We start from the raw sequence: 56,199 nt of genomic DNA on the forward strand, positions 1-56,199 counted from the left end.
GCCGGCGGCGGACCGCGGCGCGGCGCGAACCCCCGCCCCGGCGCGCGGAGTCGCCTCCCCGGGCGCCGGGCGTCGCCTCACCGGCATGTACCCGGTGTGTGTCCTTGTCCATGTGTGTTCCCCCTCGGGCGTGCGTCGGACGCGGTGCCGCGGAGACCGTCCGCGGCGTACGCCATTATCGGCGGCGCCGACGCCCCTCGGGCCGCCCGCGCGCACGCACCGTACCGCCCGGCGCCCGCCCCCGCACCGGACCTCCCGCGCCGGACGACACCCGCCGCCCGTCCGCGCGAAGGCCCGGGGAATCCGTCCGTGCGAAGGCCAGGAGGAAGAAAGGGGAGGCGCGGAGGAAGAGAAGAGGAGAAAGAGAGAGGGGAAGCGGCCCGTCGGGGGTGTCGGGCCGCTTCCCCGTTCCGGGTCCGAGGGTCCACGCCGCGATCGGGGGAGGACGCGGCGTGGGCCCCGCAGTGGGACCCGGTCCCGCCCCGCGGCTCCTGCCGGGCCGCCGGGCGTCTCTCCATGCTGCCGCGCGAGGCGCCCCGGCGGACCGGACAAAGGGCCTCCACCGACGGGCCTTTGGTCCCCTTCCCCGCGCGCGGGCGGAGTGCGGACCCGGCGCCCGGCCCGCACTCCGCCCGGTGTCCCCGACAGGGAAGTGGTTACACTCGCCCGGTCGTACCGGGGAGCGTGCGGAAGAACTGCCGAGGGGGAGACGGAACCGATGGCGCAAGCGAAAAAGATCGCGTTGTACGCGGTGGTCGTCTTCGTCCTGTACACGATCATCACCTCCCCCGGGCGGGCCGCCGACCTGGTGCAGATAGGCTTCGAAGGCATCTCGTCCGCCGCCCAGGGCGTCGGCGAGTTCATGACGCAGCTGGTCAGCTGACCGCCCCCGGCCGGCCCGGCCACGCACCGCCCGCCGTACGGAGGTCCCCGTGATCCGCCATCTGGTCCTGTTCCAGCTCAACGACGGCGTCTCCCGGGACGAGCCGCGCGTCCAGGAGGCCGCCCGCGCGTTCATGGAGCTGGGCGACAAGATCCCGGAGCTGACGCACTGGGAGTGCGGCTGGAACGTCACGGACCGCCCCATCGCCCGCGACTTCGCGATCAACTCCGCCGTCGCCGACCGGGACGCCCTCGCCCGCTACCTCGCCCACCCGGCCCACCAGGCGGCCGCCGGCCAGTGGCGCGCGTTCGCCACCTGGGTGATCGCCGACTACGAATTCTGAGCGCCCCACGCGCCGACCCGCCCCCCGCTTCCCGGCACCCGCCGGACGGGGGGCTTTTCCGTGCCGCCGCACCACCCCGGGCGTCCGGGCCCGCCGCCGCTCCCACCCGCGCGGGTACCGGCGTGCGCGGCCCCGCGCACGCGGGCGCCCGGCGCGCGTGACCGTACGCCGTTCGGGCCCGCCGGACCGGCGGCGACGCACCGCGTTACGTGGATCAACTCGCCACCCAACACGGAGTAATGCGGTACTTGCACACACTGCGCATGTCTTGTGATGCTATGACCGCTTTGCCGGATACATGCATTGTGAAGGGTGGCGTGACCGTGACGGCCCGTACTGCGCCCAGGGCGCCATCCCGCGAGAGCCGGAGCGCGGACACCCGGGCACTCACGCAGGTGCTCTTCGCCGAGCTGGCCGGACTCGAAGCCGGCACCCCCGAACACACCCGGGTCCGCGCCGCCCTCATCGAGGCCAACCTCCCGCTCGTCCGGTACGCCGCCGTACGGTTCCGCAGCCGCAACGAGCCGATGGAGGACGTCGTCCAGGTCGGCACCATCGGCCTGATCAACGCCATCGACCGCTTCGATCCGGACCGCGGCGTGCAGTTCCCCACCTTCGCGATGCCCACCGTCGTCGGCGAGATCAAGCGGTACTTCCGCGACAACGTCCGCACCGTCCACGTACCGCGCCGGCTCCACGAACTGTGGGTGCAGGTCAACGGCGCGACGGAGGACCTGACCGTGCTCCACGGGCGCTCGCCGACCACCGCCGAGATCGCCGACCGCCTCAAGATCGGCGAGGAGGAGGTCCTCGCCTGCCTGGAGGCCGGACGGTCGTACCACGCCACCTCACTGGAGGCGGCCCAGGAGGGCGACGGGCTGCCCGGACTCCTCGACCGCCTCGGCTACGAGGACCCGGAACTGGCCGGCGTCGAGCACCGCGACCTCGTCCGGCATTTGCTCGTCCAGCTTCCCGAGCGCGAACAGCGGATCCTGCTGCTGCGTTACTACAGCAACTTGACGCAATCTCAGATCAGCGCGGAGCTGGGGGTGTCGCAGATGCACGTCTCGCGGCTACTGTCACGGAGCTTCGCCCGGCTGCGATCCGCAAACAGGATCGAGGCCTAACCGGCAGGGGCTACGCGGACCACACGTTCCCGCACAGATATGTCGACATGACGCTACAGCGCGTTGCCGACATGTGACATTCTGCTGGAACCGCGTTTGCCGCGGCGCCGCCTCCGGTATTCAGGTGGAGGTATCACTCTCCGGTCCGCCTCGGTCCGGGGACGCCGCAGCGACCCGACCCGCGACCTCAAGGGGGTGGCATGTCCGTAGAACTGGACAGCTCAAAGGTGCTTCCCGCGATTCCCGCGCCCGCATCGCCCGTGCACGACGACGACGCCATCAACACCCGCACGCTCTCCCGCTCCCTGTTCCTGCGGCTCGCCACGCTCGACAAGGACTGCGCGGAGCGGACCTACGTCCGCGACACCCTGATCGAACTGAACCTCCCGCTCGTGCGCTACGCGGCGGCCCGTTTCCGCAGCCGCAACGAGCCGATGGAGGACATCGTCCAGGTCGGCACGATCGGTCTGATCAAGGCGATCGACCGTTTCGATTGCGAACGCGGGGTGGAGTTCCCGACGTTCGCAATGCCGACGGTCGTCGGTGAGATCAAGCGGTTCTTCCGCGACACCTCCTGGTCCGTACGGGTCCCGCGCCGCCTCCAGGAACTGCGGCTCGCCCTGACCAAGACCAGTGACGAGCTGTCGCAGAAACTCGACCGCTCGCCGACCGTCCCCGAACTCGCCCGCGCCCTCGGGGTGTCGGAGGAGGACGTCGTCGACGGACTCGCCGTCGGCAACGCCTACACCGCCTCCTCGCTCGACTCCCCCTCCCCGGAGGACGACGGCGGCGAGGGCTCCCTCGCGGACCGCCTGGGCTACGAGGACAGCGCGCTGGAGGGCGTGGAGTACCGCGAATCCCTCAAGCCGCTGCTGGCCAAGCTGCCGCCGCGGGAGCGCCAGATCATCATGCTGCGCTTCTTCGCCAACATGACGCAGTCCCAGATCGGCGAAGAGGTCGGCATCTCGCAGATGCACGTCTCGCGCCTCCTCACCCGCACCCTCGCGCAACTGCGGGAAGGGCTCATCGCCGAATGAGGAAGGGTCCGCCGAGCGGTCGTTGACCACCCACGTCATCGCACCATCCCGCACCACGCGCACCACCGGTCGCACGATGCGCACCACTCGGCGGACAGCGAACAGCGACACCGGCCCCGGCATCCGCACCCGCCGGCCGCACCCTCCTTTTCCGGTCGCCTCTCCGGCTCCCTTCCGGGCGCCTCTCCGGCCCTCTTCCGGTCGACTCTCCAGCCTCCTCCGGTCGCCTCTCCGGCCTCCTCGGAGCCTCGGAGCCGCGCCTTTCCCGCGCTTCCAGGGTTTCCCCGGCTTCTCCGGGGCTCCTCGCCCGCTCATCGGCCCGTCCGGCGCGCCTGTCGTGTCTTCCGCGTGGCGCTCAGACCCGCACAGTTCTCGCGCCCGCTCGCCTTCTCGTGCCCGTTACGTCTCTCGTACCGGCGGCGCGCCTTCTCGTGCCCGCCGCGCCACGATCGTCCTCCGGCCCCATATCGGCGCCCCGCATCCGGCACCACGCACCCCCGGCCACCGCCTTCAGGCCACCGGTCCGGTATGAAGCGGCTCCGTGGCGACGACCGTTCACCGGGGGCTAGGAATCTGACGACCCGTCATCAACACTGGGCCGATGCGACAGTCACCCCGGATGCCCGCCCGTGACACGTCCCCGCGCCCCGCTCGCGGTACCGCTCGCCCGCCCGCACCCGCCCCGACGCCCCACCGCTTCCGTCCCTCCCGTACCGCCTCCGCGGTCGCCGTGTGCTGCCTGGGCGGCGCGCTGCTCGCGGGGTGCGGGAGCGGAGCGGGTACGGGGTACGCGGCCGTCGGCTCCGCCGGGGAGAGCGCCGCGACCGGTGCGCCGCCGGGGAAGGGCGTCGAGCTGACTCCGCTGGACGGAGCCGACGGGCCGGCGCACCGCACACCCGGCGGGGACGCAACCGGGAATTCCGGCGAGGGGCCAGATCCGGCCAACTCGGCATCCGGAGAAGCTGGTTCCGGCATTCCGGAGCATTCAGGGAAGGAACCTGAAAGTTCCGGCGCCCCCGGTATGCCCAACGCGCCGGGGGTGCCCGGTATGCCTGGGGGCGGGGGTACGGGTGGCGCGGGCGGGGCCCCTGGCTCGTCCGCCTCGCCGCCCGCGCGGCCCGGCACGCCGGGGTCCCCGGGTACGCCGGGTTCGCCGTCGGCGCCAGGAGTCCCCTCACCCGCCATCCCCGGCGGCGAGGGGGCGCCCTCGGGGCTGGTGATCGGGAAGCCGGTGCGTGCGGACGGCGGGGAACGATGGTGCGAGAAGATCACGTTTCCGCTGCTGAACACCGGTACGGAACCGGTCACCGTCGGCACGGTCACGTTCGGAACGCACATCATCGGCGGCCTCGGCATCGACTGGGACACCCGGACCTCGACCCGGAAACTGCCGCTGCCGCTCCCGCCCGGCGCGCGCCGCACCGCGTCGTACCGGATCTGTGTGGACGCCTGGCGGGTGCCGCTGGGCATGCACCTCGACACCAAGGACGTGTCCTTCGACTGGAAGCGCCACCCCGAGGACAAGCCCTCGGCCGCCCCCGGGGACAAGACCGGCTAGCCGCGGCCGGGGCTCGGACCTGGGCCCCGCCCGCCCGGCCTCACGCTCGGCCCCGGGCCCGTCCCCCAGCCACGGTCCGGGCCGGCCCCGGCCGCGACCCCGGCCCGCCCGGCCTCACACCTGGCCTCGGGCCCGTCCCCCACCCATGATCCGGGCCCAGTCCCGGCCACGACCCCGGTCCGGCCGCACCGTCGCCGGTCCCGGATCCCCGTGCCCGCCCCGCGCCCGCCCCGCCCCGGCCCGGCCCCGCCTCACCCCACGCCCCGGAATCGACGTCCGGGCAGCGAAAACGGGGCCCGGATGCGTTCCGGGCCCCGTCGCGTACGGAGGGTTGGAGAGTCGGGTGGGCTCAGCCGAAGGCGAGCCAGACCGCTGCCGCGACGACGACCACGGCGAGGACGACGCCGACGATCAGGCCGACGCGGGGGCCCGACGACTGCGCGGGGGCCGGGGCGCGGCGGCTGCCGGCCTGCGGGGTGCCGCCCTCGTCGACGAAGGCGCGGAACATCTGCGTGCTGCCCGCCGGGTCGTAGTTGCCCTCGGCCTGGTTCTGCGGGTTGGTCGCCATGGGCAAGGACCCTAGCGAACCCCGCTCTTCAGAGCACCCCTGGACCGCGCGCGGAGCGGCGGCCGAACAGCCCGCGGAGGCGGCCGGACCGCACCGCGCGCACCCCCGCCCGGCCGCCCCGGCCCACCACGGCCGCCCGCCCTCCCGGCACGTAGGGGAAGAAAAGCCGGAGGAGATGATCAAGAGGGAGAAACGGGCCCGACCGCGCATTGAGGCGCAGTGATGGGCGTAACGGGCGGAGCGAGGGGCCGCGCGCGGGACCGGAAGGCGCCGACGGCACCCCGGAGCGCCCTCGCGAGGGCGCCGGAACGCGGCCGGAGTGACGCTGGACACATTCACCAAGGCGCCGACGAACCCCTACGGACGGGCCTGACCTGCACCTTCCTGGCGATCTTCCACTTCCTTGACCCCGGCCAGGGATCGCCTTTCCCTCCCCTTTACCGTAGGCCCCACCTATTCGTTTGCCTTCAGCAACCAACCGACCCTATGGTTGCCTCAAGCAACAAAACCGCGTGGAGGAGCCCATGGCCGCCCAGAGTCAGTACGAGGAACTGGCCCGGCAGCTCAGCGCCATCGGAGCCGTCAAGCGCGAAATGGGGCGGATCCTGCCCCAGGACTGCCCGCCCGCCTCGGCAGGCTTGCTCACCCTCCTCGACCGTCACGGCGAGATGCGGATGAGCCAACTGGCCGAGCTGCTCGCGATCGACATGTCGGTGACCAGCCGGCACGTCGCCCACGTCGCGGAGCGCGGCTGGATCGAGCGCAAGCCCGACCCGGCGGACAAGCGGTCGCGTCTGTTGCGCCTGACCCCGAGCGGCAAGGAACTCCTGACGGAGCTCTCCGAGCGCTACACCCACACACTCGCCCGGTACCTGGACGACTGGTCCGACAGCGACGTCGGCCACCTCGTCGAACTGCTCACGCGACTGCGCACGAGCTTCGGCGACTGCCGTACCCGGGCCCATCACGACTCCCCCACCCGTACACCCGCAGGATGAAAAGGAACTACATGGCTACGACCACACCAGCCGGTGTGCGGGGCGGCCACGCCAAGCACGGAGGCATACCCGCCTCCGGACAGCCGCCCATGACGCACCGTCAGATCATGGAGGCGCTTTCCGGGCTGCTGCTCGGCATGTTCGTCGCCATCCTGTCGTCGACCATCGTGTCGAACGCGCTCCCCGAGATCATCCACGACCTCGACGGCGGCCAGTCCGCCTACACCTGGGTCGTCACGGCGTCGCTGCTGGCGATGACCGCGACCACCCCGCTGTGGGGCAAGCTCTCCGACCTGTTCAGCAAGAAGCTGCTGGTACAGATCGCGCTGGTCATCTACGTCGCGGGCTCGGTCGTCGCCGGTCTGTCGCAGAACGCCGGGATGCTCATCGCCTGCCGAGTGGTGCAGGGCATCGGCGTCGGCGGTCTGTCCGCCCTGGCCCAGATCGTCATGGCCGCGATGATCTCCCCGCGCGAGCGCGGACGGTACAGCGGTTACCTCGGTGCCACCTTCGCCGTCGCCACCGTCGGCGGTCCGCTGCTCGGCGGCGTCATCACCGACACGAGCTGGATGGGCTGGCGCTGGTGCTTCTACGTCGGCGTGCCCTTCGCGGTGATCGCGCTGATCGTGCTGCAGAAGACCCTGAAGCTCCCCGTCGTCAAGCGCGAGGGCGTCAAGGTCGACTGGGCGGGCGCCTTCTTCATCAGCGCGGCGGTCTCGCTGCTGCTGGTGTGGGTGACGCTGGCCGGTGACAAGTACGACTGGATGTCGTGGCAGACCGCCGCGATGGTGGGCGGCGCCGTCGTCCTCGGCGCGATCTTCATCTTCGTCGAGTCCAAGGCGAAGGAACCGATCATCCCGCTGCGGCTGTTCCGCAACAAGACGATCACCCTCGCCTCGCTGGCCTCGCTGTTCGTCGGTATCGCGATGTTCTCCGGCACCGTCTTCTTCAGCCAGTACTTCCAGCTCGCGCGCGGCAAGTCGCCGACGATGTCCGGTGTGATGACGATCCCGATGATCGGCGGTCTGTTCATCTCCTCGACCGTCTCGGGCCAGATCATCACCAAGACCGGCAAGTGGAAGGCGTGGCTGGTCTCCGGCGGCGTCCTGGTCACCGCGGGCCTCGGCCTGCTGGGCACCATCCGCTACGACACCGCCTACTGGCAGGTCGCGATCTTCATGGCCCTGATGGGTCTGGGCATCGGCATGATGATGCAGAACCTGGTGCTCTGCACGCAGAACCAGGTCGCCCCGCAGGACCTCGGCTCCGCCTCGTCCGTCGTCACCTTCTTCCGCTCGCTGGGCGGTGCGGTCGGCGTCTCGGCGCTCGGCGCGGTGATGGCCACCCGGGTCACCCACTACGTGAAGGACGGCATCGCCGAGCTGGGCCCGAAGGCCGCCAAGGCCGCGGCCCAGGCCGGCGGCGGCGGGGGCATCCCGGACCTTGACGCGCTCCCGGCCCCGCTCCGTACCGTCATGGAGAGCGCTTACGGCCACGCCGTCGGCGACATCTTCCTGATCGCGGCTCCGTGCGCCCTGCTCGCTTTCCTGTTCACCCTGTTCATCAAGGAGGTCGCGTTGAAGACTCGCGGCGGACTGGCCCAGAACGCGGACGGCGAGGAGACGGCGGCCACCCCGGCCGCCACCCCCTCGGCCACCCCGGCCCCCGCGGCCGCCGCGGCCGCGGCCGAGGAGCGGGAGCCCGCCCTGGTGGGCGCCCCCGCCCCCTCCGACGAGCACACGCCCGCCTGGGCGCAGCCGGCCGCGGCGACGGCCACCCAGCCCCTGGCGGCGTACGCGTCGGCCGGCGGCGGTGACGTCCCGGCCGGGCCGTCCATCACCGGCTTCATCCGCAACCCCGAGGGCCACCCCGTGCCGCGCTCCGCGGTCACGCTGATCTCCCTCAGCGGCCGTCAGCTCGGCCGCGCCGTCGCCCAGGCGAACGGTTCGTACGCGCTGAACGCCCCCGGCGCCGGTTCGTACGTGCTGATCGCGGCGGCCGACGGGCACCAGCCGCAGGCGTCGACGGTCGTCGTCGGCGACCAGGCGCTCGGCTACGACATCCTGCTCAGCGGCGTCAGCGGCCTCGGCGGCCAGGTGCGCAGCGCGGTCACCGGGCAGCCGGTGAGCGGCGCGATGGTCGTCGTCACCGATGTCCGCGGCGAGGTGCTGGCCACCGGCGCCACCTCTCCCGAGGGGTACTTCTCCTTCGACGAGCTGGCGGCGGGCACCTTCACCGTCGCGGTGAACGCGGCGGAGTTCCGCCCCACCGCCGTGCCGGTCGAGGTCGGCGGTCAGGGCACCACCCGCATCGAGGTCGAGCTGCTGTCCGGCGCGAAGGTGCAGGGCGTCGTGCGGGCCGGTTCCGCGCGGCGGCCGCTGGCCGACGCCCGCGTCACCCTGGTCGACGCGGCGGGCAACGTCGTGGCGACCTCCACCACCGGTGAGGACGGCGCGTACGCCTTCACCGACCTGGACGCCGGCGACTACACGGTCATCGCGAGCGGCTACCCGCCGGTCGCCAACGGCCTGGTGGTCGACGCCCGCGGGGTCGACGGCTACGACGTCGAACTCGCCCACCCCGGCGACTGACCCGGACCCCGGGCAGTGCCCGGGGGACGATGAACCCCGGACCGGGGCGCGCATTCGAGCGGAGGCGCGCCCCGGACCGGACCCCAGGGCTCCGGCAGCGGTGCTGCGCACAGGCAGGGGACGGCCTGCAGGCCGCTGCCGGAGCCCGATACGTACCAGGCGAGAAACGGGAGTGGGAATGACTTCGACGGGCGCGGGACCTGCGGGCGTACGGGCACAGGTCCGCACACGGGACGGCTGGGCGGTCCAGCACGCCGTACTGACCGTCACCGACATGACGGGCGCGCAGATGCTGCGCGCGACGGCCGACGAGGACGGCGCCATCCGCAGCACCGAACCGCTGCGGCCCGGCCCGTACACGGTGATCGTGACGGCCGTCGGCTACGCGCCGGTCGCCTCCAGCGCCATCGTGACGGCGAGCGGCCGGATGGACGTCGGCACCATCACGCTGGCGCGGCAGGGCGGCGCGGAGCTGCCGCCGCCCGGCATCTGGACGATCGACCCGATGCACTCGACGGTCGCGGCGACCGCGCAGCACCTGGGCATCACCAGCGTGCACGGCCGGTTCACCGAGTTCAGCGGACGTATCGAGATCGCCGAGGACCTGGACAGATCGGGGGTCGAGGCGGTCATCGCGGCGTCGTCGATCGACACCGGCAACGGTATGCGCGACGGGCACCTGCGGTCCGACGACTTCCTGAACATCGCTCAGTACCCGGAGATCACCTACCGCAGCACCGGCCTGGAGCCGGCCGGACCGGACCGCTGGACGGTCCACGGCGACCTGTCGCTGCACGGCGTCGTCCGCCCGGTCGACCTCAGCCTGAGCTACCTCGGCACCGGCCCCGACCCGTGGGGCGGCGTCCGGGCGGCGTTCAGCGCCACCGCGGAGCTGCGCCGCGAGGACTTCAAGATGAACTACAACCAGGTCGTCGCCGCCGGTATCGCCGCGATCGGCACGACCCTGCGGGTCCAGCTCGACATCCAGGCCGTCCAGGGCGACTCCCTGCCGGCGGCGGGCTGACCGCCCCCGCGCGAGGGGTTGAGCGGCCCGCGCGCGGTGGGACGAACGGCATACGGGTCCGGCCCGGACCCGGGCACCTTGGGGGGTGCTCGGGTCCGGGCCGGACCCGTTCGTGCGGGGGCCTCGGCGGGAACGGTTCCGGTTCCGTGCGGGGCCTCAAGGCCGCCGGTGGCTTGCGGGGTGTCCCGTACGGGTGTGCCCTGCGGGGTGTCCCGTACCCGGTCCGCGCCCGCGAGGCGGTCCCTTACAGGTCAGGCCCCCGTGCCCCGTTCCCGTAGCGTCTCGATGCCCGCGATCTGGAGGTCGAGGGCGAGGGTGAACTCGCGGTCCAGCATCTCGACGATGCCCCGGCCCTGGCGGGCGTAGCCGGCGCGGGCGGACAGCTCGCGGGTCTCCGCGTACTCGGGGCGGTCCGCCATCGCGGCGGTGACCTGCGCGAAGTAGGCGTCGAGGGAGATCCCCGCGGCCCGGCAGCGGGCCTCGTGCAGGGCGCGGATCGTCGCGAAGCCGTAGACGAAGTGGAAGACCGTGGCGAGGGCGCCGGAGGCCCGTTCCGGCTCCAGACCGCTGCGGGCCATCACCCGCATCGTGGCGTGGGAGAACGCCAGCGCGCGGGGGCCGATGTTGAGGTACTCGCCGAGCAGCCGCGCCACCCACGGGTGGCGCAGCAGCATGTCGCGGTAGGCGGTGGCGAGGACCCGTAGCTGAGCGCGCCAGTCGGCGCCGCCGTCCTCGTCGGGCAGCCGCATCTCGCCCGCGACCGCGTCCATGGCCAGCTCCAGCAGATCGTCCTTGGTGTCGACGTACCAGTAGACGGACATCGCGGTGACGCCCAGCTCGGCGGCGAGGCGGCGCATCGAGAACTTCGCCAGACCGTCGGCGTCCAGCAGCCGGACGGTCGCCCCGACGATCTTGTCGAGGTCGAGGCCGTCCGGCTGGTCCGCCTTCCGTTTGAGCGGCCCGCGTCCGGCCAGCCAGACGCTCTTCGGCCGCTGCCCGGCGCTCTCCTCTGCCGCTGCCATGACGCCTCTCCCCTCGCGCTTCGCCTCCCGCCGAGCGGGACGTGCTCCGCTTTCGATGCTATTCCGCCGCGGCGGGCGCCCCTTCCGCCGCCGGTCCCGCCGCCCGCTCCGCCCGCCGCAGCAGGACCGCGGCGAGCAGACCGCCGAGGAACACCGCGGCGGCGCCCGCGAGTTGACCGGTGCCGATACCGGCGGCGAACGCGTCGTGGACGGCGGTGCGCTCCGCTTCCGTCCCCGCCGCCGCCAGCGCCGCGGCCAGCGAACCCGCCCCGGCGGCGGCCACCGGCAGCAGCGCCTGGAACCGCGCCGTGAGCACCGCGCCGAGCACCGCCACGCCCAGCCCCTGGCCGAACTCCATCAGCGTGCCGTTGACGCCGGCGCCGACGCCCGCCCGCTCCGGCGGGATCGCCGACATGATCGCGCCCGCCATGGCCGGCATCGCGAGCGCGACACCGGCGCCCATCACGATCAGCCCGGCGAGCATCCCGCCGTAACCGCCGCCGCCGAGCGTCGCGACGAGGACGAGCCCCGCGGCCAGCAGCGACATCCCGGAGACGATCATTTGGGGGGTGCCGATACGGGGCAGCAGCCGCGCGCCGAGACCGGTGAAGTTGATCAGTACGACGGTGACGGCGAGCGGCGCCATCCGCAGCCCCGCCTCCAGCGGCCCGTAACCGAGGACGAGTTGCAGATGCTGGGTGAGCAGGAACATCGAGCCGCCCATGCCGAACGCGACGAGGATGCCGCCGGAGACCGCGCCGATGAAGCGGCGGTCGCGGAAGAAGCGCATGTCCAGCATCGGATGCGGGGTGTGCAGCTCCCACAGCGCGAAGAGCGCCAGACCGGTGAACCCGACGGCGGCGGAGAGCAGCACCTTGCCGGAGAGCCAGCCGTCGACCGGCCCCGAGATGATCGCGAAGACCACCCCGACCATGCCGGCCATGGACAGCACGGCGCCGAGCGGATCGGGCCGCTCCGCCCCCGGGCTCTTCGACTCCGGTACGAGGGTGACCACCGCGCAGAGCGCGAGCAGCGCCACCGGCAGGTTGACCAGGAAGAGCGAGCCCCACCAGAAGTGGTCCAGCAGCGTCCCGCCGATGAGCGGACCGGCGGCGAACCCGAGGGAGTTGACGGAGCTCCAGATGCCGATGGCCTTGGGCCGCTCCGCCTCGTCGAAGATCTGCATGACGACGGCGAGGGTGGTGGTGACCAGCAGCGCACCGCCGACGCCCATCCCCGCGCGGGCGGCGATCAGCATCCCGGGCGAGGTCGCCAGCGTCGCGCCCAGCGAGGCGAGCCCGAACAGCGCCAGCCCGACGGCCAGCATCTTCCGGCGCCCGTAGCGGTCGGCGGAGTTCCCGGCGGTGAGCAGCAGCCCGGACTGGACGAGCGAGTACGCGTTGACCATCCACTGGACGTCGGCGGTGGTGGCGCCCAGCTCCTCGGTGAGGGAGGGGATCGCGACGTTCAGAACGGTGTTGTCGAGGACGACGGTCAACTGCGCGAGACAGATGACCGCCAGGATCAGCCACCGCGCACCGGAACGGTCCGGCCCCGCGGGCGGGACGGATGCGGGCGAGTGCGCGGCGTCGTGGACGGCAGGGGGCATGTGCGGCTCCCGGGGCGTTGAGCGGAAGGGGACGTGCCGCCGGGAGCCCGTGACGGATTCCCGGGCGCTCCGGCCGGTCGGGCACCCGGCGTTCCGGGGCCCGTTCCCGTTCCGGTCGGCGCCGGTGGGACGGTACGGGTGTCCGGTGCGGAGCGGAACTGCCCACGCCGGGAGCCGGGGCGGGACGAAGGGACGAGGGACCAAAGGGCCGAAGGGCGGCCGAGGAACCGAAGGGGCGAGGCGGCGGCGTACAGCGTACGAGGGTGGGCTTTACGGTGTACAACGCTTTTCGGGGGCCGCACGGAAACCCCTGGCCCGGTTTCACGTGAAACCGGGCCAGGGGTGTGTGTTTCACGTGAAACAGATGCCCTGCGGGGTGAGTTCGGTGGTGTGGGAGCGCTTGGTGCGCTGGTGTGCGGTGAGTTCGGGACCGTGGTCAGGCGCGAGGTCGGGCCACGAGGCGAGTTCGGGGGCGCGAGCTGGCTTGCGGGTGCCCTGTGGGGGCGAGTTCGGGGGAGCGGTCCGGCTTGAGGGCGTGAGCCCGAGGCCGCCGTTGGGGGTGTCCCGACGGCTCAGGGCCGCGCCTTCACTTCGTCGGCTCGTCAGGTCTTCTCATTTCCCGGGTGCCGTCAGATCGCTTCGCTCCTTCGGCTTGCCGGGCCTTCCTGATTCCCCTTCGGCTCGCCGGGCGTTTCTGCTTCTCCTTCGGCTCGCCGGGGCGGTCCTGTTCCTCCTTCTTGTTCGTCGGGCCGGTCCTGCTTCTTCTGCGGTTCGTCGGACCGGTCCTGTTTCTCCTGCGGTTCGTCGGACCGGTCCTGTTTCTCCTTCGGCTCGGCGAGCCCTCCCGCTTCTTCGGGTCGCCGGGGCGCCTCGCCCCTTCTGTCCGTCGGGCCGGGTCACTTCTTCGGTGCCGTCAGGTCGTAGAAGGTGGTGCCGCCGGCGGTGACCTTGGTGAAGGTCTTCGTGACCCAGGAGGAGATCGCGGAGGCGGTGCCCCGGCTGTCGCCGCCCGGGAAACCTCCTCGGCCACCGCCGGGGCTCTCCCCTCGGCCACCGCCGGGGAAGCCGCCGTGGCCGCCGCCCGGGCCGCCCTCACTCGCGAGGAAGTAGTGGATCCGGCCGTCCGCCACCAGCTTCTTGAAGCGGGCGAGGGTCGGGGACGGGTCACTGCCGTTGAAGCCGCCGATCGCCATCACGGGTTTTTCGGTGGCGAGTTGGTAGCTCGCGGCGTTCTGGGAACCGATCCCGGCTGCGGCCCAGGTGTAACGGTCGGCGTCCTTCGCCACCAGGTCCCGCGCGGCGGCGCTGACCTCGGCTCCGTCGAGCAGCCCGCCCATGCCGCCGCCCGTACCGCCGCCCCGCTCGCCGCGCGTGCCGGTGCCCGGGAACCCGGCCCGGCCGCCCCGGCCCGGGAACGCGGTCCCGCCACGGCCCGTGCCCGTGCCCGGCGGACGTCCCGCCCGGGCACCGCCGTTCGCCCCGGGGAAACCGCCCCTGCCTGCCGTACCTGCCTGGGCTCCCTTTCCGGCAGACCCGGCCTGGGCGCCCGGCGGCATCGGCATCCCGCCGCCGCCCGGGAAGCCATGACCGCTCCGTACCGCCGGGCCCGCCGTGATGATCGAGCCGCCGTGCGGGGTGGCGACCGTGTTCAGCGTGTACGCGACCGGGCCGGCCAGCGCCACCGCGACGCCGAGCCCGGCCGCCACCGGCGCCGCCCGGCGCCGCGCCGCGCCCCGCCCCGCCGGGACCAGCAGGCCGAGCGCGGCGATCAGGCCCACGACCAGGACCGCCCAGCGCAGCCACGGCAGCCACTCCGGCGAGCGGTCCAGCAGCACGTACGACCAGCCCGCCGTCACCACGGCCACCACGGCGAGCACGCCCCGCCCGCCACGGCCCGGACGGCGCCACAGCAGCGCCGTGCCCATACCGGTCAGCGCCGCCACGTACGGCGCCAGCGCGATGTTGTAGTACTGGTGGAAGATCCCGGACATGAAGCTGAACGTCACGAACGTCAGCAGCAACGCACCGCCCCACAGCAGGAACTCCGCCCGCTGCGCCGCCTCGTGCGCATCGGTCGCCCGCCGGACCCGCCGCAGCAGCCAGACCGCCGTGACCAGCAGGATCAGCGCGGCCGGCAGCAGCCAGGCGATCTGCCCGCCCATGTCCGAGGAGAACAGCCGGGCCGGGCCGGTCTCCCCCCAGCCACCGCCACCGCCGGGGCCGCCCTTGGCGCCGCCGACACTGCCGGTCTCGTCGCCGGTGATCCGGCCGAACCCGTTGTAGCCGAAGGTCAGCTCCAGAAAACTGTTGTGCTGCGAGCCGCCGATGTACGGGCGCGACGCCGCGGGCCACAGCTCGACGAGCGCCACCCACCAGCCTCCCGTCACCACGGTCACCAGCCCCGCGAGCAGCAACTGCCCGACCCGGCGGGCCCGGCCCACCGGCGCGCAGCACAGGTACACCAGCGCCGCCGCCGGCAGGATCAGCCACGCCTGCAACGTCTTGGTGAGGAATCCGAACCCGAAGCACGCCCCGGCCAGCAGCAGCCACCGTGTCCGCCCCGACTCCAGGGCCCGCAGCACCGCGGCGAGCGCGCCCACCATCAGCAGGCACAGCAGCGCGTCCGGGTTGTTGAAGCGGAACATCAGCGCGGCCACCGGCGTCACCGCCAACGCCGCCCCGGCCAGCAGCCCGGCGCCCGCCCCGAACCGCCGCCGCACCGCCGCGTACAGCGTCCCGACCGTCGCCACGCCCATCAGCGCCTGCGGCACCAGCACCTGCCAGGCGCCGAGCCCGAAGAGCCGCACCGACAACGCCATCGGCCACAGCGCGGCCGGCGGCTTGTCGACGGTGATGGAGTTCGCCGCGTCCGACGAACCGAAGAAGAACGCCTTCCAGCTCTCGCTCCCCGCCTGCACCGCCGCCGAGTAGAACTGGTTCGCATACCCGGACGCCGACAGATCCCACAGGTACAGCACGGCCGTGACCAGCAACAACACCAGCAGCGCGGGCCGCGCACCACGAGGATCACCGGGACGGCCCCGGAGGAAGCGGGCGAGGAAGACCGGCCCGCCGGACGCCGCCGTGCCGGGTACGGCGCCGAGGCCGAGGCCGGAACCAGGGTCGGGGCCGTACGGGAGTGGGGCCGCCGCCGTGGTCCCGGTCTGCGGCTGGTGAGGGGGGCGGGCGTCGGGGCGGGTGGTCATCGGGTGCTCCGGGAGATGTCGTTCGGGGTGGGGCCTTGGGGCGCGGAGGCGGCGCGACCGGGCGGAAAGCCGGGGGCCGCGGTGCCCGGGAACGAGACGTCCCCGGCGCCGGGGGCGGGGCCGGACGCGGCCCGGTCCAGGGCGTCCGGCCCGGAGACGCTCGACGCCGTTCCGCCCGCCGCCGTTCCGCCCGCCGCCCGGCGCCGCCCGCGCTCCCGCTCGGGGAAGACCCACGCCCGGAAGAGCAGAAAGCGCAGCACCGTGGCCGCGAGGTTCGCCACGATCAGGACGGCCAGTTCGGTGGCGTGGCCGGGACGGCCGGAGGCGGCGTCCAGCGCGGCCAGGGAACCGCTGGTCAGGGCCAGTCCGATGGCGAACACGGCGAGGCCCTGCGCCTGGTGGCGGACCGCCCGGTCCCGGCCCCGTACGCCGAACGTCAGCCGCCGGTTGGCCGCAGTGTTGGCGAACGCCGACAGCAACAGCGCGACGGCGTTGGCCGGTTGCGGCCCCATGCCCAGCCGGGCCAGCGAGTACAGCCCGAGGTAGCAGAGCGTGCTGAGCGCGCCGACCACGCAGAAGCCGACGAGCTGCCGGGCCAGCCCGCCCGGTACGCCCGCCAGCGCCCGGTCCCGGGGATCGTCCCCGAACGGCCGCGCCAACCGGTCCAGCGGCAACGCCCCGGTGGCCAGCGCCCGGCCCACCCGCCACACGCCCTTGAGATCATCGGTCGCCGTCCGGACGAGGTGAACGGTGCTGTCCGGATCGTCGATCCAGTCCACCGGCACCTCATGGATCCGCAGCCCGGCCCGCTCCGCCAGCACCAGCAGCTCGGTGTCGAAGAACCAGCCGGTGTCCTCGACCAGCGGCAACAGCCGCGCGGCGACATCCCCGCGGATCGCCTTGAACCCGCACTGCGCATCGGAGAACCGTGCCGCCAACGACCCCCGCAGAATCAGGTTGTACGTCCGCGAGATGAACTCCCGCTTCGGCCCGCGCACCACCCGCGCACCGCCCGCCAACCGCGACCCGATCGCCAGATCCGAATGCCCCGAGATCAACGGCGCGACCAGCGGCAACAGCGCGTTGAGATCCGTGGACAGATCGACATCCATATACGCCAGCACCGGCGCCCCCGACATCGACCACACCTGCCGCAGCGCCCTCCCCCGCCCCTTCTGCTCCAGCCGCACGGCCGTGACCTCGTCAAACGCGTCATCGAGCCGAGCCGCGACCTCCGGAGTCCGATCGGTACTGGCGTTATCCGCAATGGTGATCCGGAACCCGTAAGGAAACGTCCGCCCCAGATACGCGTGCAACCGCCGCACACACGGCCCGAGATCACGCTCCTCGTTGTAGACGGGGATGACGACATCGAGGACCGTCCCGTCGCCCTCGGGCCGCAGATGATCCCGCGCGGGGAGGGCCTCCCAGGGGGGCCAGGCGGGGGCGGGGGCCTTCGTGACAGGGGCGCGCGGAGGAGCGGGGGCCTCCGCGGTGAGGGCCGGTGCGTTTGTGATGGAGGTGGGTGCCTCCGTGATGGGGACGCGCGGACGGGTGGGGGGCTCCGTCGCGGAGGCGGGGACCTCTGACGAGGGGGCCGGGAGTGGGGCGCGCGCCTCTGCCATGGAGGCGGGAGCCTCTGCCGAAGGGGCCGCGAGGAGGGCGGACGCCCTCGCCACGGGAGCGGAGAACCGGGCGGAATTCCCCACCGCAGGGGGCGCCTCACCGATCGCCGCGGCGTTCGTCCGGCCGGTTCCCGTGGCGTTCACCCGGTCGGTCGCCGCCTCGTCCATTCCGCCGCCGGGGCCACCATCGGCGCTGCTCACCATGCCCCCGCCGTGCGACGGCTCCGGGTGATCCGGACGGCCGGGCCGCTCCGTCCCGTCGGCCGGCCCACTCCACGGCATACCGCTTTGCGCCGTGTCTCCGGGCGTCCTGTCCCTTGGTGTCGTATCCCTTGGCGTCACAGGGGAACGCTCGCCAACTCCGCTGTCACGAACGTGTGCTGACGCTGTGGGTGAGCTGTGAACCGATACGGGCGGGGGCGCGGACGGGGCGGAGACGGGGGCGGCTCCGGAGCGGGGTGCTTCCGGAGTGGGGCGGGCCTGGAGCGGGGTGCTTCCGGAGCGGGGCGGCCCCGGAGTGGTCCGGAGAGGAGCGGTCCGAGGCTGGGCCGAAGCCGGAGCGGCCCGAGGCTGGGCCGAAGCCGGCTCCAGAGCGGGGTGCTTCCGGAATGGGGCGGGCCTGGAACAGGGCGGAGCCGGAGTGGGGCGGACCCGGAGTGGGGCGGACCCGGAGTGGTCCGGAGAGGAGCGGTCCGGAGAGGAGCGGCCCGAGGCTGGGCCGAAGCCGGAGCGGCCCGGGGCTGGGCCGGAGCCCGAAGGCTGGAGCCAGAGGCCAGGCTCGGAGCGGCTCCGGCCTGACGCCAGACTTGAGCCGATGCCGGACCGCGAGCCGACGCCTAAGCCCCCGCCCCCGCCCCCGGCGCCCGCCCCGCGCCCTCCCGAGGTATCGCCCCCAACTCCCGGCTCGCGCCCTCCGCCGCCCCCGGCAACACCACCGCGAAAACCGTCCGCCCCCGCGCGCTCTCCACCGCCACCGTCCCGCCGTGCGCTGTGACCACCGCCTGGACCAGGGCCAGGCCCAGCCCCGTACTGCCGGCGGCGCGGGAGCGGGAGGCGTCGCCGCGGGCGAACCGTTCGAAGACGCGCGGCAGCAGCTCCGGCGCGATGCCGGGGCCGTCGTCGTGGACCTGCAGCCGGACGCCGCCGTCCGCCGCCCGCAGCCGCGCCGTGACGGTCGTCCCCTCCGGCGTGTGCACCCGGGCGTTGGCCAGCAGGTTCACCAGAACCTGCTGCAACCGCGCCCCGTCCCCCCGCACCGTCATGGGCTCGACGGGCAGATCCAGCCGCCACCGGTGACCGGGACCGGCGGCCCGCGCGTCGCTCACCGCGTCCACGACCAGCGGCGACAGGTCCAGCGGCGCGGATTCCAACGGGCGCCCGGAATCGAGCCGCGCGAGCAGCAGCAGGTCCTCCACCAGCCCGGACATCCGCTCCGCCTCCGACTCGATCCGCCCGAGGGCATGCCGGGTCCGCGGCCCGGGTCGTTCGTCGCCGCGCCGGGTCAGCTCGGCGTACCCGCGGATCGAGGCGAGCGGTGTCCGCAGCTCATGGCTGGCGTCGGCGACGAACCGCCGCACCCGCATCTCGCTCTCCTGCCGCGCCGCCAGTGCCGAACCGACGTGCCCGATCATCCGGTTGAGCGCCGCACCGACCTGACCGACCTCCGTCCGCCCGTCCGATTCGCTCTCCGGTACGCGGACATGCAGCGCCACCTCGCCCTGGTGCAAGGGCAGTTCCGCGACCGATGTGGCCGTCGCCGCGACCCGGCGCAGCGGCCGCAACGCGAACCCGACCATCGCCGCCCCGGCCATCCCGGCCGCGAGCAGCCCCGCTCCCGTCACACACGCCTCAACCGCCACCAGCGTCCCCACCGTGTCCTGCACATCGCCCAACGGCAGCCCCATCACCAGCGACCCGTCCGGCGCGAACGCCGCCCGGTAATCACCGAGCCCCGGCAACGCGACGGTGTGCGGCCGCCCGTCCCGCGGTACGGACCCGAGCGCCGCCACCTGCCCGGCGGACAACGCGTCCAGCCGCTCCGACGGCACCCGGCTCAGCGAGCCGTTCGCCCGCGCCCCGGCCCCCACCGACCCGTCCGGCGCCACCCGCGCCCCGACGGTCCCCCAGTGCTGCCCGCCCAGCACGACGAAATCGAGGCTCCCGGCATGCTCCGCCACCTCCCGCGGCGGCCGCGCCGCCCGCCCCACCGCCTCCTGAAGCCGCCCGTCCAACTGCTCCTGCAGATACGAGTGCAACGCCACCGCCGTCACCACCCCGATGACCGCCCCCACCACCGCGATCAACCCCACGGCGGCCACCACCAATCGCGTCCGCAACGACCAGGCCCGCCGACCGGCCCGCGCACGCCGGGGCGCCCGGAACAAGGCGCCTCGCCCGCCTCCGTCTCCCCCTTCTCCTCCCCGGTACGTCACCGTCCGCTTCCGTCTCCGCTCCGCGCCCGCCTCCGTGCTCGTGTCATCCGGCAGGCTTGATCAGATAGCCCGCGCCGCGCCGGGTGTGGATCATCGGCTCCCGTCCGGCGTCGATCTTCCGGCGCAGGTACGAGATGTACAGCTCGACGACGTTGGCCTGCCCCCCGAAGTCGTAGCTCCAGACCCGGTCCAGGATCTGCGTCTTGCTGAGCACCCGCCGCGGGTTACGCATCAGGTACCGCAGCAGCTCGAACTCGGTGGCCGTCAGCCGGATGTCGTCCCCACCCCGCGTCACCTCATGACTGTCCTCGTCCAGCGTCAGGTCGCCGACCGTCAGCACCGAGGCGCTCTTCGCCGCCGCGGCCCCCGCCCGGCGCAGCAGCCCCCGCAGCCGCGCCACCACCTCTTCCAGGCTGAACGGCTTGGTGACGTAGTCGTCGCCACCGGCCGTCAGCCCGGCGATCCGGTCCTCGACGGAGTCCTTGGCCGTCAGGAACAGCACCGGGACATCCGGCAGTTCACGCCGCAGCCGGGCCAGCACCGTCAGCCCGTCCATGTCCGGCAGCATCACATCGAGCAGTACCGCGTCCGGCCGCCAGCTCCGGGCCGAGCGCAGCGCACCGGCACCGTCACCCTCGGCCCTGATGTCCCACCCCTCGTATCGGAGCGCGAGCGACAGCAGATCCGCGAGCGAGGGCTCGTCGTCCACCACCAGCACCCGCACCGGGCCCCCGTCCGCCCGCCGCAGCCCCGGCTGCCCACCGGGCGCACGCGCCTCCCCGCCGCCCCCCACGGCGGACCGGTACGGCCGGGCACCCGAAGGCCCCGCGGAAACAGCGGACGGCGATGAAGTCACGGTCATGCCCCGAACCTCCCCCTCCCCCGTGAGAGCCCCCTTTCCCCTTCCTGTGAATCCCCTGAGAATCCCGTCTGCCCCCGCCCCCCCAAGGCCGGCACCCAGCCCCCGCCCGCCTCTCCGGCCTGGGCCCACGCCCCGGCGCCCGGCGGCCCGACAACCTCCAGCCCGAGCCCGTCACAGCCCTTCCGGCGGGCCACCGCGCTCTCCCCCTGACGCCCCGCGCGGGCCCCTCCGCTTCTCCCTCGCACCCGCAGATCCCTCCAGCGGTCACCGCGGCCCTCCAGCACCTCCCTTCGCAGGAGCCCCCCCGCACGCTTCCCTTGACGAACTCCGCCTCCCGCGAAGCCCCCCACCGCAGGGCCGCCCCCGCATCCCCGCAGGTGTCTCCACAGCTCCGCCCCCCGCCCGCCTCTCCGGCCTGGGCCCACGCCCCGGCCCCCGGCGGCCCGACACCCTCCAGCAGCCCGAGCCCGTCACAGCCCGAGCACCCCCGCTCCTCCTTCCTCCTCCGTTCCCTCTCCCCCCACGCCCCCGTAGGCGCCAGGTCTGTGCGACACCGGACCGGCACAGCGCTCGCCCCGTCGTCCCCCGTGCCCACTGCATCCGCCCCCTCCCCGTACGAGCCAGCCTCGCCCCGCGGTGCCCGTCGACCCTCTCCGACTCAGGCCCGTCACGACCTGCGCACCACGCTCACGCCCCCGCCCGGCCCAGCCCCCTTCCGCCCCCTCTCATCGGCTCCCCCGTACCGCAACTCGCCCTGAACAACCTGGCCATGACCGAGCTGGACCGCCCCCCGCGCGGCCCACCCCGATCACTGCACCCCACTCTCCCACCCACCACTGACAATCGCCCTGACCTGCAACAACGCACCGCACACCACGACCTGACGCCCCCCCGTGCACCCGCGTCCTCACCCGCGCGACCAAAACACCCCCGCCGTGCCCTCCCCGCACGCCCCGCCCACACCACATCGCCCGGGACACGGCCCCGCCCCTCACCCGACCCCGCACAAGCACAAGCACAAGCACGTCAAGCAGATCCGGACCCCGCACCGCCCTCGCTCCGCGCAGCCGAGAAACACCGGCCGGCCACAGCCCCGCCACAGTCGCCGTCCCCAACGGGGGTCGGCGCCCCGCCTCCAGCCCCGCGCCCGTCGGCCGCCCGCCGCCCACCGCCCCGACGCCCGGTCGTACGGTCACCGCATGAGACTCGTCGCCCTCTCCGGCAGCCTGCGCGCCCGCTCCTCGAACGGCGCCGTGCTGCGCTCCACCCTCGACCTCTTCGACGGCCCGGCCACCACCGCCGACATCGCCGCGCTACCGCACTTCAACCCCGATCTGGACGGTGAGGACGCCACCCCGCCCGAGCCGGTCGCCACCCTCCGCGCCGCGGTCGCCGCCGCCGACGCGCTGCTCATCGTCAGCCCCGAGTACGCCCATGGCATCCCGGGCGCACTCAAGAACGCGCTCGACTGGCTGGTCAGCAGCGGCGAATGCGTCGGCAAACCGGTCGCCGTGATCACCGCGTCACCGTTCCCCACCGGCGGCGATCACGCCAACGCGCAACTGCGGGAAGTGCTCCGCATGATGACGGGCCAGGTCATCACGGACGCCTGCCTCGAAATCCCCGCCATCGGCCCGAAGGTGGACCCCGCCACCGAACGCGTCACCGACGAAGCAACCCTGACCGCACTCCGCACCGCCCTCCACGCCCTCACCACAGCCGCAGCCACAACCGCGACGACCACCCCCTGACCCTCAAGGCGGGCACCCCGCACCGCCCCACTCCCGACCCCGCCACACGCACCGAGTCGCCAGCCACCGAGCCACCAGCATCACCCCGCACACCGAGCCGCCCACCAGGCCACACACCGCACCGATCCACCCCAACCGGAACGGCCACCCCACCCCCTCAGCCCCGCAACATCACCGCCACCCACACACCCCACCCCAACCGCCCTCCCGGCCCAGGACCGGCCACGCCACACCGCCGCCCCGCCCCGCCCCGCCCCGGAAACCGCACCTCAAAACAACCCCTCCTGCCCGCCTCCCCCCTCCTCTCCCCGACGCCGCTCCCGCCCCCCGTACGGCGCGTCCCGCACGGGAACCGTCGTCACCTCCCCGCGCGCGGCGCCGAGCACCCATCCGGACAGCAACCGGGCATCGAGCACCGCGACCACCTCACCGACCGCCCCTGCCTCCCCGACCACCGCCCCCGCCTCACCCACCCGCACCCGCACATACACATCCGCCCCGACCCCCGCCACGACCTCCCCCACCACCTCGGCACCCGGCGACATCGCCCCCAGCTCGGCGGCGCCCGCCGGGACCCGCGCCAGCCCGAACACCCCGCTGTGATCGCCGAACGCGAAGTCCACCGGCGCCAGCGTCTCCGGCCATCCGTTCAACTCCCCTGCACGCGCGTGCAGTTCGGCCAGCTCGGCGCGCCGCTCCGCCACCGGCGGCAACGCCCCGCGCGCCGCCCGCTTCGCCTCCTTGGTGAAGCGGTCCGGCACCGCGAGCGCGCTCCCCAGCACCGCCTCCGCCCGCCGCGCCGCCATCAGCGGCCCGCGCCCCAGCCACGCGTACGCCACCGCCCCCTGCTCCACCAGCCGCGCCGCCCCGCGCTCGGCCGCGGTGATCCCGACCTTCACCAGCCCGGGCCCGAAGTACGCGAGGTAGACGCCGTACGGACGCGGATCATCGGCCATGGTGTCCGCCGCGACCGACCGCGAACGGTCCAGCCGGGCACACGCCTCACACTGATCCCGGGCCGCCGCGCCCCCGATCACCGCCTCGTACGGGCAGACGAGCCACCGCCCGCCCCGCCGCACCCCCAGGCACCGCCGCTCCCCCACCACGGAGAACGCCAGCCTCTTCCCCGCGGGCAGCGCACTGACCCGCTCCGCACCCCGCTCGGCGCAGTACCACCCGAGCCCCTGCCGAAACCCCCGCTCTCCCTCCGCCGCCCCCTCCAACGCCCACCGCGGACCCGTACATCGCCACACCCCGCAAGCGTACGACCACCCACTGACACCGCCCCGAGCCCGAGCAACGCCCCCGCCGTCACCACCGATCCACGCCCGCCACACCCGGTCCGACAGGCCACCGCACCGGCCCTCCCCGCCCCGGCAGACCCGCCCGCCACGAGCCACAGCCGCGTACCGCACGCAAAAAAGCCGTAGGCCCGGTGGACGAATCCACCGGGCCTACGGCGTCAGTAGCGGGGACAGGATTTGAACCTGCGACCTCTGGGTTATGAGCCCAGCGAGCTACCGAGCTGCTCCACCCCGCGTCGGTGAACAAAACAGTACGCGAACTCCGCACCAATGCCTAATCCTTTCCTCACCCACCCCCTCGCCCCCCCGCACACCCCTACGCCCCCAGGACCTCACCCCGCCGGCCTCAGCCCCCGGACCGCACCCCACACCCACACCGAAGCCCCGCTCCGACCGGCCTCTCCACACCACCGCCCCCACGGCCCGATTCCGCGCCGCGCCCCCTCGCCTCCCCCACCCCGCCGGCTTCCCGGCCCGTACAGCCACGCCCCGCACAAGCCCACCCGAAGGAGCCCCGTGCCCCCACACCCCCGCCCGACCGGCCTCGGCCCCGGCCCGGGCTCCGTCGCCCCCACCCCAGCTCCCGCCATCCCCCACTACGTCCGCTTCCAGGGCGCCACCCGCAACGACCGCGGCCACTTCCCCGGCGTCTTCGCCCTCGTCAACAACCTCGCCCGCCAGGGCCTCCTCACCCCGGCCCAGGAACATTTCCGCCGCACCTCCAACGACTGGTACGACACCCACTTCACCAACCCGGCCGAGGTCGACCCCACCGTCTACGACCGCACCCGCCACCCCGGCGCCGCCGCCTGGTTCAAGTCCACATCCCCCCACCTGATCACCCGCGTCGACGGCTACCTCGCCATCCTCCGAACCCACCGCATCCCCTGCCACCGCCTCCACTCCCACGCCCCCGGCCACGTCATCTACGAGGACCCGGACCAGGTCGTGGTGGTACCGCGACGCCTGGCGTGAGCGGCCCGGCCACCCGCACCGACCACGGCCGCAAGAGCGCGGCAGCCCTGAGTACCGCCCCCGCCACGCCTGAGTACCCGCCACCATGCGGAGCCCGCGCACACGCACCAGGGTGGCCACCATGACCACACCCGCCACCCGCTCCACCGCCCCCACCCCGCCCGCGGCCCCCGACCCGTTCGCCCCCTCCACACGGGCGCTCCGCGTCTTCGCCGGGCTCGGCTTCCCCCTGCTCGCCGTCGCCTACGGGGCGTTCGTCATCGTCGTCCTCCAGCAGGCGTACTCCGGAGACGGCGCGAGCGGCCCCTTCCTGGGCGCGTCCCAGCTCTCCATGGGCCTCTCCGCCGTCACGGGCCTGGCGGCGCTCTGCCTCCCCACCGACGCGATCACCCACACCACCCGACGGCGCACCGTCACACTCCAGTACGTCCTGGCCCTCACCGGCCCCGCCCTCGCGGCGATCGACTTCGCCTGACGGGCGCCGGGAAAGACCGACCGAACGGACTCCCGCGGACCACCGGGCACCGGCCCCGACAGCGGAGCCGTACACGTAATGCCTCGTGGAGCGCCCCTTCCCCGCCCCGGCCGACAGCGCCCGGCCCGCCCCGGCCACCACATCACCGCAGCCGGCAACCCCGTCGGCCTACGCCTACGCGCCACTCCCCGCCCCGGCGCCGCTCCACCGGAGGCGCACCACCCGCCGACGGCGTGGCGAGCACCCCGCCCCCACAGAACGACCGCCGTCACGGCAAAAAGCCGGAGGCCCCGTCGATTTCTCGACGGGGCCTCCGGCCTGCGGTGCGCTCGGCAGGATTCGAACCTGCAACCTTCTGATCCGTAGTCAGATGCTCTATCCGTTAAGCTACGAGCGCTTGGCTTTCCGGCGGTTTTTCTTGCCGGTCGGCGTTGCGGGAACAACATTACATGAACCGCGCCGTGACGCGAAATCCATTGCCCACACCCCACCTGACCTGCGGAAACGTCTCTGAGGTGGCGTTCTGAGGAGCGGGGCCCCGAGGGCGCCCCGGGGAAAACGTTGAAGATCGACGGGGCTGGGCGCGTTCCGGAGGACGGTCAGGGCCTCGGGCCGGGCCGGAGCGGTGGTGAAGATCGATGCCGGGACTCCGCGGCGGGCCGCCGTAGGGCGGAGCCCGCGATCACCGGTCGCACGGAAGGCCCGCTCGTCCGCTGCCCGCCCGTCCTGCGTTCCTCTGCGGACGCCTGGCCGGCCTGTCGCCTCTCCGGTGGGGCCGCCCGGATCGCGCGGAGGGGGCGGAAACGCCTCCGGGCCCCTTCTCGTGAAGAGAAGGGGCCCGGAGGACTGGGAGCGGAGGCGGAGGGATTTGAACCCTCGATGGGGGGTAAGCCCCAAACCGCATTAGCAGTGCGGCGCCATAGACCGGACTAGGCGACGCCTCCACACACCTGCGCGTGAGCGCTGTGGCGTGTCCAGATGATGGCACAGCTCTGTGGGCTGTCACCAATCGCCCCCCACGGTACTCGGCGCATCGGGTCCGCGGCAAAGACGTTCCACCGGCGAAACGTCGGGGCGGGAGGCGCGTTAGAGGGGTGGGGCCGGGTGCGGCGTGGCCGCGGGGTGCCCCGGTGGGTGCGTGCCGCGCGCCCGTTCCGTTCTCTTCCCTGGAGCCCTGATGCCGTATCGCCGGAAGTCCCTGCTGACCGTCGTCGCGCCGGTGGTGGCCGCCGCTGCCGCGCTGGCGCTGGCCGCGCCCGCCGCCTCGGGGGCGCCGATCCCGCTGCCGCAGCACGGGGAGCGCGCCGCGGGGCCGAACCCCACGGGGCCTGCCGGGGTGCTCGACCGTACGGGTCTGCGGCCGCCCACCGGGCACCGTCACCACCGGGGCGTCTCCGGGCTGCCGGGGCCCGTCACGCGCGCCGCGGGCGAGGGCGCGGACGGCGCGGGGCGGCTGCGGCCCGCGGATCATCTGACGGTGACGGTGACGCGCTCCGGGGCGGCGGGGGTCGACGGGCGGTACGAGCTGTTCTGCCACCCCGACGGCGGGAACCACTTCGACGCGGCGGGGGCGTGTGACCGGCTGGACCGGATGACGCGGTGGGGGCAGGACGCGTTCGCGGCGGTTCCGCAGGCGGCGAAGTGCACGATGATCTACGGCGGTCCGATCACCGCGCACGTATCCGGGTACTGGGCCGGGCGGCCGGTCGAGGCCGACTTCCGGCGGACCAACGGCTGCGAGATCGCCCGCTGGGACCGGTTCGAGCCGCTGCTCCCGACGACCGGTTCATGACGCGATGCCCGAGCCCTTTCGTGGTGGAGTGGGCGGGCAGGTCAGGACGCGGGGCACATGTCGGGCGTGCGGCGAGTCGCACCCGGCCGGGGTGTCACCTGCCCCTCGTCCGCCTCGGCGTCCACGGCAACTGCCCGTAGACTCCCTTCCAGCGGCCCGCCCAGCCGGGCCGGCACTGTGCGGTAACAGGGAGGAAGCGTCGTCGTGAGCAGCAGGCCATCCCGAGGCGCTGCTCGCCTCGCAGCCATACTGGACGCCCTTCCTGACGCGCTGTTGCTCGTCAACTGCAACGGCACGGTCGTCAACGCCAACGCCATCGCCCTGGAGACGTTCGAGGCGCCCGGTACCGCCCTGGTGGGGCGCGGGCTCCTCGACCTCCTGCCGTCGTTCGACTCCAAGCGCATCCCGGGCTCGATGCGGCGGCACGACGCCGACGCCGAGGGCGGGCGGACGAAGCCGACGCGGATGGTGGCCCGGCGGACCGACGGCAGTGAGCTGCTCGTCGAGGTGACCAGCGCCAATCTGGAGGACGGCCGCACTCCGTACGAGTCGGCCTTCGAGGCGGCGTACGCGGATCACCGCAACGGCTACACCGGCAATGAGCTGCTGATGCTGGTGGTGCGGGATCTGACGGGGACGCTGGACACCGAGACGGAGCTGGCGCGGCAGCAGCGGCAGACGGAGATGATCCTGCGGGCCGCGGCCGAGGGGGTCGTGGGTGTCGACGCGGACGGCAAGGTCGTCCTCGTCAATCCGTCGGCGGCGCAGATCCTCGGGTACCGGGCGAGTGAGCTGGGCGGCAAGGAGCTGCATCCGCTGATGCACCACTCCCGGGCGGACGGTTCGCCGTTGCCGTGGGAGGAGACGCCGCTGGCCGACACGTTGCGGTCCGGGCGCAAGCACCGGGTGCGCGGGCAGGCGCTGTGGGCGAAGGACGGCAAATCGGTCTCGGTCGATCTGACGACGGCTCCGGTGCGCGACGGTGATCAGCTTGTCGGCGCGGTGATGACGTTCACCGACCGGCGGCCGTACGACGCGCTGGCGGCGCGCCACACGCAGCTTCTGGCGGTGCTGGAGCAGGCGCTGCGCGGGCCGTTGGAGGAGCTGACCGGGGAGCTGCGGACGCTGGCTTCGGACCCGGCGGGGCAGCTCTGGCCGGAGGCCAACCAGATCCTGCACCACCTGGCGGCCGGGCACGCGCGGATGACGACGCTCGTCGACAACGTCCTCAGCTATCAGCGGCTGGACGCCGGGGCGGAGAAGCTGCGGCGCGCGAAGGTGTCGCTGGACGGTGTGGTGGCGGCCGGTGTGGAGGGCGCGATCGATCTGATCGGGCCGGGCCGGGCGCAGTTCGCGGTGCACGCGCCGCCGATCGAGGCGATGGTCGACGCGGAGCGGGTGGCGCAGGCCCTGTCGCACCTGATCGCGGATGTGGCGGGCGTCGACTCGACGGGCCGGATGCCGGCGGCGGACGCGGCCGGTCAGGGCGCGGGCGGCCGGGGGCCGCAGGACTCGACGATCGTGGTGGCCGCGGCGCGGCGCGGCGATGTCGTACGGATCGAGGTGCGCGGCCCGTACGGCGGCGGCGATCCGGTGCACGCGCCGATCGCGCGGGGCATCGTGCGGCAGCACGGCGGGCTGATGCAGACCCACAAGGTGCCGGGTGGTCAGGGCGCGGGCGGCAGTGCGTACGTGCTGGAGCTGCCGGTGGCGGCGGACGGCACGGTGCCCGCGGGCGGCGTCCGGGCGCCGGAGACGCAGGGCGAGGGGACGACGGTGATGCCGCTCCCGGCGCAGCGGGCGCGCGGGACGGAGCCGTCGGGCCCGGGCGGGTCCGGGGCGGCCGGTGGTTCGGACGGGGCCGGGCACGCGGTCGGCGACGGCACGTCCGCCGGTGGTCACCGGCGGGTCCGGCCGGACGGTGACGGTGCGGACGGCGGGCCCGGTGGGACCGCCGGGGCCGGGCGTCCGGGCGACGGTACGGCCGGGGGCGACGCGTCCGGGGCGCCCGAGGGCGCGGCGGGCGGGCGGCGCCGGGCGGCGCGGCCGGGGAACGCGACGGGCGGGCTTCCGGCGCTGCCGGGCGGTGCGGGCACGGGTCCGGTGGCCGGTGGTGCGGGCACGGCTCCGGCGCAGGCCGGTGGTGCGGGCACGGCGCAGGCCGACGGTCCGGCGCAGGCCGGTGGTACGGGTGCGGCGCAGTTGACGCCGGTCGGGCATCCGGGGCAGATGCAGCAGGTGGCGCCGCAGGGTGCCGGGCAGCAGAGCGGTGGGCGGCGGGCACGCCGGGCGCTGGCGGAGGCGCCGGGCCGGGCGGACGCGGCGGAGCGCGCCGGGCAGCAGCAGGCGGCGGGCGGTGCGCGGTCGCCGTTCGCGTTGCCGCCGGCGGCGGCGGACCGGACGCCTTCCGGGGCGGCTGCGGGTTCCGGGCTGCCGGCGTTGCCCGCGGTCGCCGGGCAGTTGCCCGCGCAGGCCGAGGGCACCGGGCGGCGCCGGGCGCGGCGGCCGGTGGCGAACGGTCCGGCGCAGCCCGCCGGGGCCCCGGCGGGTCCGGCCGGGCTGGAGCCGGCGGTCAACCCCGGTGTGCCGCAGGGCGAGTGGCAGGAGGAGCCGACCGGCCGTCGGCGGGCCCGGCGGGCCGCGGCCGAGGAGCGGGCGGCGGCCGCGATGGCGGACTCCGAGGCGTCCGGGATGTTCGTGGCGGGTCCCGAGGGCCTGGTGGCGCAGTCCGACGAAGAGGCGGCGGCCGGTGCGGTGGGTCCGCATGCGGTGGGTCCGCAGCAGCAGCCGGGCGGCCCGGTGCGGCCCGGTGCGGGCGTTCCGGGGCAGCAGGCCGGGCCCGGGCTTCCGGGTCAGCAGAGTCAGCAAGGTCAGCAGGCCGGTGCGGGTCTCCCCGGGCAGCAGGGTCAGCAGGCCGGGCCCGGTCTCCCCGGGCAGTCCGGTCCGCAGCCGGTGCGTCAGGGCAAGCACGGGCAGCACGGGCGGCCCGAGGAGCAGGGGCCGCAGCAGGTCCGGCCGGATGTGCCGCAGCAGCGCCCGGCCCACGGCGGCGGTCCCGTACCGCCGCAGGGCACGGGCCCCGTCAGTGCAGGTCAGCCCGTACCGCCGCAGGGCGCCGGTGGCGCCGGTGCAGGTCAGCCCGTACCGCCGCAGGGCACGGGCCCCGTCGGCGCGGGGCAGCCCGTGCCGCCGCAGCCCGCCGAGCCGACGCGGGCGGCGCACGGGAGTGCGCCCGGGGCCGTGCCGGCCGAGGGGGAGGCGCCTGCGCCCACCGGGCGGCGGCGGGGGCGGCCCAGTCCCGTCGAGGCGGAGGCTGAGCAGCGGCCGGAGGAGGACGGCGGGCCGGGGCCCGGGCAGTCGCACGGGCGGGCGTTCAGTGTGCGCACCCTCGGGCAGGGTGTGCCGTTCGCGCAGCAGCTCGTCGATCCGCAGGCGCAGGGTCCTGCCGCCGGGGGTACGCCGCCCGGTGGGACGCCGGCCGCCGGGTCGGGGCGGCGCCGTAAGCTCGCCGCGCCGCAGGAGAGCGGGCGCGGGGAGGCGGTGGCCGGGCGCCGGCAGGCGGCCGGGCAGGGTGCGCCGCAGCCGCATCTGCTGGACGCGAGCGAGGGCCGGGCGTTCGCGGTCTCCGCGCCGGACGAGGGCAGTGAGGGGCCGGAGCCGCTGGACGGGCCGGACGGCGCCGTGGAGGTGCTCGGTCCGCAGCAGCCGCCGATGGACGACGAGTTGCCGCCGGAGCCGCTGGACAATCCGCGGCGGCTGCTGGTGTGGCCGGCGCCGGACGTCTCCACGCAGCAGGCGCTCAGCGACCGCGGCTACCGTCCGGTGATCGTCAACTCCCGGGAGGAGGTCGACGCGCAGATCGCCGCGTATCCGGCGGCGCTCTTCGTCGATCCGCTGACCGGGCCGATCACCCGTACCGCGCTGCAGTCGCTGCGTCAGGCGGCGGGGGCGGCGGAGGTTCCGGTGCTGGTCACGGCCGGTCTGGGGCAGGCGGCGCGGGAGGCGGCGTACGGCGCGGATCCGGCGGTGCTGCTGAAGGCGCTGGCGCCGCGGGACAGTGAGCAGCATCCGCCGCGGGTGCTGCTGATCGAGCAGAACGACGCCGTCGCCGGGGCGTTGACGGCGTCGCTGGAGCGGCGCGGGATGCAGGTGGCGCGGGCCGCGGCGGACAGTGACGCGGTCGCGGTGGCGCATCAGGTGCGGCCGAACCTGGTCGTGATGGACCTGATGCAGGTGCGTCGCCGCCGGGCCGGGATCGTCGACTGGCTGCGGGCGAACGGGCTGCTCGACCACACCCCGCTGGTCGTCTACACCTCCGTCGATCTCGATCCGGCGCAGTTGCCGCGGCTCGCGGACGGCGAGGCGGTGCTGTTCCTCGCGGAGCGCTCGACCAGCGCCGAGGTGCAGTCCCGGATCGTCGATCTGCTGGCGAAGATCGGGACGAACTGAGCGCCCGTCCGTACGACGGCGGAGCCCCCGTAGGTGAGGTACCTACGGGGGCTCCGGTGCGTCGGGGGCCGGTTCAGCCGAGGTGGGTGACGTCCAGCTCGCCGTCCGCGTACTGGCGTCGCAGGACCTTCTTGTCGAACTTGCCGACGCTGGTCTTCGGGATGGCTCCGATCCGGGTCCAGCGCTCGGGGAGCTGCCAGCGGGCGACGCGGTCGGCGAGGAACGTCTTCAGCGCGTCGTGGCCGGTGGTGGCGCCGTCGGTGAGGACGACGGCGGCGAGCGGGCGTTCGCCCCATTTGTCGTCCGGTACGGCGATCACCGCGGCTTCGGCTACGTCCGGGTGGGCCATGAGGTGGTTCTCCAGCTCCAGGGAGGAGATCCACTCGCCGCCGGACTTGATGACGTCCTTGGCGCGGTCGGTGAGGGTGAGGAAGCCGTCCGGGGAGATCGTGCCGACGTCGCCGGTGCGCAGCCAGCCGTCGGGGCTGAACTTGTCGTCCGGACGCTGCGGGGCGCCGTCCGCGCCGCCGTAGTAGGCGCCCGCGATCCACGGGCCGCGGACCTCCAGTTCGCCGGCGGATGCGCCGTCCCAGGGGAGCGTTTCGCCCGCCGGGCCGATCAGCCGCGGCTCGACGGAGGCGGGGAAGCGGCCCTGGGTGGTGCGGTAGCGCCACTCCTCGTCTCCGGTGGCGCCGGCGGGCGGGTGGGCGACGGTGCCGAGCGGGGAGGTCTCCGTCATGCCCCAGGCGTGGACGACGCGGATGCCGTGGCGTTCCTCGAAGCCGCGCATGAGGACGGGCGGGCAGGCGGAGCCGCCGATGACGACGGTCCGCAGACAGGCCACGTCGCGCTGCGTGGCGTCGAGTTCGGCGAGGAGGCCCTGCCAGATGGTGGGGACGGCGGCGCCGATGGTGGGCCGCAGCGTCTCGATCATCTCGGCGAGCGGCGCGGGCTGGAGGAAACGGTCCGGCATCAGCAGCGACGCCCCGGCCATGAACGCGGCGTGCGGCAGGCCCCAGGCGTTGACGTGGAACATCGGGACCACGGGGAGTGCCAGGTCGGCGGCGCCGAGCGCGAAGGCTTCGGTGGTGTTGACCTGGAGGCAGTGCAGGTAGAGGGAGCGGTGGCTGTAGAGGACGCCCTTGGGGTCGCCGGTGGTGCCGGAGGTGTAGCAGAGGATGGCGGCCTCGCGTTCGTCCAGCTCGGGCCAGTCGTAGCGCTCCGGGTGGCCGTCGAGGAGTTCCTCGTAGTCGTGGACGGCGGGCCGGACGCCGGTCAGGACGGAGCGGTCGCCGGGGCCCACGACGACGAGGTGTTCGAGGGTGTCGAGCCGCGGCAGCAGGGGCGCGAGGAGCGGCAGCAGGCTGCCGTTGACGAGCAGGACGCGGTCCTCGGCGTGGCGGACGATCCAGGTCAGTTGCTCGGCGGGGAGCCGCAGGTTGAGGGTGTGCAGCACCGCGCCCATGGACGGGACGGCGAGGTACGCCTCCAGATGTTCGGCGTTGTTCCACATGAGTGAACCCAAAACACTTCCGGGCCCTACCCCAAGTGCGCGTAGGCCGTGAGCGAGCTGAGCGGCGCGGTTCCCGATTTCGGCGAAGGTGCGGCGTTGCGGTCCGGCCTCGCCGGTCCAGGTGATGACCTCGGATGAGCCGTGCACCGTGCGGCCGTGCTCCAGAATCCGCGAGATCGTCAGCGGGACTTCTTGCATCGTGCTGAACACCGGGGTCCTCCCCATTTCGGTTACGCGCCGGTAGCTACTGGCGCGATTCTCGGGGGGTTCCCAGCGGTATGTCACTACCGCGGGGGGATCTCGCCCCAGGTGTCGGGGCGCATCCCCAGTTCGGCAGCCAGCCAGAGGCCGGGCGTAACGGTCCCGAACGGCCCTCGGCAGATAAGTGCCGGCTCCCAGGGGTCCGGCTCCCACAGGGGGTGGACCCTCACTCCTACGCCCGCGGCTCCCGGTATGGGTTCGCCGTCTTCTCCCTTCTTGCGCCACAGGACAACGCGCCGTACGAGCTGCTTGATCATGGCGTTGCGCTCGGTGGTGTTGAACGAATCCCACTCTTCCGCCACGCCTACGATCAGCGTTTGGTAGTCCGAGCGCCGGGGCGCCTCGGCAACGTCCGTGACCTTTTCGAGGTCCCGCCGGATGCGTTCCTGCCGCGTGAGGTAGGTGTCACGCGCCCGTTCGAACGCGCCCGCCGGGTACTTCTCAGGGTTCTCGGCCTGATCCATGATCAACCGTGTAAGTGCGGCCTCGGCCGCCTCGTACTCTGCCGTGAGCTTGGCTCGCCTCAGCTTGGCGAGGGCCCGCTCGTCGAGGTGCGGCTCATCGGCGGACACAAGGGACGGTGCGGCGTCGATGCCCCGCGCAGCTTCCCGTTTGAGCCACTTGCGGACCTCACCCTCTACGGAGCGGCGCGGAATCCAGGCGCTCTCACACCTGGTGCCGCCGGATGCGGCTCGCTGTGAACAGCGGTAGGCGTACCCGATGTCGTTGACGACCTCGCCATCGGCCCTCTTCGTCTGCCGGGTGGTCATGCTGGTTCCGCCGCGGCATGCTTCATGCCGGACAACTCCGGTCAGCTCGTAGATGGCGTTGCGCGCGCGAGGAGGGGTGTTCCGGACCTCTTTCCTCCTGGCTCGGTACTTCTGCCATAGGTCGTAGTCGATCAGCTCCTCGTGCGCCCCTTGGGCGAAGAAGTAGTTGGGGCAAGAACCGTTGGTTTTCCGCCCGTTGCATTTGCATGAAGGGTCGTGGATGCGGAGTAGGCCGGCAGGGAACCCGCTATCCATATAGCGGGTGAGGGTATGGGTCCCCCATAGCCTTCCACCTTTGGTGCGGATTCCTTGGGAATTGAGCCAGCCGCACAGGGTTGCGAACCCCTTCGGGGCGATATCGTCGCTGTACATGCGGTACAGCTCGGCGACGACCGGCCCGACGTCCGGGTCGGGCTCATACTTTTCTTCTTGCAGGGTTTCGGTCTTGGCGTTCCACCGTCGGTGCCAGATGTACCCGAACCGCGGGCGGCCGGTGGCCGGTAGCCCTTGGGCGCGGCGGTGCTGGTGCGTTTCCGCCCATGCTTCGCCGATGCGGTCGGACTCGAACGCGGCGAATTCGAGGAGCATGCCGCGCTGAAAACGGCCTATCGCCGTCGTGGCGTCAACTGGTTCGGTGGCACTGACCAGTTGGCCGCCGATGGTCTCGACGCGTGCGAGGTTGATCGCGTTCCCCGCGCGGTCACGACCGAAGCGGGAATACCGCCATACGGCTATGCCCTGCTCTTTGCCCTTTTCGACGATCTCGATGGCCCGCATGATCTTGCGTTTGAAGTTGCGGCCGGTCGTGTCGAGATCTTCGATCCATTCGGTGATCTCGACCCCGTTTCGCTTGGCCCAGTCGAGGATGGCCGTGCGTTGGAGATCGGGGCTGATCTTCTCTTCTTTCCAGGTCGACACCCGGATGTATCCGACGTAAGGCGTGAGCCGTGTCGGCCTGAACGTGGGAGGTATCTGCGCTGTTGTCACAGTGCCTTCCGTTCCGATTGCTGGATTGGGTGCGGGCGCAGTGGGATCACGTTGCCCGCGACCTGCTCGGCGTGGTCGTCCCGGCGGCCGGGACTCGGCGGGGCGGGGGCGTCGAGCAGGCCGCGGGCGACGTGGTCGAGGGCCAGCTCGTATCCAGCACGGTGAGATGCGGCGAGTTGATCGTCGGCGACGCGGTGTGCGCGGTCGACGGAAGCGGCGACGATGCCGGGGACGGCTACCAATCCCATGATGATGCCGACGTTCATGACCGTGTTGCTGTCGTGACTGAGGAGGCCGAGTAGTCCCACAGCAATTCCGGCGATGAGTAGCGCTATTGCGCACGCGGGCAGGTGGCGTCGCATTGTGGGTTGTCCTCCGTACAAGGGTGCCGCTACTGCTCGGCGGCCTGTTGGTCGCCGTTATCAGGGGATGGTCGTTGAAGGGTTTTCGTCATGCTCACGAACAGGCGGCGGGCCTGTGTGTCGCGGATGCCGAGTTCGTCGGCGGCCTGTTCCGGCGTTATGCGTTCATCGCCGGTCGCTGGGGTGCGGACGGCCTTCAGCTCGGATCGGTCGAGGATGCCGGCGCGGACCAGGACCTCACCGAGCGGTAGTCCGAGCGCGGTGGCGAGAAGCCCGAGGCTGCGCGTATCAGGGCTGCCGGTGCCGCTGAGTAGGCGGCTGATGGTGGCGCGGCCGATGCCGGAGCGCTCGGCGAACTTGGTCTGTCCGCCTCCCCTGGCGCTGAGGTCGTAGCCGCGGTGGATGAGTTCTTCACGTAGCCAGGCAGCGAACTGCCGCGATGCTTGTTCCATGGGTGGAACATATCGCGCGTGAGCGAACCATGACTCAGCGGCATTCGGCCAAAGGTGGCCGGTGTCCGATCCACCCCGAAATCCCCTCCCCAATTGGTCGAACGTGTGGCCGATTGTGAAGGTCTTGTGGCGGCTTGTCAATCCAATCAAAACCGTCTGCGCGGTTTTTTTCTCCTCCTAGTGATCACGCTTGAACGCTGATAACGTTCCACCCGTGGACGATAAGTGTTCGCCCACGGAAGGACGTTTCTATGTATGACAGAGCTACGTTCATTGCTGCTGCCCGCGAGCTGGGCGACGCCAGCCCGTCCGACACCGCTCGCCGCATGAAGGTTGCCCGTACGACTGCGTGGCGCCTGTGGCGGGGGAACGGTGCCCCTTCCGCGGCGCTGGCCGCGGCGGTGGAGCAGCACTACGGCGTGTCGACGCATCATCTGGTCAAGCGGACCGCCGCATGAGCCGTGCCGTGATCTCCCGCGAGCAGGCGTTCATCAACGCTCGCGCTGTCCTCGACCGGGCCCGTGCCCGCCGCGACGCCGACCGCGCCGCTGGCCGCCTCGCCCCCGAGGTCGAGTTCATCTGTCGTCGCTTGGAGCGCGAGCAGCGCGCCCAGCAGGCCCCGGCCGCCACGCTCCGCGTCGCCGCCTGAAACTTCGATGGGCCGCCCCGGATTGCGCCCGGAGCGGCCCGTCACGACTCCTTGGAGGGAACTCCGTCGTGACCCCGCAGACTACCCGCCGTACCCCCCGCGCGACCGACGCCATACGTACGGTTCGCATCGCGCGCACCCTCGCCGCCCTCGCCCCCGAGGTCGCCGGCATCCGCCTCACGCCGGTGTGGACCGATCGCGGTGGCGTCCCCCGGCGCCGGACGCATGTACTCCTCCTCGACGGGCACGGCCGCCCGTTCAACGCACCGCTGGCCGCACACCGCATCGCCCGTGACCTGCTGCACCAGCAGTTCAGCCGCGCCGACTGGAACCGGAGCCACCGGTACGAGGTGCGCACCGGCCGCCTGTCCCCGATGGCGACGTCGTTCGGCCCGCGTGAACTCGGCCGGCATGAGGGTGATGCCCGGTGATCCGGCCGCAGCTCACTCCCGACGGCCGCGCCGTCCGTCTGCCGGTCGCCCAACGTGTCGACCCGTTGCTAGACGACCTCGCCACCGCGTACGCCGAGGACCCCGACGCGCTCGGTGTGCTCCTCACGGCGCACGCCGAGGCCGTCGCCGCCTACGACCACGCCGAGGCGTCGCCGCTCGCCACGGACTACGGCCGCGCGATGCGTGCCGCCGAGGCCGACGGCACCCGCGAGGCCCTGCTCGCCGAGTGCCCGTCGGGCTCCCAGCTCGACGACACGCTTACCCCGCGCGAGGCGATCCGCCTCGCCGACGACCTCACCGCCCGCGCCGCCCGCGCCCATCTCGCCCAGAACAGGAACCACACATGAGCACCGCACCCGAGCGCCCGGCGCCGGTCACCTACACGGCTTCAACTCCCGCCGGAGCAGCACACGTTCAGTACATGCCGGCGCCCGGCGGGGGCCCGGCGGACGTCCCGCGTGTGTTCGCGGTGATCAACGCGGTGATGCGCGGGACGACGCCCGTGGGGAAGAACCAGCGCAACGAGCAGCAGCGGTTCATGTTCCGCGGTATCGACGACCTGATGTCGGCCGTTGCCGGGCCGATGCGGGAACACGGGCTGTTCATCCTGCCGGAGGTCGCCGAGCAGACCGCCGAGCGCCGCGGCGAGAAGATGACCACGGTTCGCCTCACCATGCGGTACTACCTGTACGGCCCGGCGGGCGACGCGCTGCTCGCCACCGTCCCGGGCGAGGCAAGCGACTTCGCCGACAAGGCCACCAACAAGGCCATGAGCGCGGCCATGAAGTACCTGCTGCTGCAAGTCCTCATGATCCCCGTGGACGCGCGCAGCATCGACGACGGCGACCGTGACACCCCGACCCCGCCCCCGGAGCACCGCGCCGAGCAGGCCCAGCGCCAACAGCAGCGGCGGGGCGGGCAGCAGGCGCGGCGGAGTCAGCGTGCCGAGCCGGGGCCGTGGGAGCAGGCCCGGCCCCCGCAGCAGTCGGGACCGCCCCGGGACTTCATCGCGGAGGCCGCCCGAGCGGCGAACCCGGAAGACTTCAAGAAGGTGCGCGAGGCGGCCGTCGCCGCGGGTGCGCCTGCCGACTACCTCGCCCGCATCGATGCCGTAGCGGCGAAGAAGCGTGCCGAGGCGAAGCCGGACCGCCGCCCGGCCGCCGAGGCTGCTCCGTCGGCAGAGCACGCCCAGGACCAGGAGCAGGCCGCCGCGGTCGGCGAGATGTACGACGCCGCGAAGGCGGCCGGGCTGAACAGCCGTGATGAGGCCGACGAGGCGTTCGCCGCCCGGTTCCAGTGCCAGCCCGCCGACGCCACCGTCGCCCAGCTCCGCGAGATGCGCGACGACCTGCTCGAAGCTTCCGGGGCCGCCGCATGAGCGCCGCCGACACCACCGTGCAGCCCGTCGAGTCGCTGCGGGACCTCGCCGCGGAACAGGCCGTGCTCGATCTGTTGGCCGCCCGCGTTGCCGCCGCCAAGAAGGACGTACGGGCCCGCACTCAGCGGGCGTTGGATGCCGCCGCGGAGCGGGACGGCACCGAGCGCATCGCCGCCACGCTCCCCGACGGCGAGCAGGTCGCCACCATCTCCCTGCGCCGGGGCGAGACCGGCCCGGCCGTCGTCGACGAGGACGCGTTCGCCCGGTGGGTGCGCACCACGTTCCCGGACGAGCAGTGGACCGAAACGCGGGTCGTACGGACTGTCAAACCGTGGGCCGCTGTCGAGCTGCTGGCGAACATGGCCGCCGTCGAGCTGCCCCCCGGCAAGACCGGTGCGCGCCGCGCCCAATGGGTCGACGCCGACACCGGCGAGGCGCACGAGGTCCCCGGCGTCGTCATCAAGCCGACCCGCGCCCGTACCCACGCGCTGACATGGCGGAAGACCGGCCGCGCCGCCGTCGCCGCGGCGTGGCGCGCCGGGGATCTGGCCGCGCATATCGCCGCCCTTACCGCAACCGAGGAGGGCTCAGCGTGAACACCTCCTCTCCCGAGGCCCCGGTCGGGTTGGCCGCAGCATTCGCCGCCCGGACCCGCGCCACCGAGGGCGGGCACCGGCAGTGGACCGCGGGCAGCCTCACCGCTCACGGGGTGGGCCGTTTTCAGCACCGGGGTACCGCCTACACGGCCGCCCGCGCCGCGTTCGTCCTGCGCACCGGCCGACAGCCGGTCGGGCAGGTCCGGCCGACGTGCGGCATACCGCACTGCTGCGCCCCCGAGCACGTCGACGACCGGGCCACCCGGCAGCGCGACCGCGCCGCCCTGGCCGCCATCATCGGCATGGCCCACCGGCCCCCGTCCTGCGAACACGACCAGGACGTACACGGTCGGCACCGCGCCAACGGCAAGCGGTACTGCGACATGTGCAACAACCGCAGCAAGTTCCCCGCTCCGGCCGCCGCGCCCGCCCTGTGACATCCCGGGGCGAGGGCGGTTCCCGTCCTCGCCCCGGGGCGAAGGAGTAAGTCCCTTGTCCTGGTTCAGGATTGATGACACTGCCCACGCGCACCCCAAAATGTTGAAAGCCGGGAACGCCGCGATCGGGCTGTGGATGCGGGCGGGTGCCTACGCGGCCCAGCACCTCACCGAGGGCGCGGTACCCGGCGTGGTCGCTCAGCTCTACGGCACCGCCCCGCAGACAAGAAAGCTGGTTGCGTCCGGCCTGTGGCACGAGCACGGTCACGCCTGCCCTCGTTGCCCGCAACCACCGCCGAGCGACTTCCAGATGCACGACTTCCTCGCGTACAACCCGACCCGGGCCTCGGTGGAGGACGGCCGGCAGAAAGCCGCGGAACGGCAGCAGCGGGCCCGCGTGAAGGCCGCCGGAAAGCGGCGCGACCAGGAAGGCAATCCTTCCGATTCGTCGTCGAATCGTGGTCGAATCGACGACGATCCGGCGTCGGAAAATCTCGAATCCTCAACAAATCGAATCGATTTCCCGGATGTTTCCGCAGGTCAGGGGTGGTCGTCACAGCGTGACGGGGTGAACCCGTCACGGTCCCCCCGACCCGGCCCGGCCCCTCTACCTCCTACGGAGGTAGAGCTAGCCAGCTACGCGGGCGCGGGCACCACATCGGCGGTTCCGGCGAACGCCCGGCCGCTGCGCGATGCGCTGACGGCCGCGGGCATCGTCGTCGAGTGGAACCTCCCCGCGGCCGACTGGTTCCGCCTGGAAGCGATCATCAAGCGCACGGCCGTCGCCGCGCTGGTCGACCACGCCCGCGGCCAGTGGCAGCACGCTCGGAGCCGCCCCCGGTCCGTCCGGTACTTCCTGCCCGGCTGGTCGGCGCTCCCGCCCGTTCCGGCGGGCGCCCCGACCACGCCGGGAGCGGACGTGATCCCCCTCGCCGCCGGGCCGCGCCGTGGCCGGGTCGCCGCCGCGGCCGACATGTTCGCCGCCGCCCTCGCCACCACACCCAAGGAGCCCGCCCAGTGAACCGTCAGGAAGTTGCCGCGCTGCTCGCCTACGTGGTGCGCCTCGACCCGCGCAGCGCGCCCGCTGACGAGCAGGCCGCCGCCGACACGCTCGACCAGTGGGCCGACCTGCTCGCCGACGTCCCACCGACGGCCCCGCATCCGGCCGGCATGAGCTGGGACGCCTCGCGGGTCGTACGCCGCCACATCGCCACCAGCCCGTACCCGATCAAGCCGAGCGATGTCTCGCGTCCGTGGCATGTGTTCAGGACCGATGTCCTCGGCCGCCACACCGACCCGACCCCGGCGGCCGACCCTGACAACCCCGCGGCGTGGCGGGCGGAACTGCTGGGCGCCCGGCAGGCGGTCGCGGCGGGGGCCGTCATGGCGTCGACTCACCGGGAGTTGACCGGCGGCGCCCCGGGGCCGGAGGTGGCCGCGCGGCTGGCCACCGTGGGACGCCGCATCCCGAGCGGAGTCGCCGCCGCCCTCGCGCCGTTCCGGCCCCTTCGGGCCGAGCGTGACGCCCTCACCGCCCGAGGGGAGCCGGACCCGTACGACGAGCCGTGCACGCATTGCGGCGTCGGAGTCGGCGAGCCCTGCCGCAACCGGCACCGCGTCCCGCGGGCGAAGGCGCACCCATCCCGCTTGGACAAGGTCCGCGCCAGGATTCAGCGTTGATTCCGCTCGCCGCCCGCGCCGCGATCCGGGCCGCCGTCGAGGACGCCTACCGACACGCCCACGAATCTCCCGCGGCCGTAGCTGAGGAGATCGTGACCGAGCTGGTGGAGCACGGGTGGACGATCACCCTCGACGACTCCGGCAACAGCTAGCCCCCCCCCCGGAACGGGTCGTAGAGCACGCACAACAAGAGCTATCGTCCACTCATGAACGGTCAACGTTCATTCGCGGCTGGAACATTTGGAACGACCTTGCCCTACGTCCCGGAGGAAGGGCCCATGGCTCCCACACCACGCCCCGCGTCAGTCCGGTTCGCCTCCAAGGTGGACCGGACCGGACCCACCTCCCTCGTCCGCGGGGCGCCGGGCCCCTGCCACCAGTGGACCGGCGCCCGCAACGCCAAGGGCTACGGCACCTTCTGGAACAGCCGCACCGTCAAGGCCCACCGGTTCGCCTACGAGCAGGCCAACGGCTCGATCCCCGACGGCCTCGACGTCGACCACATCTGCCGCAACCGCGCGTGCGTCAACCCGGCCCACCTCCGGGCCATCACCCACCGCGAGAACATCCTCGCCAGCGCGAACCACGTCGCCCGACGAGCCGCCGTCACCGCCTGCCCTGCCGGCCACACCTACGACGACGCCAACACCTACGTCGCGCCCAACGGAACCCGGAAGTGCCGCGCCTGCAAGACCGCCTCGCAGCGCGCCGCCCGCGCCGCCGCACGCGACCAGCAGCGCGCACCCGTCATCCCCCTCCGCTCCCCCCGCCCCACCCCCGAAAGGACGGCCGCCTGATGTCCGGCGAGACCACCATCACCATGACCGGCAACGTCGTGAACGAGCCCGAACTGCGCTTCACCCCTGATGGCGCGCCCGTCTGCAACTTCCGCATCGCCTCGACGCCAAGGAAGTTCAACAAGCAGGCCAACGCATGGGAAGACAGCGAGCCGCTGTTCCTCGGCGTCGCCGTGTGGCGCCAGCAGGCCGAGAACGTCGCCGAATCAGTGCAGCGCGGCATGCGCGTGGTCGTCGTCGGCCGCCTCACCCAGCGCCAGTACGACGACAAGGAAGGAAACCGCCGGTCGTCGTACGACATCCAGGCCGACGAAGTCGCCCCGAGCCTGCTCCGCGCAACCGCCGTTGTCACCAAGGCCACCGGCGCCCCGGGAGCCGCCCGTGAGACGAACGGCTGGGACCAGCGCCCGGCCGCCGACTCCTGGAGCAATCAGCGGGATCAGCCCCCGTTCTAAGCCTCCCGACGACCAGCGCGCGACCGGTCGCCACCCGCCCCGCGCGCGACCGCCCCTCGACCCCACCGCAAGGAGCCTCCCCATGAACCGCCGTGCCGCACGGGAGCAGGAACGTACCGCCCGCCGCGACTCCCTGCTCGTACTCCTCTCCCGGGTACAGCGTGGCCGGACGCTCACCGCGGCCGAGGCGTCGCTGCTGCGGACCCACGTCGAGGCCGAGATAGTCGAGGCCGACCAGTTCCGCCGCGAGGCCGGTGGACAGCAGGCCGCCGTCCGCCGGGCGCAGCAGAGTCTCGCCGCCGCGCACGCGGCCATCGTCGAGGCCGAGCAGCGCGCCGAGGCCGCCGAGCAGGTCGGGGAGCAGCGGTGACCGCGGCGGCCGTCCGGTGCGCGCACGAGTACGGGCTCATGCGCGACTCGTGCCCTGGGTGCGACGCCGAGCAGGAGCGCCCGCACCCGGCCGACCCGGTGCGCGTCGTCCCATCGTGGACCACCCGCCCCTACCGGCGGTGCCGCCGCTGCTCACTGCGCCCGTCCCACCCGATCCACCGCCACCCCACCCCGTGACCGCGCCGGGGCGCACCAACGCGCCCCGGCCGCCCGCCGAGGAGCCCCGCCGTGCCGCACCCGCTCGCCCACCAGGCCGCTGCCCACCTCGCCACCATCCGCCAGCACTGGGCCGAGCTGCTGCTCGCCATCGAGACCCCGCCGGCCGATGTGTGGCCCCCGCGGCAGCTCACCCACACCCTGCGCCCCGACGACCCGCTCGACGTCACCGACCGGGCACCGCTCGTTCTGCGCCAGCACCCGGCCCCGCTCAACCTCGACGCCCTCGACACCGGCCTCGCCATCGAGCGTGCCGTGTTCGACCTCGCCGACACCCTCGCCGCCGCCGTCCAGCGCGCCGCCCTCGACGACCCGCGACGCTGGACCTACCGCAGCCCCACCGACCCAGGCAGCCGCGCGTACGGCCTGCACTGGGCCGCCTTGTACGTCGAGGGGCGGGTGCTCGACGAGGACACCGAGCAGGGCATCGAGGCACCGTTCACGCCCCTTCCCGAACACCTGCTGCACGAGGCGCACCGCGTCGCCGAGCAGGCCGCCGCGCGCCTGCTGCGCACCCTCGGCCTCGACCAGCGCACCACCCCCGTGCCCGACCGCCCGTGCCCGTGGTGCCGCGGCGAGCTGCTGCTGCACACGGGGCCGGACGAGGCGCCGAGCGTGACCTGCTCGACCGGACCGAGGTGCACCGCCCCCGTCCCGCGCACCCCCGCGGGACGCCGGGTGTGGGAGTGGCACGCCCTGCCTGCCCTGGTGGCCGCGCTCGACGTCGTCGAGCAGCACGAGGAGGCACCGCCGGTTGCCGCGTGACCCGACATCGTAGGACAGGGCCCGGAGCAGTTCCGGGCCCTACCTTCGACCCAGTTGTGAACTGTGTTCAGAACGTAGTACAGTGAAGCGTAACGCCGGACTGCACCCGGCGCCCGACAACCACGGGAGCAACCCCCATGGAGATCACGATTCCCGGCGCACTCGCCGACTTCCTTGCCGACACCAACCTCGCCACCGGCGACGACGACCACGACCCCGCCAGCAAGGCCACCCGCCTTGCTCTCCACCACTCTCGCTCCGGCCGCGGCCGGACGCAGATCATCGTCCCCACCCTCGCCATCCTCGACGTCATCTCCGAGTACGCCGAGACGCTGCTCACCGCTGACGAGTGCAGCCGCTCGGAGCGCGACGCGGCCCGCCTGTGGATGAAGCGCGCCGAGGCGGCCCGCCCTTCGCTGGCCGCTGAGCAGCACGCCGTCGAGGGGTGCGCCCCGCGCGACCTAGCGCACCCGGACGTCGCCGACGCCCGAACCGCGCTCGACGGACTGCGCACCGCGACCCTCGCCGATCGCCACGTCATCAGCGAGCCGACCGCCGCCGAACAGGCCACTGACAGGACGTGGCGCGGCGGCTGGATCGCCGGAACCCCGGCCCCGGCCGACGAGGTGCTGTTCGACCTCGGCCCGGCCGACACCGAGCAGGGCGCCCTATTCAACTGACCGCCACCGCCCGCCCCGCACCCGCGGGGCGGGCCCGACCCGATGGGAGACCGAGCATGACTCACGACCACGACGAGAAGGGCGCGCAGTATCAGCGCCGCGACCCGAGCAAGCAGCCGACGTCCTTGGAGGAGCAGCAGGCCGCCGTCGAGGGCACGCTCGCCGCGGACGGCCTCCTGCCCGCCGACAATCCCACGCTCGCCGAGCACAACCGCCGTGCCGCGGCACGACAGGAACCCTCCCGGAAGTCACCCATGCAGCGCGCGACCGAGCAGATGCTCGCCATCATGAACGAGTTCGAGGAGGAGCGCCGCGCCGAAATCATCGCGGCCGGTGGCGACCCCGACGAGGACCGCGACCCGCTCGAATACCCGACCTCCATCGCCGACCAGTGGGATGCAACCGAGGACGACGAGGACGGGCGCGCCCAACTTCTCGACCGTCTTGCGCTCGACCTGTCCCTGCCGGATCTCCGCGCGCTGCGTCTCGCCGCTGAGGCCGCCGCGGCAGTGACACCTCGACTGGTCGTCGAGAGCTACGACGAAGGCACCGGGGTGAAGCCCGCCCAGATCGCGGCCGACCTCGGCGTCAGCGAGTCGTACGTGTACCGCATCCTGCGCGCCCAGCGCGCCAAGTAACGAAGCGGCCCGCCTCGGCGACTGCACCGCCGGACGGGCCTGACCACCGCGGGAGCAACCCCCGCCGCGGCTGAGCACAACCCTACCGACCACGCCCGTGGTCGTCCGGAGAGTGTCCTCCCGTCGAGGCGTACCGCGACATTGCGACCGTTATCAGTTCGTGATCTAATGGGCGGCGCCTCCGGCGTGCCCGGAATCAGGCCCACGCCCCGCCAACCCTCCCCCCCGGTTGGCGGGGTGTCCCCTTGAGCCGCCGTACAACCATTCACACGGCATGCACGTCACCTTCACGCATCGCACACTCACCGTGGGGGGACCACACCCGTGAAGAACCGCACCACCGCCGCCCTTGTCGCCGTCGCCGCTCTCACGTCGCTCACCGCATGCGGCAACGACGACGCCTCGCCGAAAAAGTCCGCGCCGTCACCGACGTCCGCGGCCACCGTCGCTCCCAGCCCTACCGCCGCCGCTCGGCACTCGGCCGGCATCCCGCCGAAGCCGACCGGGCAGGCGCGCACCGACCTCCTCGGCGCACTGCGCCGCATCAACCCGGCTCTGGTCGCGGACGAGGACAAGGCCATCGACAACAGCCGCAACCAGTGCAGCGCCATCAACGGCAAGGCTCCGAAGGTCGAGTGGTCGGCGCAGCAGCGGTTCGGCACTGGCTCGCACGAGGTGAGCGCCGCCGAGGCGAAGCAGATCAACACCGCGCTGGCGACGTTCTGCAAGACCGCCTGAGCCGTTCCTCGACGGCCCGGCTCCGTACGGTGCCGGGCCGTTCGCATGCCCTGGAGGTGAGCCGATGGCCGCCGCGCCCATCTCCGACGAGGACCGCGAGCAGGTTCGCCGCCTCCACGCCGCCGGACAGTCCCGGAACCAGATCGCCCGCGCCATCGGGCGCAGCAGCTCGACCGTGTCCAAGATCGCGCGGGATAAGGGACTGCGGTTCGAGGGCGGCGCCCGCGTCGCCCCGGCCACCGCCGCGCGGCAGCTCGACCTCGCCGAGCAGCGCCGACAGCTCGTCGCCCGCCTCTACGCCCGCGCGTCCGCCAACCTCGACCGCATCGAGGCCCCCGAATACGTGCGCGCCGAACTTCTTCCGTCCGGCCGCACCGCCCGCGTCATCTCCGCCGAACCGCCCGCCCAGGATGAGCGCCACCATTCACAGGCCATCGGCTCGTACCTGTCGAGCGCTGCGCGGCTTGCGGAGATCGACGCCGGCACCGGAGCGGGCGAGGTCCGCTCGATGCTCACCGACCTCGCCCGCGGCCTGCGCGCCGCGTTCGTCGACGACGACCAGCCCGACGCGGGCGAGGGGACCGACACCGGGGGGTGAGCCGTGCTCGACTCCCTTCCCCTGTCGCGGAAACAGCTCCGGTCCATCGCGCAGGCAACGGCTCGTATCTGCCTCTGGCACGGCGCGGTTCGCTCCGGGAAGACCGTCGCAAGCCTGCTCGCGTTCGTCCTGTCCATCGCCGAAGCGCCGCCGTCCGGCCTGATCGTGATCTGTGGCCGCTCGCTCCAGACCATCGAACGCAACTGCCTCGAACCCCTCGCAGATGAGGCGCTGTTCGGGCCCGTCGCCCGGCAGGTGCGGCACACCCGCGGCGCCACCACCGCCGTCATCCTCGGCCGCACCGTCCACCTGATCGGCGCGGCCGACGCCCGCGCCGAGGGACGCCTGCGCGGCCTTACCGCCTGCCTGGCGTACGTCGACGAGGCGACACTGCTCCCCGAAGGATTCTGGGCACAGCTCCTCGCCCGCCTGTCCGTGCCCGGGGCTCGCCTGCTGGCCACCACCAACCCGGACGGCCCCCGCCACTGGCTGAAGACGGGGTACCTCGACCGCGAGCACGAACTCGACCTGCGCTCGTGGCACTTTCGCCTCGATGACAACCCGAGTCTGTCGCGCGCGTACGTCGCATCCCTCGCCGCCGAATATGTGGGCCTGTGGAAACGCCGCATGATCGACGGCGCGTGGTGCGTCGCCGAAGGTGCCGTGTTCGACATGTGGGACGAGCAGCAGCACGTCGTCGACGAACTGCCCACGATCGGCCGGCACTGGCTCGGGATCGACTACGGCACCACCAACGCCACGTCCGCGGTTCTGCTCGGCCTTGGCGACGACATGCGGCTGTACGCCGTCGCCGAGTGGCGCCACGACTCCCGCACCACCCGCCGCCAGATGACCGACGCGCAGTACAGCACCGCCATACGCCGCTGGCTGAGCGAGCGGGGCGTAGAACCGGCCTGGACGTTCGTCGACCCGAGCGCCGCCAGCTTTTCCACACAGTTGTGGACAGACGGGCACTCCGGCATCGCACGGGCCCGGAACGACGTCCTCGACGGCATCCGCAGCGTCTCGACGGCCCTCGACTCCGGCCTGCTCCGCATCCACTCCTCATGCGAGGGACTGCTCGCCGAACTACCCGGCTACGCATGGGACCCCGCCGCATCCGACCGCGGCGAAGACCGCCCCATCAAACGCGACGATCACAGCGTCGACGCGCTGCGGTACGCCGTCCACTCCACCGCGCACGAGTGGCGCCACCTCATCCCCGCCCCACCCCCCGAGGAGGCCGCTACATGAGCCCGACCGCAATCCCCGCCGTCATCACCAACGAGCAGAAGCAGGCCGCCGCGCGCGCCCTCGGCATCCCCGTCTCGCTGGTGTACGAGGTGACCCTGCACGCCACCGATGGCGTGCGGGCCGAGCTGTTCCTTCGCGATCGCGAGGGCCGCGTCGTGGCGCACGGCGGCGAACCGCTGACCGCCACAGTGCGCATCCCGTACGGAGAGGTGGGCGCCGATGCCTCTTCCTGACAACGGCGCCCCCTGGCCGCCGCCCGCGTTCGGCAGCCTGTACCGCGAGATGCGCGCCGACGATGCGTGGTACTCCGGCGACCGGACCCGCCTCGCAGACGTCTACCGGCACCAGGAGCAGCGGCACGACGGCCGCCGTCGACTGTGGGCGCGGCACCGTCACCCCCAGCCCGGCCGGCATGACACCCGGCTGCACATCCCGTTGCCCGCCGATATCGCGACCACGAGCGCGGATCTGTTGTTCTCCGAACCGCCGACGTTCACCGTCGGCGACCCGGCGACGCAGGCCCGACTCGACGAGATCACCGACGCGGGCGGGGTTGCGAACACACTGCTGGAGGCGGCGGAAGTCGGCGCCGCGCTGGGCGGGGTGTTCCTACGTGTCACCTGGGATACAGCCCTGGCCCCGCGCCCGCTGCTGACCGCCGTACACGCAGACGCCGCGGCCCCCGAATTCCGGTGGGGACAGCTCTCCGCCGTGACGTTCTGGCGCGAGTTGCCGAGCGACGCCAACGCCGTATGGCGCCACCTGGAGCGGCACGAGGTGGGCCGCGTTCTGCACGGCCTCTACGAGGGCACCGCCGACACCCTCGGCACCCGCGTACCGCTCACCGAGCACCCGGACACGGCACCGCTCGCCGACTCCCTCGGCGCCGAGGGCGACAGCATCGAGACCGGCCTCGACCAGCTCACCGCCGCCTACGTCCCCAACATCCGCCCGAACCGCCGGCATCGAGGTTCGCCGTTCGGCCGGTCCGACTACCAGTCGGCGCACGACCTGTTCGACGCGCTCGACGAGACGTGGTCGAGTTGGCTGCGCGACATCCGCCTCGCCCGCGCCCGGCTGATCGTGCCCGACGGCTACCTACGCGACCACGGCCCCGGCCGCGGCGCCTCGTTCGACGACGACCGGGAGATCTGGCAGGCCCTCAACATCCCGCCGACAGACGGCCCGGCCGCTGGGATCACGCTGTCGCAGTTCGCGATCCGGGTCACCGAGCATCAGCAGACCACCGACGCGATCATGCGGCAGGCCGTGCAACTCGCCGGATACAGCGCACAGTCCTTCGGCCTCGGCGACTCGACCGCCACTACCGCGACCGAAGTCACCGCCCGCGAACGCCGGAGCATGATCACCCGCGACAAGAAGTCGCGCTACTGGGCCCCGGCGCTGGCCGACATGCTGCTCGTCATGCTCCGCCTCGACCAGAGCCTCTACACCCCCGGACTGACGCCGGAGCGCCCCACGATCACGTTCGGCGACTCCGTCAGCGAGGACCCGCAGGCCGTCGCGCAAACCCTGTCCCTGCTCCAGCAGGCACAAGCCGTCAGCACCGACACCAAGGTGCGCGCCCTTCACCCGGACTGGGACGACGGCGCCGTGCGGGCCGAGGTCGAGCGCATCCTCGCCGAAACCGGCGCCGCCGTTCCAGATCCCATGCAGGCCGGGCTCCTGCCGTAGTGACTACAGGGTTCCTTCTCTGCGCGCACGGGCCCATGCGACGGCCGCGTCGCAGCACTGACCTACGACTCCAAGAGTCACCAACGCCCAGATGGCATTGGGCTGTTGGACGTGGCCAGTGGCAATAGCCACCACAATGCCGCCACCGCCGATCGCACTCCACCGGATCGAGGGAGGCGGCATCCGCAAGATCACATCTCCACGACGGCGCACGTCGCCGCTGGCGTTCTCACTGGCTCTCAACCTGGCTCCAAAATAGAGAAGTTGGGGACATTCTTCGGCAGGGGAGACGTGCGCGCACTCCGAGCCCCCATACTGACAGAGGTGCACCTTCGAAATGAAGGAAGAAAGCCAAAAACGTGAGAGTATTAGTTAAATTGGACTGACCAACACCTGCGAAGGGTAGGTCAGTTCGCGGGGATAGCCCTTCCAATCAAAGGTGCCGGAGTGTTGTCACATTCGATGCGAGCCCCCTGGGGTACGCCGTGACATGCATTACATTTTTATGGGGGGGCTGTGTCCATCCACCCCGGAATGGTCGAGGACCTGTCGGCAAGCGTTCGGGACCGCTACGCGGACGCCGAGGCACGACTGTTGGGTATCGTCGCTCGGCAGCTCGCCGCCGGTCTGGAGGCGCCCGGGTGGATACAGGCCAAGCTCGCCGATGTCCAGGCGATGCGCCGGGCCGCGCAGTCCGTCGTCGATGAACTCGGCAAAGCGATGTTCCTCGACGTGTTCGAGGCCGTCGCCGACGCCTACAGCCGAGGGTCACGCGCAGGTCTGGTCGAGCTGGGCGCGCTGCACGACGACGATGCGCGCCGGATCGCGGAGACCACGCCGAACGCCCGCGCCGTCGACCGGCTCGCCGAGGAGGCGCGGACCCGGATCGAGGCGACGCACCGCGGCATCCTCCGCGGCGTCGAGGACGGCTACCGCCAGGTCGTCAGTGAGGTTGCCGCTACGCCTTTGCTCGGCGTCGACACTCGTCGTCAGGCGACGCAGGCCGCCATGCAGCGGTTTGCTGATCGCGGGTTGCGGACGTTCGTGGACCGGTCCGGCCGTTCATGGTCGATGACGTCGTACGCCGAGATGGCAGTACGGACGGCTGTTGGGCGGGCCGCGGTCGAGGCGCACGGCGACCGGCTGCGCGCCGCCGGGGTGCCCCTGGTGATCGTCTCCAACGCACCGCACGAGTGCCCCGTCTGCCGCCCGTACGAGGGCAAAGTGCTGGCGCTCGACGGGCCGGACGGCGCCCGCAGCGTCGAGGTCGAGCACGCCACCGAGGACGGCCGCATCGTGCGCGTGCACGTGGCCGCCTCCCTCGACGAGGCACGCCGCGCCGGGTTCCAGCATCCGAACTGCCGGCACTCCCTGTCGGCCTACCTCCCAGGCGTGACGCGGGCGCCGGTCGAGCACTCCACCGACCCCGACGGCTACGAGGCGACGCAGAAGCAGCGCGCCATCGAGCGCGGCATTCGGAAGTGGAAGAACCGGAAGGCCGCCGCGGTCACGCCCGAGGCGAAACGGGCGGCGGAGGCGAAGGTCCGCGCGTGGCAGAAGCGCCAGCGCGAACACCTTGCCGAACACCCTGAGTTGATCCGCAAGCGGCACCGGGAGCTGCCCAGCGCCGGGAACCTCCCCTCGACCGCCGGGGCCCCGCCGCCGTCGGCCGTCGACGCGGCCCGGGTGCGCTCCGGCGACCGGCACACGTTGTCGGAGATGGACGACGACCAGCTCGCCGCCGCGCACGGCTCCGGGTACCTCGACGACCTCGACCGCGGCCGGATCGAGGCCGAGGCCGACCGCCGCGACGAACGCGACCTGCTCGACCGCCTTCGCCCGGGTGGGCGCCTGGCCGAGGATCTGACCGCCTTCGGCGACGACGAACTCGGCCGAGCGCTCCCGCACTTGGATGATTCCGACGTGTTGCGGGTGGCTGCGGAGATGGACCGCCGCGACGTGGCGGCCGGCATGCCCGGTGCCCGCCGGGATCTGGTCGGCCTGTCCGACCGGGCCCTCGCCGCGCGCGCCCGTCGCGCCGACCCCGCCGAGCTGGCCGCGCTCGCCGCCGAGGCGGACCGCCGCGACCTGCTCGCGCGCGTCTTCCCCGGCGGTCACCTCGCCGCGGACCTCTCCGGCCTCGGTGACGATGTCCTCGGCTGGGCCGTGCAGTACGCGGACCCGCGCAGCGCCGAGCGGATCGCCGACGAGTTCGACCGCCGGTACCCGCCCGCCCCGCCGCCCGCGGCGCACGGCGCGCACACCGTCGCTGGGCAACTCGCCGACCGGGCCGCTGTCGACGACGCCCTTGCCCCCGTCCCGGACCCGGACGGCTGGGCGCACCTGGCCCTCGACGACACGTACGCGGACATGACCGCGGCGGAACGGTGGCTCGCCGAGCGCGAGTTCGCCGCCGAGGCGCAGCGGACCGCGTACACCCGCGAGCAGGTTCGGGAGCTGTACCGCGAGCACATCGCGGCGCAGTGGCTGGAGGCTGAAGACGCGCTGCGCGGGCACCTGCTCAACCGGAGGGCCGAGGCCGACGGCGTCGACCCACGGAGCCTGTTCACGGGCCCCGCGCACGTCGCCTACGCCCGCGCGTCCGAAGATCTGATTCGGTGGTGGGAGACCCACCCGCGGACTACGCTCGCGGAGTACACGGAGCAGATCACGGGCGTGCGAGACACCGCGGCGGAGACCGCGCGGCGCGCCCGCGGCGACCGGCAGAACCGACTGTGAGAGGGGGCAACGATGGGCACCAGGGGTGATCTCGTCCGCGCCTTGAACGCGGGCGCCGATGCCGGCCGGTCCGGTGATCCGGTGACCGCCTGCCCGTACCCGTCCGGAGACCTGCGCCGGTCGGCGTGGGTCCGCGGCTACGCCAAGACGGCGCGGCTCGCCGACGAGCAGCACGACCAGGAGCACGCCGCCGAGTAGGCGCCGACCGCTCCCGCCTTTCCCAGGGCCCGCCACCGGCGGGCCCTTTCCGTATGCCCACACGCCCGCCAGGAGCGGGCCCGATGCACCAGGAGTGCACACACCGTGAGCGACACCACCAGCACCACCAGCACGAGCACCGGCGAGCAGGGCGCCCCGGCGGGTGAGGTCGGGCAGGGCCCGGCCGACACCGGCCAGCAGGCACCTGCCGCGCCCCCGGCGCCGCCGTCCGGCGCCGGGCAGGACGAGGACCCGTCGGCGACGATCGCGCGTCTAGAGCAGCAGCTCGCCGCGGCCCGCCGGGATGCGGGTAAGTCCCGCGTGACCGCGAAGCAGGCCGCCGCCGACGAGGCGCGCGCCGAGCTGGCGCAGCAGATCGGGCGGGCGCTCGGCCTGGTCCAGGACGACGCGCCGCCGGACCCGGCCGCGCTTACGCAGCAGCTCACCGCCGAGCAGAACAAGGCGCGGCAGACGGCCGTCGAGCTGGCGGTGTTCCGCACCGCGCGGGATGCCGGCGGCGACCCCGACGCCCTGCTCGACTCCCGGGCGTTCGCCGCCGCCGTCGCCGACATCGATCCGACGGACACCGTCGCCGTGCGCGCCGCCGTCGAGGCCGCGGTCGCGGCCAATCCGAAGCTTGCCGCGCAGCGGGCCCCCGGGCCGTCCCGAGCGGGCGCGGAGTTCTCCGGGCCCCCGTCCGAGGGGGTCACGGCCGCGCAGTTCGCCGCCATGGACTACGCCCGGCGTGCGGAGCTGTTCCAGTCCGACCCCGAGACCTATCGGCGCCTGTCCGCCGGTTCCTGATCCCGGCGCCCGACGCCGGGCATCCCCAACCGCCCGGCCACGTGCCGGAGACAAGGAGCACCCGCCATGGCTGAGACCAAGGCATCGAATCTGATCGTTCCCGAAGTGTGGGCGGACATGGCGCAGGCCACGTTCCGCGGCGCCGTCCGCGTCGCCGGGTCGTCCGCCGTGAAGTCCGACGACACCCTCGCCGGGCAGCCGGGCGACACGATCAACTTTCCCAAGTGGGGTGCCCTCGGCGACCTCGACGAGCTGACCGAGGCGGTGCCCATGGGCACCGCCGTGATGGGGCAGAGCAGCAGCTCGGCCACCATCCGCGAGGTGGGTAAGGCCGTCGAGATCACCGACAAGGCCATGCTCACCGCGCTCGGCGACCCCCGCGGCGAGGCGCAGCGGCAGTTCGGCATCCTCGCCGCCCGCAAGGTCGACGCTGACCTCATCAAGCAGGCGCAGGCCGATGAGACCAGCCAGGGCGGCGGCAAGCCGTACACGTTCGCCACCGAGGCCGGGGCCGGGTTCACATGGCGCGACGCCATCGTTCCCGCGCTGGCGACGTTCGGCGACGAGTTCGAGCCGGACCAGTTCGCCGGGCTGTTCATCAACTCGGCGCAGATGGCCCAGATTTTCACCGATGACCAGTTCATCAACGCCGCCAGTCTCGGCGCCTCGACGCCGGTCACCACGGGGCAGGTCGGGGCCGTCGCGGGTATGCCCGTGATCATCACCGACCGGGTCACTGCCGGCACTTTTCTGCTGCTGAAGCAGAGCGCCCTCGGCCTGCTCTACAAGCGCCGCCCGGTGGTGGAGACGGACCGCGACATTCTCAAGCGCACGACGGTGATCACCACGAACGTGCACTACGCCGTCAAGCGCCTGGACGACCGCGGCGTGTGCGTCGGCACCCTCACCCCGGCATCGAGCGGGGGCGGTGCGGAGTGATGCTGCGCCGCTACCACCCCGCACCTCAGACGCACCGCACCGAACCCGACGCCCCGCCGGTCAAGCCCGCGGGGCGTTCGCGTTCCCGCACCGCGAAGGGGGCGTGACCGTGCCGTACGTGATCACCGCCCCCGACCGGCGGCAGAGCGGGCGCGTGGCCGGTATCGCATTCGAGGACGGACGTGCCCAGGTCGACAAGCTGGCGATCGGCGTGCGCCTGCTCTTCCAGCGGCTCGGATTCCGCGTCGAGGAGACGACGGCCCCGGCCAAGTCGCGCCGCGCCCTCCCGTACAAGAAGGAGTGAGCCGGTGGCCGCCCGTACCTACGCCACCCCCGAACAGCTCGCGGCGTGGACCGGGGCGGCGGCCCCCGACGACGCCGAGCGACTGCTCGCCCGTGCCACGGAAGACATCGACTCGGCTCTGCTGACCGCCGTCTACGCGGTGGACGGCGACGGCGACCCGCTCGACGCGCGGGTGCGCGCGGCCCTCGCCGACGCGACCTGTGCCCAGGTCGAGTACCAGCTCGCCACCGGCGACGACGGCACCGGCGCGGCCGGGCACTGGGACTCCGTCAGCATCGGCCCCGTGTCCCTGTCGGGCCGCTCCGGCACGGCATCGGGCGCGGCCGGGGTCGAGCTGGCGCCGCGCGCCGCCCGTGCCCTGCGCCGCGCCGGGCTTGAACCCGGGGTCGTGTGGCCGTGGTGAACCGCGTTCCGGCGTTCCTGCTGCGGCACCGCGTCGTCGTCGCGCCCTACCTCGGCGACTCCGCGTACGGCCCGCAGTACGGGCCCGGCGTCGAGGTCCGCGCGCTGGTCGACCCCGCCCGCCGCCTGGTGCGCGCCGCCGACGGCCGGCAGACCACCGCCACCGCGACCGTCATCACGGCCCCGGGACTGGACTGCGCACCCGGCTCCCGCCTCACCCTGCCCGACGGCCGCACCACGACCGCCCTCACCGTCGCCGAGCACACCGCCCCCGGGCTCCCCGCCCCGGCCTGTACGGAGGTGAGCTGCGCATGACCGTCCAGCGCGCCCGCATCCGATGGAACGGCGCGGCTGTCCGCGGCCGGACCCGCGAGGGTGCCGTGCGCGGCCTGTTGCTGGGCGCCGAGCACCTGCTCGCCGCCTCGCGCGCCGAGGTCCCCCTCGATGAGGGCACCCTCGAACGCTCCGGCGCCGCATCCGTCGATGAATCGAGTCTTACGGCCGCCGTCTCCTACGACACCCCGTACGCCGTCCGCGTGCACGAGGACATGACCGCCCGGCACAGTCCCGGGCGGAAGGCCAAGTACCTCGAAAATCCCGCCCGCCGTGAGGCCGGGCAGATCGCCGCGATCATCGCCGCGCAGGTCCGGAGGGCGCTGCGTGCCTGATCCCCTCGACGGCCTCGCCCGCTACCTCGACGGCCTCAAACTGGTCGACTACGACCCGGCCGGCATCAGCGGCGACACCTTCGCCGAGACGCTTCCGCCCGGACCCGACGAGGCGGTTGGACTGTGGTTGTACGGCGGCGCCGAGCAGGACGCCCGCAACGGCTACGACGAACGGTCGCTGCAAGTCCGCGTGCGCGGCACCGCCGACCCGCGGGTGTCCCGCCGCCGCGCCGAGGCTCTGTACTCCGCCCTGCACGGCCTCGCCGGTATCGCCCTGCCCGACGGCACATGGCTTGTTCTCTGCGTCGCGCAGCAATCCCCCGCCCCGCTCGGCACCGATGAGCGCGGGCGGCACGAGCACGTCGTGAACCTCCGCCTCGACGTCGCCAACCCCACCACCCACCGACCCGACTAGGAGGTTCCCTCATGGCCGTACGGCCCATCGACGCCCGCCGCTGGCTGTTCGAGGTGCAGGACGCCGACGCCACCACCGAGACGTGGCTGCCCATCGCGGGACTCACGTCCTTCACCCACAACCCCGGGGAGAACGAGGAGACCGCGGAGACGACCGCATTCGACTCCGAGGGGTACTTCGAGCAGGACGTCATGCAGCGCGGCGCCACGATCGAGATCGAGGGGCAGTACCGCATCGACCCCAAGAGCGGTGCTCAGGACCCCGGACAGGCGTACATCGACACCGTGTGGGCGAACCGCCTCGGCATCGACTCTCGGAACGCGGTCCGGTGGCGGC

The 56,199-nt window shown here is 73.0% G+C and carries 57 protein-coding genes and 3 tRNA genes (2 of these 60 only partly in view); 44 read left to right on the plus strand and 16 right to left on the minus strand.

Going from position 1 to position 56,199, the window contains the following annotated elements; all coding sequences use genetic code 11:
- A protein-coding gene (locus tag ACGH2B_RS12210) for a hypothetical protein (protein ID WP_399087921.1) crosses the window boundary here: on the minus strand, window positions 1-112 show its 5' portion. The gene continues 404 nt to the left of window position 1, outside the view; only the first 112 of its 516 coding nucleotides appear in the window; the start codon lies at window positions 110-112; the stop codon falls past the left edge of the window.
- Between the two features lie 606 nt (window positions 113-718).
- On the opposite strand from ACGH2B_RS12210, the gene ACGH2B_RS12215 reads away from it, so the two are divergent.
- The 5 genes from ACGH2B_RS12215 to ACGH2B_RS12235 all read left to right on the plus strand — a co-directional run bounded on the left by ACGH2B_RS12215 (window position 719) and on the right by ACGH2B_RS12235 (window position 4,948).
- A complete protein-coding gene (locus ACGH2B_RS12215) occupies window positions 719-883 on the plus strand; it encodes a hypothetical protein (RefSeq protein ID WP_399087925.1) in 165 nt (54 codons plus the stop codon).
- Between the two features lie 49 nt (window positions 884-932).
- Window positions 933-1,226: a Dabb family protein gene (locus tag ACGH2B_RS12220; protein ID WP_399087927.1), complete on the plus strand. Its 294-nt coding sequence runs from the start codon at window positions 933-935 to the stop codon at window positions 1,224-1,226.
- Window positions 1,227-1,543: 317 nt separating this feature from the next.
- A complete protein-coding gene (locus ACGH2B_RS12225; protein WP_399087929.1) occupies window positions 1,544-2,353 on the plus strand; it encodes an RNA polymerase sigma factor SigF in 810 nt (269 codons plus the stop codon).
- A 200-nt stretch (window positions 2,354-2,553) separates the two neighbouring features.
- Complete coding sequence (locus ACGH2B_RS12230) at window positions 2,554-3,390, plus strand: RNA polymerase sigma factor SigF (RefSeq protein WP_399087931.1); 837 nt, start codon at window positions 2,554-2,556, stop codon at window positions 3,388-3,390.
- 1,216 nt (window positions 3,391-4,606) lie between these two features.
- Complete coding sequence (locus ACGH2B_RS12235; RefSeq protein WP_399087933.1) at window positions 4,607-4,948, plus strand: hypothetical protein; 342 nt, start codon at window positions 4,607-4,609, stop codon at window positions 4,946-4,948.
- A gap of 349 nt (window positions 4,949-5,297) precedes the next feature.
- Here ACGH2B_RS12235 and ACGH2B_RS12240 read toward each other — a convergent pair whose 3' ends face one another.
- Window positions 5,298-5,516, minus strand: coding sequence for a hypothetical protein (locus ACGH2B_RS12240; protein WP_399087935.1), 219 nt, complete (start codon window positions 5,514-5,516; stop codon window positions 5,298-5,300).
- 524 nt (window positions 5,517-6,040) lie between these two features.
- On the opposite strand from ACGH2B_RS12240, the gene ACGH2B_RS12245 reads away from it, so the two are divergent.
- The 3 genes from ACGH2B_RS12245 to ACGH2B_RS12255 all read left to right on the plus strand — a co-directional run bounded on the left by ACGH2B_RS12245 (window position 6,041) and on the right by ACGH2B_RS12255 (window position 10,129).
- Complete coding sequence (locus ACGH2B_RS12245; RefSeq protein WP_399087937.1) at window positions 6,041-6,514, plus strand: MarR family winged helix-turn-helix transcriptional regulator; 474 nt, start codon at window positions 6,041-6,043, stop codon at window positions 6,512-6,514.
- Window positions 6,515-6,525: 11 nt separating this feature from the next.
- Complete coding sequence (locus tag ACGH2B_RS12250; RefSeq protein ID WP_399087939.1) at window positions 6,526-9,105, plus strand: MFS transporter; 2,580 nt, start codon at window positions 6,526-6,528, stop codon at window positions 9,103-9,105.
- A 178-nt stretch (window positions 9,106-9,283) separates the two neighbouring features.
- Window positions 9,284-10,129: a YceI family protein gene (locus tag ACGH2B_RS12255; RefSeq protein ID WP_399087941.1), complete on the plus strand. Its 846-nt coding sequence runs from the start codon at window positions 9,284-9,286 to the stop codon at window positions 10,127-10,129.
- A 251-nt stretch (window positions 10,130-10,380) separates the two neighbouring features.
- Here the strand turns inward: ACGH2B_RS12255 and ACGH2B_RS12260 are convergent, their stop codons facing one another.
- From ACGH2B_RS12260 to ACGH2B_RS12285, 6 genes are all read right to left on the minus strand, one after another.
- Complete coding sequence (locus ACGH2B_RS12260; RefSeq protein WP_399087943.1) at window positions 10,381-11,151, minus strand: TetR/AcrR family transcriptional regulator; 771 nt, start codon at window positions 11,149-11,151, stop codon at window positions 10,381-10,383.
- Between the two features lie 58 nt (window positions 11,152-11,209).
- A complete protein-coding gene (locus tag ACGH2B_RS12265; protein ID WP_399087945.1) occupies window positions 11,210-12,760 on the minus strand; it encodes an MFS transporter in 1,551 nt (516 codons plus the stop codon).
- 896 nt (window positions 12,761-13,656) lie between these two features.
- On the minus strand, window positions 13,657-15,966 hold the full coding sequence (locus ACGH2B_RS12270; RefSeq protein WP_399087947.1) for an ArnT family glycosyltransferase: 2,310 nt from the start codon (window positions 15,964-15,966) through the stop codon (window positions 13,657-13,659).
- Window positions 15,963-17,369: a glycosyltransferase gene (locus tag ACGH2B_RS12275; protein ID WP_399096956.1), complete on the minus strand. Its 1,407-nt coding sequence runs from the start codon at window positions 17,367-17,369 to the stop codon at window positions 15,963-15,965. Before ACGH2B_RS12275 ends, ACGH2B_RS12270 begins: the two co-directional genes overlap by 4 nt.
- A gap of 1,058 nt (window positions 17,370-18,427) precedes the next feature.
- Entirely contained in the window at window positions 18,428-19,909 is a 1,482-nt protein-coding gene (locus ACGH2B_RS12280; RefSeq protein WP_399087949.1) for an ATP-binding protein, read from the minus strand.
- Between the two features lie 157 nt (window positions 19,910-20,066).
- Window positions 20,067-20,885, minus strand: coding sequence for a response regulator transcription factor (locus ACGH2B_RS12285; protein WP_399087951.1), 819 nt, complete (start codon window positions 20,883-20,885; stop codon window positions 20,067-20,069).
- 1,199 nt (window positions 20,886-22,084) lie between these two features.
- Here ACGH2B_RS12285 and ACGH2B_RS12290 point away from each other — a divergent pair.
- Window positions 22,085-22,636: an NADPH-dependent FMN reductase gene (locus ACGH2B_RS12290; RefSeq protein WP_399087953.1), complete on the plus strand. Its 552-nt coding sequence runs from the start codon at window positions 22,085-22,087 to the stop codon at window positions 22,634-22,636.
- Between the two features lie 269 nt (window positions 22,637-22,905).
- On the opposite strand, the gene ACGH2B_RS12295 is transcribed toward ACGH2B_RS12290, so the two are convergent.
- Together ACGH2B_RS12295 and ACGH2B_RS12300 are read right to left on the minus strand one after the other, a co-directional pair.
- Complete coding sequence (locus ACGH2B_RS12295) at window positions 22,906-23,859, minus strand: DUF2797 domain-containing protein (RefSeq protein ID WP_399096959.1); 954 nt, start codon at window positions 23,857-23,859, stop codon at window positions 22,906-22,908.
- 243 nt (window positions 23,860-24,102) lie between these two features.
- Window positions 24,103-24,176: transfer RNA gene (locus ACGH2B_RS12300), tRNA-Met, on the minus strand.
- A 352-nt stretch (window positions 24,177-24,528) separates the two neighbouring features.
- On the opposite strand from ACGH2B_RS12300, the gene ACGH2B_RS12305 reads away from it, so the two are divergent.
- Together ACGH2B_RS12305 and ACGH2B_RS12310 are read left to right on the plus strand one after the other, a co-directional pair.
- The gene (locus tag ACGH2B_RS12305; RefSeq protein WP_399096962.1) at window positions 24,529-24,915 is read left to right on the plus strand and encodes a hypothetical protein; all 387 of its coding nucleotides are present in this window, start codon (window positions 24,529-24,531) and stop codon (window positions 24,913-24,915) included.
- Window positions 24,916-25,036: 121 nt separating this feature from the next.
- Window positions 25,037-25,390 carry a hypothetical protein gene (locus ACGH2B_RS12310; protein WP_399087955.1) on the plus strand — a complete coding sequence of 118 codons (354 nt, stop codon included), beginning with the start codon at window positions 25,037-25,039 and terminating at the stop codon, window positions 25,388-25,390.
- A gap of 324 nt (window positions 25,391-25,714) precedes the next feature.
- On the opposite strand, the gene ACGH2B_RS12315 is transcribed toward ACGH2B_RS12310, so the two are convergent.
- Both ACGH2B_RS12315 and ACGH2B_RS12320 read right to left on the minus strand, forming a co-directional pair.
- Window positions 25,715-25,787 (minus strand) — tRNA-Arg (locus ACGH2B_RS12315).
- Between the two features lie 456 nt (window positions 25,788-26,243).
- Window positions 26,244-26,334, minus strand: a tRNA-Ser gene (locus ACGH2B_RS12320).
- 233 nt (window positions 26,335-26,567) lie between these two features.
- Here ACGH2B_RS12320 and ACGH2B_RS12325 point away from each other — a divergent pair.
- Together ACGH2B_RS12325 and ACGH2B_RS12330 are read left to right on the plus strand one after the other, a co-directional pair.
- Entirely contained in the window at window positions 26,568-27,182 is a 615-nt protein-coding gene (locus ACGH2B_RS12325) for an SSI family serine proteinase inhibitor (protein ID WP_399087957.1), read from the plus strand.
- 204 nt (window positions 27,183-27,386) lie between these two features.
- Window positions 27,387-31,631 carry a PAS domain-containing protein gene (locus ACGH2B_RS12330; protein ID WP_399087959.1) on the plus strand — a complete coding sequence of 1,415 codons (4,245 nt, stop codon included), beginning with the start codon at window positions 27,387-27,389 and terminating at the stop codon, window positions 31,629-31,631.
- A gap of 73 nt (window positions 31,632-31,704) precedes the next feature.
- Here ACGH2B_RS12330 and ACGH2B_RS12335 read toward each other — a convergent pair whose 3' ends face one another.
- The 4 genes from ACGH2B_RS12335 to ACGH2B_RS12350 all read right to left on the minus strand — a co-directional run bounded on the left by ACGH2B_RS12335 (window position 31,705) and on the right by ACGH2B_RS12350 (window position 35,976).
- Window positions 31,705-33,354, minus strand: coding sequence for a long-chain fatty acid--CoA ligase (locus tag ACGH2B_RS12335; RefSeq protein WP_399087961.1), 1,650 nt, complete (start codon window positions 33,352-33,354; stop codon window positions 31,705-31,707).
- Between the two features lie 74 nt (window positions 33,355-33,428).
- Window positions 33,429-35,162 carry a recombinase family protein gene (locus ACGH2B_RS12340; RefSeq protein ID WP_399087963.1) on the minus strand — a complete coding sequence of 578 codons (1,734 nt, stop codon included), beginning with the start codon at window positions 35,160-35,162 and terminating at the stop codon, window positions 33,429-33,431.
- Complete coding sequence (locus ACGH2B_RS12345; protein ID WP_399087965.1) at window positions 35,159-35,470, minus strand: hypothetical protein; 312 nt, start codon at window positions 35,468-35,470, stop codon at window positions 35,159-35,161. The genes ACGH2B_RS12340 and ACGH2B_RS12345 overlap by 4 nt, the downstream gene beginning before the upstream one ends.
- 83 nt (window positions 35,471-35,553) lie before the next feature.
- Entirely contained in the window at window positions 35,554-35,976 is a 423-nt protein-coding gene (locus ACGH2B_RS12350) for a helix-turn-helix domain-containing protein (protein ID WP_399087967.1), read from the minus strand.
- 251 nt (window positions 35,977-36,227) lie between these two features.
- Here ACGH2B_RS12350 and ACGH2B_RS12355 point away from each other — a divergent pair, with 251 nt between their 5' ends.
- The 31 genes from ACGH2B_RS12355 to ACGH2B_RS12505 all read left to right on the plus strand — a co-directional run.
- Window positions 36,228-36,434: an XRE family transcriptional regulator gene (locus tag ACGH2B_RS12355; RefSeq protein WP_399087969.1), complete on the plus strand. Its 207-nt coding sequence runs from the start codon at window positions 36,228-36,230 to the stop codon at window positions 36,432-36,434.
- Window positions 36,431-36,625: a hypothetical protein gene (locus ACGH2B_RS12360; RefSeq protein ID WP_399087971.1), complete on the plus strand. Its 195-nt coding sequence runs from the start codon at window positions 36,431-36,433 to the stop codon at window positions 36,623-36,625. Before ACGH2B_RS12355 ends, ACGH2B_RS12360 begins: the two co-directional genes overlap by 4 nt.
- 68 nt (window positions 36,626-36,693) lie before the next feature.
- Window positions 36,694-37,056 (plus strand): hypothetical protein, encoded by a 363-nt coding sequence (locus ACGH2B_RS12365; RefSeq protein ID WP_399087973.1) that lies wholly within the window; start codon window positions 36,694-36,696, stop codon window positions 37,054-37,056.
- Window positions 37,053-37,424, plus strand: a complete 372-nt coding sequence (locus ACGH2B_RS12370) for a hypothetical protein (RefSeq protein ID WP_399087974.1) — start codon at window positions 37,053-37,055, stop codon at window positions 37,422-37,424. The genes ACGH2B_RS12365 and ACGH2B_RS12370 overlap by 4 nt, the downstream gene beginning before the upstream one ends.
- A complete protein-coding gene (locus ACGH2B_RS12375) occupies window positions 37,421-38,455 on the plus strand; it encodes an ERF family protein (protein WP_399087976.1) in 1,035 nt (344 codons plus the stop codon). The genes ACGH2B_RS12370 and ACGH2B_RS12375 overlap by 4 nt, the downstream gene beginning before the upstream one ends.
- Window positions 38,452-39,051 carry a hypothetical protein gene (locus ACGH2B_RS12380; RefSeq protein WP_399087978.1) on the plus strand — a complete coding sequence of 200 codons (600 nt, stop codon included), beginning with the start codon at window positions 38,452-38,454 and terminating at the stop codon, window positions 39,049-39,051. Before ACGH2B_RS12375 ends, ACGH2B_RS12380 begins: the two co-directional genes overlap by 4 nt.
- The gene (locus tag ACGH2B_RS12385) at window positions 39,048-39,488 is read left to right on the plus strand and encodes a hypothetical protein (RefSeq protein WP_399087980.1); all 441 of its coding nucleotides are present in this window, start codon (window positions 39,048-39,050) and stop codon (window positions 39,486-39,488) included. Before ACGH2B_RS12380 ends, ACGH2B_RS12385 begins: the two co-directional genes overlap by 4 nt.
- Window positions 39,489-39,588: 100 nt before the next feature.
- A complete protein-coding gene (locus ACGH2B_RS12390) occupies window positions 39,589-40,509 on the plus strand; it encodes a mucin-2 (protein WP_399087982.1) in 921 nt (306 codons plus the stop codon).
- The gene (locus ACGH2B_RS12395) at window positions 40,506-41,168 is read left to right on the plus strand and encodes a cell surface glycoprotein (RefSeq protein ID WP_399087984.1); all 663 of its coding nucleotides are present in this window, start codon (window positions 40,506-40,508) and stop codon (window positions 41,166-41,168) included. Before ACGH2B_RS12390 ends, ACGH2B_RS12395 begins: the two co-directional genes overlap by 4 nt.
- On the plus strand, window positions 41,165-41,320 hold the full coding sequence (locus ACGH2B_RS12400) for a hypothetical protein (RefSeq protein ID WP_399087986.1): 156 nt from the start codon (window positions 41,165-41,167) through the stop codon (window positions 41,318-41,320). The genes ACGH2B_RS12395 and ACGH2B_RS12400 overlap by 4 nt, the downstream gene beginning before the upstream one ends.
- A 126-nt stretch (window positions 41,321-41,446) precedes the next feature.
- A complete protein-coding gene (locus ACGH2B_RS12405; protein ID WP_399087988.1) occupies window positions 41,447-41,965 on the plus strand; it encodes an HNH endonuclease signature motif containing protein in 519 nt (172 codons plus the stop codon).
- Entirely contained in the window at window positions 41,965-42,420 is a 456-nt protein-coding gene (gene ssb / locus ACGH2B_RS12410) for a single-stranded DNA-binding protein (protein WP_399087990.1), read from the plus strand. Before ACGH2B_RS12405 ends, ssb begins: the two co-directional genes overlap by 1 nt.
- Window positions 42,421-42,502: 82 nt before the next feature.
- A complete protein-coding gene (locus tag ACGH2B_RS12415) occupies window positions 42,503-42,790 on the plus strand; it encodes a hypothetical protein (RefSeq protein WP_399087992.1) in 288 nt (95 codons plus the stop codon).
- Between the two features lie 248 nt (window positions 42,791-43,038).
- Window positions 43,039-43,791 (plus strand): hypothetical protein, encoded by a 753-nt coding sequence (locus ACGH2B_RS12420; RefSeq protein ID WP_399087993.1) that lies wholly within the window; start codon window positions 43,039-43,041, stop codon window positions 43,789-43,791.
- Between the two features lie 137 nt (window positions 43,792-43,928).
- A complete protein-coding gene (locus ACGH2B_RS12425; RefSeq protein WP_399087995.1) occupies window positions 43,929-44,471 on the plus strand; it encodes a hypothetical protein in 543 nt (180 codons plus the stop codon).
- Window positions 44,472-44,527: 56 nt separating this feature from the next.
- Window positions 44,528-45,109, plus strand: coding sequence for a helix-turn-helix domain-containing protein (locus ACGH2B_RS12430; protein ID WP_399087997.1), 582 nt, complete (start codon window positions 44,528-44,530; stop codon window positions 45,107-45,109).
- 324 nt (window positions 45,110-45,433) lie between these two features.
- Window positions 45,434-45,847 carry a hypothetical protein gene (locus ACGH2B_RS12435; RefSeq protein ID WP_399087999.1) on the plus strand — a complete coding sequence of 138 codons (414 nt, stop codon included), beginning with the start codon at window positions 45,434-45,436 and terminating at the stop codon, window positions 45,845-45,847.
- Between the two features lie 64 nt (window positions 45,848-45,911).
- On the plus strand, window positions 45,912-46,445 hold the full coding sequence (locus ACGH2B_RS12440) for a helix-turn-helix domain-containing protein (protein ID WP_399088001.1): 534 nt from the start codon (window positions 45,912-45,914) through the stop codon (window positions 46,443-46,445).
- 3 nt (window positions 46,446-46,448) lie between these two features.
- Complete coding sequence (locus ACGH2B_RS12445; RefSeq protein WP_399088002.1) at window positions 46,449-47,699, plus strand: PBSX family phage terminase large subunit; 1,251 nt, start codon at window positions 46,449-46,451, stop codon at window positions 47,697-47,699.
- Entirely contained in the window at window positions 47,696-47,932 is a 237-nt protein-coding gene (locus ACGH2B_RS12450; RefSeq protein WP_399088004.1) for a hypothetical protein, read from the plus strand. The genes ACGH2B_RS12445 and ACGH2B_RS12450 overlap by 4 nt, the downstream gene beginning before the upstream one ends.
- Window positions 47,919-49,394 carry a phage portal protein gene (locus ACGH2B_RS12455; RefSeq protein WP_399088006.1) on the plus strand — a complete coding sequence of 492 codons (1,476 nt, stop codon included), beginning with the start codon at window positions 47,919-47,921 and terminating at the stop codon, window positions 49,392-49,394. The genes ACGH2B_RS12450 and ACGH2B_RS12455 overlap by 14 nt, the downstream gene beginning before the upstream one ends.
- 516 nt (window positions 49,395-49,910) lie before the next feature.
- Entirely contained in the window at window positions 49,911-52,133 is a 2,223-nt protein-coding gene (locus tag ACGH2B_RS12460; protein WP_399088008.1) for a phage minor capsid protein, read from the plus strand.
- A 12-nt stretch (window positions 52,134-52,145) separates the two neighbouring features.
- Window positions 52,146-52,331, plus strand: coding sequence for an Rmf/CrpP fold protein (locus ACGH2B_RS12465; protein WP_399088010.1), 186 nt, complete (start codon window positions 52,146-52,148; stop codon window positions 52,329-52,331).
- Between the two features lie 105 nt (window positions 52,332-52,436).
- On the plus strand, window positions 52,437-53,135 hold the full coding sequence (locus ACGH2B_RS12470) for a hypothetical protein (protein ID WP_399088012.1): 699 nt from the start codon (window positions 52,437-52,439) through the stop codon (window positions 53,133-53,135).
- A gap of 66 nt (window positions 53,136-53,201) precedes the next feature.
- A complete protein-coding gene (locus ACGH2B_RS12475) occupies window positions 53,202-54,074 on the plus strand; it encodes a N4-gp56 family major capsid protein (protein WP_399088014.1) in 873 nt (290 codons plus the stop codon).
- A 103-nt stretch (window positions 54,075-54,177) separates the two neighbouring features.
- The gene (locus tag ACGH2B_RS12480) at window positions 54,178-54,378 is read left to right on the plus strand and encodes a hypothetical protein (RefSeq protein WP_399088016.1); all 201 of its coding nucleotides are present in this window, start codon (window positions 54,178-54,180) and stop codon (window positions 54,376-54,378) included.
- Between the two features lie 4 nt (window positions 54,379-54,382).
- On the plus strand, window positions 54,383-54,781 hold the full coding sequence (locus tag ACGH2B_RS12485; protein WP_399088018.1) for a hypothetical protein: 399 nt from the start codon (window positions 54,383-54,385) through the stop codon (window positions 54,779-54,781).
- Complete coding sequence (locus ACGH2B_RS12490) at window positions 54,778-55,095, plus strand: hypothetical protein (RefSeq protein ID WP_399088020.1); 318 nt, start codon at window positions 54,778-54,780, stop codon at window positions 55,093-55,095. The genes ACGH2B_RS12485 and ACGH2B_RS12490 overlap by 4 nt, the downstream gene beginning before the upstream one ends.
- A complete protein-coding gene (locus ACGH2B_RS12495) occupies window positions 55,092-55,448 on the plus strand; it encodes a hypothetical protein (RefSeq protein ID WP_399088022.1) in 357 nt (118 codons plus the stop codon). The genes ACGH2B_RS12490 and ACGH2B_RS12495 overlap by 4 nt, the downstream gene beginning before the upstream one ends.
- Entirely contained in the window at window positions 55,441-55,863 is a 423-nt protein-coding gene (locus ACGH2B_RS12500; RefSeq protein WP_399088024.1) for a minor capsid protein, read from the plus strand. Before ACGH2B_RS12495 ends, ACGH2B_RS12500 begins: the two co-directional genes overlap by 8 nt.
- 11 nt (window positions 55,864-55,874) lie before the next feature.
- Window positions 55,875-56,199: the 5' portion of a phage tail tube protein gene (locus ACGH2B_RS12505; RefSeq protein ID WP_399088026.1), read on the plus strand. Its footprint extends 152 nt past the window's final position; only the first 325 of its 477 coding nucleotides appear in the window; its start codon is at window positions 55,875-55,877; its stop codon lies off the right edge, out of view.

This window comes from Streptomyces sp. BBFR2 (genome assembly GCF_044497305.1).
Lineage (GTDB): Bacteria > Actinomycetota > Actinomycetes > Streptomycetales > Streptomycetaceae > Streptomyces.

Bases quoted from the DNA above. Each gene is read 5' to 3' on its own strand.
- ACGH2B_RS12215 (WP_399087925.1), top strand. From the start codon at position 719: ATGGCGCAAGCGAAAAAGATCGCGTTGTACGCGGTGGTCGTCTTCGTC.
- ACGH2B_RS12230 (WP_399087931.1), top strand. From the start codon at position 2,554: ATGTCCGTAGAACTGGACAGCTCAAAGGTGCTTCCCGCGATTCCCGCG.
- ACGH2B_RS12240 (WP_399087935.1), bottom strand. From the start codon at position 5,516: ATGGCGACCAACCCGCAGAACCAGGCCGAGGGCAACTACGACCCGGCG.
- ACGH2B_RS12245 (WP_399087937.1), top strand. From the start codon at position 6,041: ATGGCCGCCCAGAGTCAGTACGAGGAACTGGCCCGGCAGCTCAGCGCC.
- ACGH2B_RS12250 (WP_399087939.1), top strand. From the start codon at position 6,526: ATGGCTACGACCACACCAGCCGGTGTGCGGGGCGGCCACGCCAAGCAC.
- ACGH2B_RS12255 (WP_399087941.1), top strand. From the start codon at position 9,284: ATGACTTCGACGGGCGCGGGACCTGCGGGCGTACGGGCACAGGTCCGC.
- ACGH2B_RS12260 (WP_399087943.1), bottom strand. From the start codon at position 11,151: ATGGCAGCGGCAGAGGAGAGCGCCGGGCAGCGGCCGAAGAGCGTCTGG.
- ACGH2B_RS12265 (WP_399087945.1), bottom strand. From the start codon at position 12,760: ATGCCCCCTGCCGTCCACGACGCCGCGCACTCGCCCGCATCCGTCCCG.
- ACGH2B_RS12270 (WP_399087947.1), bottom strand. From the start codon at position 15,966: ATGACCACCCGCCCCGACGCCCGCCCCCCTCACCAGCCGCAGACCGGG.
- ACGH2B_RS12285 (WP_399087951.1), bottom strand. From the start codon at position 20,885: ATGACCGTGACTTCATCGCCGTCCGCTGTTTCCGCGGGGCCTTCGGGT.
- ACGH2B_RS12290 (WP_399087953.1), top strand. From the start codon at position 22,085: ATGAGACTCGTCGCCCTCTCCGGCAGCCTGCGCGCCCGCTCCTCGAAC.
- ACGH2B_RS12310 (WP_399087955.1), top strand. From the start codon at position 25,037: ATGACCACACCCGCCACCCGCTCCACCGCCCCCACCCCGCCCGCGGCC.
- ACGH2B_RS12325 (WP_399087957.1), top strand. From the start codon at position 26,568: ATGCCGTATCGCCGGAAGTCCCTGCTGACCGTCGTCGCGCCGGTGGTG.
- ACGH2B_RS12350 (WP_399087967.1), bottom strand. From the start codon at position 35,976: ATGGAACAAGCATCGCGGCAGTTCGCTGCCTGGCTACGTGAAGAACTC.
- ACGH2B_RS12355 (WP_399087969.1), top strand. From the start codon at position 36,228: ATGTATGACAGAGCTACGTTCATTGCTGCTGCCCGCGAGCTGGGCGAC.
- ACGH2B_RS12360 (WP_399087971.1), top strand. From the start codon at position 36,431: ATGAGCCGTGCCGTGATCTCCCGCGAGCAGGCGTTCATCAACGCTCGC.
- ACGH2B_RS12375 (WP_399087976.1), top strand. From the start codon at position 37,421: ATGAGCACCGCACCCGAGCGCCCGGCGCCGGTCACCTACACGGCTTCA.
- ACGH2B_RS12380 (WP_399087978.1), top strand. From the start codon at position 38,452: ATGAGCGCCGCCGACACCACCGTGCAGCCCGTCGAGTCGCTGCGGGAC.
- ACGH2B_RS12390 (WP_399087982.1), top strand. From the start codon at position 39,589: ATGTTGAAAGCCGGGAACGCCGCGATCGGGCTGTGGATGCGGGCGGGT.
- ACGH2B_RS12405 (WP_399087988.1), top strand. From the start codon at position 41,447: ATGGCTCCCACACCACGCCCCGCGTCAGTCCGGTTCGCCTCCAAGGTG.
- ssb (WP_399087990.1), top strand. From the start codon at position 41,965: ATGTCCGGCGAGACCACCATCACCATGACCGGCAACGTCGTGAACGAG.
- ACGH2B_RS12415 (WP_399087992.1), top strand. From the start codon at position 42,503: ATGAACCGCCGTGCCGCACGGGAGCAGGAACGTACCGCCCGCCGCGAC.
- ACGH2B_RS12425 (WP_399087995.1), top strand. From the start codon at position 43,929: ATGGAGATCACGATTCCCGGCGCACTCGCCGACTTCCTTGCCGACACC.
- ACGH2B_RS12430 (WP_399087997.1), top strand. From the start codon at position 44,528: ATGACTCACGACCACGACGAGAAGGGCGCGCAGTATCAGCGCCGCGAC.
- ACGH2B_RS12440 (WP_399088001.1), top strand. From the start codon at position 45,912: ATGGCCGCCGCGCCCATCTCCGACGAGGACCGCGAGCAGGTTCGCCGC.
- ACGH2B_RS12450 (WP_399088004.1), top strand. From the start codon at position 47,696: ATGAGCCCGACCGCAATCCCCGCCGTCATCACCAACGAGCAGAAGCAG.
- ACGH2B_RS12455 (WP_399088006.1), top strand. From the start codon at position 47,919: ATGCCTCTTCCTGACAACGGCGCCCCCTGGCCGCCGCCCGCGTTCGGC.
- ACGH2B_RS12465 (WP_399088010.1), top strand. From the start codon at position 52,146: ATGGGCACCAGGGGTGATCTCGTCCGCGCCTTGAACGCGGGCGCCGAT.
- ACGH2B_RS12475 (WP_399088014.1), top strand. From the start codon at position 53,202: ATGGCTGAGACCAAGGCATCGAATCTGATCGTTCCCGAAGTGTGGGCG.
- ACGH2B_RS12495 (WP_399088022.1), top strand. From the start codon at position 55,092: ATGACCGTCCAGCGCGCCCGCATCCGATGGAACGGCGCGGCTGTCCGC.